This is a genomic window from uncultured Paraglaciecola sp., from assembly GCF_913058035.1.
Lineage (GTDB): Bacteria > Pseudomonadota > Gammaproteobacteria > Enterobacterales > Alteromonadaceae > Paraglaciecola.
On the sequence record NZ_CAJXPA010000004.1, the window covers coordinates 1 to 57,671 of the forward strand.

General features: G+C 39.4%; 52 protein-coding genes (1 of these 52 running past the window's edge). 30 read left to right on the forward strand and 22 right to left on the reverse strand.

Features of this window, described 5'->3' with window-relative positions:
* The 4 genes from QZ562_RS01105 to QZ562_RS01120 all read right to left on the reverse strand — a co-directional run.
* On the reverse strand, window positions 1–573 hold a 573-nt coding region (locus tag QZ562_RS01105), incomplete at its 3' end, for an ABC transporter substrate-binding protein (protein ID WP_293755967.1).
* Window positions 574–657: 84 nt separating this feature from the next.
* Window positions 658–1,125: an outer membrane lipid asymmetry maintenance protein MlaD gene (gene mlaD / locus QZ562_RS01110; RefSeq protein ID WP_293755797.1), complete on the reverse strand. Its 468-nt coding sequence runs from the start codon at window positions 1,123–1,125 to the stop codon at window positions 658–660.
* A gap of 11 nt (window positions 1,126–1,136) precedes the next feature.
* Window positions 1,137–1,916: a lipid asymmetry maintenance ABC transporter permease subunit MlaE gene (mlaE, locus tag QZ562_RS01115; protein ID WP_293755800.1), complete on the reverse strand. Its 780-nt coding sequence runs from the start codon at window positions 1,914–1,916 to the stop codon at window positions 1,137–1,139.
* Window positions 1,913–2,713, reverse strand: a complete 801-nt coding sequence (locus tag QZ562_RS01120; RefSeq protein ID WP_293755803.1) for an ATP-binding cassette domain-containing protein — start codon at window positions 2,711–2,713, stop codon at window positions 1,913–1,915. The genes mlaE and QZ562_RS01120 overlap by 4 nt, the downstream gene beginning before the upstream one ends.
* Window positions 2,714–3,118: 405 nt before the next feature.
* Here QZ562_RS01120 and QZ562_RS01125 point away from each other — a divergent pair, with 405 nt between their 5' ends.
* The 13 genes from QZ562_RS01125 (at window position 3,119) to QZ562_RS01185 (ending at window position 13,324) form a co-directional block, all read left to right on the forward strand.
* On the forward strand, window positions 3,119–4,075 hold the full coding sequence (locus tag QZ562_RS01125; RefSeq protein WP_293755806.1) for a calcium/sodium antiporter: 957 nt from the start codon (window positions 3,119–3,121) through the stop codon (window positions 4,073–4,075).
* A 24-nt stretch (window positions 4,076–4,099) separates the two neighbouring features.
* On the forward strand, window positions 4,100–5,059 hold the full coding sequence (locus QZ562_RS01130) for a KpsF/GutQ family sugar-phosphate isomerase (RefSeq protein ID WP_293755810.1): 960 nt from the start codon (window positions 4,100–4,102) through the stop codon (window positions 5,057–5,059).
* Complete coding sequence (gene kdsC / locus QZ562_RS01135; RefSeq protein ID WP_293755812.1) at window positions 5,059–5,613, forward strand: 3-deoxy-manno-octulosonate-8-phosphatase KdsC; 555 nt, start codon at window positions 5,059–5,061, stop codon at window positions 5,611–5,613. Before QZ562_RS01130 ends, kdsC begins: the two co-directional genes overlap by 1 nt.
* The gene (gene lptC / locus QZ562_RS01140; protein ID WP_293755815.1) at window positions 5,610–6,176 is read left to right on the forward strand and encodes an LPS export ABC transporter periplasmic protein LptC; all 567 of its coding nucleotides are present in this window, start codon (window positions 5,610–5,612) and stop codon (window positions 6,174–6,176) included. Before kdsC ends, lptC begins: the two co-directional genes overlap by 4 nt.
* Complete coding sequence (lptA, locus tag QZ562_RS01145) at window positions 6,139–6,678, forward strand: lipopolysaccharide transport periplasmic protein LptA (RefSeq protein WP_293755818.1); 540 nt, start codon at window positions 6,139–6,141, stop codon at window positions 6,676–6,678. Before lptC ends, lptA begins: the two co-directional genes overlap by 38 nt.
* Window positions 6,678–7,403, forward strand: a complete 726-nt coding sequence (gene lptB, locus QZ562_RS01150) for an LPS export ABC transporter ATP-binding protein (RefSeq protein ID WP_293755821.1) — start codon at window positions 6,678–6,680, stop codon at window positions 7,401–7,403. The genes lptA and lptB overlap by 1 nt, the downstream gene beginning before the upstream one ends.
* Window positions 7,404–7,578: 175 nt before the next feature.
* Window positions 7,579–9,072: an RNA polymerase factor sigma-54 gene (locus QZ562_RS01155; protein WP_293755824.1), complete on the forward strand. Its 1,494-nt coding sequence runs from the start codon at window positions 7,579–7,581 to the stop codon at window positions 9,070–9,072.
* A 25-nt stretch (window positions 9,073–9,097) separates the two neighbouring features.
* On the forward strand, window positions 9,098–9,385 hold the full coding sequence (gene hpf, locus QZ562_RS01160; RefSeq protein ID WP_293755828.1) for a ribosome hibernation promoting factor: 288 nt from the start codon (window positions 9,098–9,100) through the stop codon (window positions 9,383–9,385).
* A gap of 34 nt (window positions 9,386–9,419) precedes the next feature.
* On the forward strand, window positions 9,420–9,863 hold the full coding sequence (gene ptsN / locus QZ562_RS01165) for a PTS IIA-like nitrogen regulatory protein PtsN (RefSeq protein WP_293755831.1): 444 nt from the start codon (window positions 9,420–9,422) through the stop codon (window positions 9,861–9,863).
* Entirely contained in the window at window positions 9,864–10,706 is an 843-nt protein-coding gene (gene rapZ / locus QZ562_RS01170) for an RNase adapter RapZ (protein WP_293755834.1), read from the forward strand.
* Window positions 10,707–10,712: 6 nt separating this feature from the next.
* Complete coding sequence (locus tag QZ562_RS01175) at window positions 10,713–10,988, forward strand: HPr family phosphocarrier protein (protein ID WP_293755837.1); 276 nt, start codon at window positions 10,713–10,715, stop codon at window positions 10,986–10,988.
* A gap of 114 nt (window positions 10,989–11,102) precedes the next feature.
* Complete coding sequence (gene mgtE / locus QZ562_RS01180; RefSeq protein ID WP_293755840.1) at window positions 11,103–12,458, forward strand: magnesium transporter; 1,356 nt, start codon at window positions 11,103–11,105, stop codon at window positions 12,456–12,458.
* Window positions 12,443–13,324, forward strand: coding sequence for a DMT family transporter (locus QZ562_RS01185; protein ID WP_293755842.1), 882 nt, complete (start codon window positions 12,443–12,445; stop codon window positions 13,322–13,324). Before mgtE ends, QZ562_RS01185 begins: the two co-directional genes overlap by 16 nt.
* A gap of 148 nt (window positions 13,325–13,472) precedes the next feature.
* Here the strand turns inward: QZ562_RS01185 and galK are convergent, their stop codons facing one another.
* From galK to arcB, 3 genes are all read right to left on the reverse strand, one after another.
* Entirely contained in the window at window positions 13,473–14,660 is a 1,188-nt protein-coding gene (galK, locus tag QZ562_RS01190; protein WP_293755845.1) for a galactokinase, read from the reverse strand.
* A 4-nt stretch (window positions 14,661–14,664) separates the two neighbouring features.
* Window positions 14,665–15,714: a galactose-1-phosphate uridylyltransferase gene (galT, locus tag QZ562_RS01195; protein WP_293755848.1), complete on the reverse strand. Its 1,050-nt coding sequence runs from the start codon at window positions 15,712–15,714 to the stop codon at window positions 14,665–14,667.
* 159 nt (window positions 15,715–15,873) lie between these two features.
* Window positions 15,874–18,219 carry an aerobic respiration two-component sensor histidine kinase ArcB gene (arcB, locus tag QZ562_RS01200; protein ID WP_293755851.1) on the reverse strand — a complete coding sequence of 782 codons (2,346 nt, stop codon included), beginning with the start codon at window positions 18,217–18,219 and terminating at the stop codon, window positions 15,874–15,876.
* 542 nt (window positions 18,220–18,761) lie between these two features.
* Here arcB and gltB point away from each other — a divergent pair.
* On the forward strand, window positions 18,762–23,228 hold the full coding sequence (gene gltB / locus QZ562_RS01205; protein WP_293755854.1) for a glutamate synthase large subunit: 4,467 nt from the start codon (window positions 18,762–18,764) through the stop codon (window positions 23,226–23,228).
* Between the two features lie 9 nt (window positions 23,229–23,237).
* A complete protein-coding gene (locus tag QZ562_RS01210) occupies window positions 23,238–24,653 on the forward strand; it encodes an FAD-dependent oxidoreductase (RefSeq protein ID WP_293755857.1) in 1,416 nt (471 codons plus the stop codon).
* Window positions 24,654–24,851: 198 nt separating this feature from the next.
* Here QZ562_RS01210 and QZ562_RS01215 read toward each other — a convergent pair whose 3' ends face one another.
* Both QZ562_RS01215 and QZ562_RS01220 read right to left on the reverse strand, forming a co-directional pair.
* Entirely contained in the window at window positions 24,852–25,979 is a 1,128-nt protein-coding gene (locus QZ562_RS01215) for an endonuclease/exonuclease/phosphatase family protein (RefSeq protein WP_293755860.1), read from the reverse strand.
* 120 nt (window positions 25,980–26,099) lie between these two features.
* The gene (locus QZ562_RS01220) at window positions 26,100–29,309 is read right to left on the reverse strand and encodes a TonB-dependent receptor (protein ID WP_293755863.1); all 3,210 of its coding nucleotides are present in this window, start codon (window positions 29,307–29,309) and stop codon (window positions 26,100–26,102) included.
* 358 nt (window positions 29,310–29,667) lie between these two features.
* On the opposite strand from QZ562_RS01220, the gene udk reads away from it, so the two are divergent.
* Genes udk through QZ562_RS01235 form a run of 3 tightly spaced genes read left to right on the forward strand, consistent with a single transcriptional unit; the run spans window position 29,668 to window position 32,417 of the window.
* Window positions 29,668–30,291, forward strand: coding sequence for a uridine kinase (gene udk, locus QZ562_RS01225; protein WP_293755866.1), 624 nt, complete (start codon window positions 29,668–29,670; stop codon window positions 30,289–30,291).
* A 48-nt stretch (window positions 30,292–30,339) separates the two neighbouring features.
* Window positions 30,340–31,548 carry a NupC/NupG family nucleoside CNT transporter gene (locus QZ562_RS01230; RefSeq protein ID WP_293755869.1) on the forward strand — a complete coding sequence of 403 codons (1,209 nt, stop codon included), beginning with the start codon at window positions 30,340–30,342 and terminating at the stop codon, window positions 31,546–31,548.
* A gap of 29 nt (window positions 31,549–31,577) precedes the next feature.
* Window positions 31,578–32,417, forward strand: coding sequence for a 2OG-Fe(II) oxygenase family protein (locus tag QZ562_RS01235; RefSeq protein ID WP_293755970.1), 840 nt, complete (start codon window positions 31,578–31,580; stop codon window positions 32,415–32,417).
* A 141-nt stretch (window positions 32,418–32,558) separates the two neighbouring features.
* Here QZ562_RS01235 and QZ562_RS01240 read toward each other — a convergent pair whose 3' ends face one another.
* Window positions 32,559–33,728, reverse strand: coding sequence for a tetratricopeptide repeat protein (locus QZ562_RS01240; RefSeq protein ID WP_293755872.1), 1,170 nt, complete (start codon window positions 33,726–33,728; stop codon window positions 32,559–32,561).
* 1,148 nt (window positions 33,729–34,876) lie between these two features.
* On the opposite strand from QZ562_RS01240, the gene QZ562_RS01245 reads away from it, so the two are divergent.
* From QZ562_RS01245 to QZ562_RS01260, 4 genes are all read left to right on the forward strand, one after another.
* Entirely contained in the window at window positions 34,877–35,572 is a 696-nt protein-coding gene (locus QZ562_RS01245) for a 5'-methylthioadenosine/adenosylhomocysteine nucleosidase (protein ID WP_293755875.1), read from the forward strand.
* Window positions 35,573–35,610: 38 nt separating this feature from the next.
* On the forward strand, window positions 35,611–36,534 hold the full coding sequence (locus tag QZ562_RS01250; RefSeq protein WP_293755879.1) for a cobalamin biosynthesis protein: 924 nt from the start codon (window positions 35,611–35,613) through the stop codon (window positions 36,532–36,534).
* 85 nt (window positions 36,535–36,619) lie between these two features.
* Window positions 36,620–36,994: a rhodanese-like domain-containing protein gene (locus tag QZ562_RS01255; RefSeq protein WP_293755882.1), complete on the forward strand. Its 375-nt coding sequence runs from the start codon at window positions 36,620–36,622 to the stop codon at window positions 36,992–36,994.
* Window positions 36,995–37,042: 48 nt separating this feature from the next.
* Window positions 37,043–37,465: a DUF2721 domain-containing protein gene (locus tag QZ562_RS01260; protein WP_293755885.1), complete on the forward strand. Its 423-nt coding sequence runs from the start codon at window positions 37,043–37,045 to the stop codon at window positions 37,463–37,465.
* 70 nt (window positions 37,466–37,535) lie between these two features.
* Here the strand turns inward: QZ562_RS01260 and tyrS are convergent, their stop codons facing one another.
* Window positions 37,536–38,735 (reverse strand): tyrosine--tRNA ligase, encoded by a 1,200-nt coding sequence (tyrS, locus tag QZ562_RS01265; protein WP_293755888.1) that lies wholly within the window; start codon window positions 38,733–38,735, stop codon window positions 37,536–37,538.
* Window positions 38,736–38,942: 207 nt separating this feature from the next.
* Between tyrS and QZ562_RS01270 the strand changes: the two genes are divergently transcribed.
* Together QZ562_RS01270 and QZ562_RS01275 are read left to right on the forward strand one after the other, a co-directional pair.
* A complete protein-coding gene (locus QZ562_RS01270) occupies window positions 38,943–40,238 on the forward strand; it encodes a peptidoglycan DD-metalloendopeptidase family protein (RefSeq protein WP_293755973.1) in 1,296 nt (431 codons plus the stop codon).
* A gap of 8 nt (window positions 40,239–40,246) precedes the next feature.
* A complete protein-coding gene (locus QZ562_RS01275) occupies window positions 40,247–41,380 on the forward strand; it encodes an anhydro-N-acetylmuramic acid kinase (RefSeq protein ID WP_293755891.1) in 1,134 nt (377 codons plus the stop codon).
* A 315-nt stretch (window positions 41,381–41,695) separates the two neighbouring features.
* On the opposite strand, the gene QZ562_RS01280 is transcribed toward QZ562_RS01275, so the two are convergent.
* The 3 genes from QZ562_RS01280 to QZ562_RS01290 form a co-directional block, all read right to left on the reverse strand.
* Window positions 41,696–42,811: a succinylglutamate desuccinylase/aspartoacylase family protein gene (locus QZ562_RS01280; RefSeq protein ID WP_293755894.1), complete on the reverse strand. Its 1,116-nt coding sequence runs from the start codon at window positions 42,809–42,811 to the stop codon at window positions 41,696–41,698.
* Window positions 42,812–42,835: 24 nt separating this feature from the next.
* A complete protein-coding gene (locus QZ562_RS01285) occupies window positions 42,836–44,077 on the reverse strand; it encodes an HDOD domain-containing protein (RefSeq protein ID WP_293755897.1) in 1,242 nt (413 codons plus the stop codon).
* 159 nt (window positions 44,078–44,236) lie between these two features.
* Window positions 44,237–45,457 (reverse strand): EAL domain-containing protein, encoded by a 1,221-nt coding sequence (locus QZ562_RS01290; protein ID WP_293755900.1) that lies wholly within the window; start codon window positions 45,455–45,457, stop codon window positions 44,237–44,239.
* A 291-nt stretch (window positions 45,458–45,748) separates the two neighbouring features.
* Between QZ562_RS01290 and rpoH the strand changes: the two genes are divergently transcribed.
* Window positions 45,749–46,603 carry an RNA polymerase sigma factor RpoH gene (gene rpoH, locus QZ562_RS01295; RefSeq protein ID WP_293755903.1) on the forward strand — a complete coding sequence of 285 codons (855 nt, stop codon included), beginning with the start codon at window positions 45,749–45,751 and terminating at the stop codon, window positions 46,601–46,603.
* A gap of 68 nt (window positions 46,604–46,671) precedes the next feature.
* Here the strand turns inward: rpoH and QZ562_RS01300 are convergent, their stop codons facing one another.
* The 3 genes from QZ562_RS01300 to pip all read right to left on the reverse strand — a co-directional run bounded on the left by QZ562_RS01300 (window position 46,672) and on the right by pip (window position 49,085).
* Complete coding sequence (locus QZ562_RS01300) at window positions 46,672–47,583, reverse strand: bifunctional GNAT family N-acetyltransferase/hotdog fold thioesterase (protein ID WP_293755906.1); 912 nt, start codon at window positions 47,581–47,583, stop codon at window positions 46,672–46,674.
* A 99-nt stretch (window positions 47,584–47,682) separates the two neighbouring features.
* Window positions 47,683–48,120, reverse strand: coding sequence for a D-aminoacyl-tRNA deacylase (dtd, locus tag QZ562_RS01305; protein ID WP_293755909.1), 438 nt, complete (start codon window positions 48,118–48,120; stop codon window positions 47,683–47,685).
* Window positions 48,117–49,085: a prolyl aminopeptidase gene (gene pip / locus QZ562_RS01310; RefSeq protein WP_293755912.1), complete on the reverse strand. Its 969-nt coding sequence runs from the start codon at window positions 49,083–49,085 to the stop codon at window positions 48,117–48,119. The genes dtd and pip overlap by 4 nt, the downstream gene beginning before the upstream one ends.
* Before the next feature lie 90 nt (window positions 49,086–49,175).
* Here pip and QZ562_RS01315 point away from each other — a divergent pair, with 90 nt between their 5' ends.
* Window positions 49,176–49,403 carry a hypothetical protein gene (locus tag QZ562_RS01315; RefSeq protein ID WP_293755915.1) on the forward strand — a complete coding sequence of 76 codons (228 nt, stop codon included), beginning with the start codon at window positions 49,176–49,178 and terminating at the stop codon, window positions 49,401–49,403.
* A gap of 2 nt (window positions 49,404–49,405) precedes the next feature.
* The gene (locus QZ562_RS01320) at window positions 49,406–50,044 is read left to right on the forward strand and encodes a DUF2959 domain-containing protein (RefSeq protein ID WP_293755918.1); all 639 of its coding nucleotides are present in this window, start codon (window positions 49,406–49,408) and stop codon (window positions 50,042–50,044) included.
* A gap of 28 nt (window positions 50,045–50,072) precedes the next feature.
* Here the strand turns inward: QZ562_RS01320 and QZ562_RS01325 are convergent, their stop codons facing one another.
* The gene (locus tag QZ562_RS01325) at window positions 50,073–50,972 is read right to left on the reverse strand and encodes a virulence factor BrkB family protein (RefSeq protein WP_293755921.1); all 900 of its coding nucleotides are present in this window, start codon (window positions 50,970–50,972) and stop codon (window positions 50,073–50,075) included.
* A gap of 35 nt (window positions 50,973–51,007) precedes the next feature.
* Window positions 51,008–51,892: a methylenetetrahydrofolate reductase gene (gene metF / locus QZ562_RS01330; protein ID WP_293755923.1), complete on the reverse strand. Its 885-nt coding sequence runs from the start codon at window positions 51,890–51,892 to the stop codon at window positions 51,008–51,010.
* A 142-nt stretch (window positions 51,893–52,034) separates the two neighbouring features.
* Between metF and metJ the strand changes: the two genes are divergently transcribed.
* Window positions 52,035–52,364 (forward strand): met regulon transcriptional regulator MetJ, encoded by a 330-nt coding sequence (gene metJ / locus QZ562_RS01335; protein ID WP_293755925.1) that lies wholly within the window; start codon window positions 52,035–52,037, stop codon window positions 52,362–52,364.
* A 73-nt stretch (window positions 52,365–52,437) separates the two neighbouring features.
* Here metJ and QZ562_RS01340 read toward each other — a convergent pair whose 3' ends face one another.
* From QZ562_RS01340 to QZ562_RS01350, 3 genes are all read right to left on the reverse strand, one after another.
* On the reverse strand, window positions 52,438–53,115 hold the full coding sequence (locus QZ562_RS01340) for a glutathione S-transferase (RefSeq protein WP_293755928.1): 678 nt from the start codon (window positions 53,113–53,115) through the stop codon (window positions 52,438–52,440).
* A gap of 91 nt (window positions 53,116–53,206) precedes the next feature.
* Window positions 53,207–53,788, reverse strand: a complete 582-nt coding sequence (locus QZ562_RS01345; protein WP_293755930.1) for an HD domain-containing protein — start codon at window positions 53,786–53,788, stop codon at window positions 53,207–53,209.
* Window positions 53,789–53,850: 62 nt separating this feature from the next.
* A complete protein-coding gene (locus tag QZ562_RS01350; protein ID WP_293755932.1) occupies window positions 53,851–54,177 on the reverse strand; it encodes a cytochrome c in 327 nt (108 codons plus the stop codon).
* Window positions 54,178–54,488: 311 nt separating this feature from the next.
* Here QZ562_RS01350 and QZ562_RS21195 point away from each other — a divergent pair, with 311 nt between their 5' ends.
* On the forward strand, window positions 54,489–54,569 hold the full coding sequence (locus QZ562_RS21195) for a hypothetical protein (RefSeq protein WP_363315310.1): 81 nt from the start codon (window positions 54,489–54,491) through the stop codon (window positions 54,567–54,569).
* A gap of 770 nt (window positions 54,570–55,339) precedes the next feature.
* On the forward strand, window positions 55,340–57,671 hold the 5' portion of the coding sequence (locus tag QZ562_RS01355) for an EAL domain-containing protein (RefSeq protein WP_293755935.1). Its footprint extends 449 nt past the window's final position; 2,332 of the gene's 2,781 nt are visible here — the first part of the coding sequence; its start codon is at window positions 55,340–55,342; its stop codon lies beyond the right edge, outside the window.

Genomic DNA, 57,671 nt, shown 5'->3' on the forward strand with positions numbered 1-57,671 from the left:
ATCCACTTTGTCTGCAGCTTCAAATATATATAAGATACAGATCAAATCGATTACTTTTTGTATTCCATCATTGCGCAAAATAGATTGAAATTCACTCTGTTTACTAGATAAAAGGCTGATACCTTCAGCGACCATGTCATAAGCTTTCCAATCATCAGTTTTCCTATTTTTACGCAATTTAAAAGACAAATTAATATCAGGTCGACCTGGCTCTTTTACCACAGCTCTGACAGTTACGGTCCTCTCGTCAGTCACTTCACGAGCCGGCTGAAATTCAACTTCTTGGCCATCATAATAAGCCATGGCCAATGCATAAGTAGTAATCAAATATGAGCGAAATACACTGATATACTCTGGTATTTTTTCTCTTGGTACTTTTTTATAATGTTTACCTAAAACTTTTAATGCAGAAAAATTATAATCAACATATGGTAATAATTCCTCTTCCATAACCGTTCTCAAAAGCTCTGGGTCTGCTTCTATGAGTTGACGTTCTTTCTTAATCCGGTTAAAAGTTTTGGTTGCTACATCTTCTAACATTACGTAAGGATTTTTATCTTGCGCCTGCGACATTCCGGAACAAAAAATTAAAACTCCGCTCAACAAAAGAAGTGTACATTTATTTATCACGTTATTTTCTCCAATCAACGTCATTATTTAGCCGTCGTTACTACTGAATAAGAATTGACCGATAAGGTCTTCTAAGACCAAGGCTGATTTAGTGTCTTCTATGTAGTCACCCTGAGCTAAGTTTTCAATACCATCGATAACAAAACCTGGTTGAAAACCTACATATTGTTCTCCCAACAAGCCCGAGGTAAGAATAGATACCGAGCTGGTTTCTGGGAATTTATCAAATTCTGATGCAATACTCATAGCCACTAATGGAGTGAAGTCACTGTTGTTAAGTGTGATGCTGTCGACTCTTCCAACAGTTACCCCACCGACTTTAACTGCTGAGCGAACTTTCAGCCCGCCAATATTGTCAAATTTGGCATATAAGACATAACTATCCTCACCCGTCGACATACTTTGATTAGCAACTTTCAGCGATAACATAAGCCCTGCTGCGATCGTTAATGCGACAAATACACCGACTAATAATTCTACTTTTCTCGATTTCATTCTCATTTCCTTTACTCAATTCCAAACATTAATGCAGTCATAATAAAATCTAGCCCAAGAACTGCTAATGATGAAAACACCACGGTTTCTGTTGTTGCTTTACTTATTCCCTCAGAGGTAGGGATAGAATCGTAACCTTTAAAAGTGGCAATCCACGTAATCACAAACGCAAACACTACGCTCTTTATAATACCGTTTACCACGTCCTTATTCCAATCAACAGTTGACTGCATAATCGACCAATAGCTGCCTGAATCTACGCCTAACCAATCCACACCGACTAAATGTCCACCCAATATACCAACCGCGCTAAATATCAGCGCTAACATTGGCATGGATATGATGCCTGCCCAAAGACGCGGCCCAATGATTCTTCGCAGTGGATCAACCGCCATCATTTCTAAACTACTAAGTTGTTCTGTTGCCTTCATTAATCCGATTTCAGCCGTGAGTGCAGATCCCGCTCGTCCGGCAAACAATAAAGCGGTAACCACCGGACCTAACTCCCTCAATAAGGATAAAGCGACCATTGGACCAAGGCTGCCTTCAGCGCCATAACTAACCAAAATAGTATAACCCTGCAACGCCATTACCATACCAATAAATAAACCAGAAACGACAACGATAAGTAACGACTGCACACCTACTACATATATTTGCTTAATTGTGAGCGGTATCATTTTTAAAGGCTGAGGTTTAGCAATAATGGCGCCAAACAGCATGAGTGTGGCTCGGCCAAACATTTCTAAGCGATTAAGAGTATTTGTTCCTAAATTTATAAACCAATTCATGATGAGCTACCCAAAAAAGCCTCAGTGGTGGTAGTTGCAGGAAAGTGGAAAGGTACCGGACCATCTGCTTCGCCTTTCAAAAATTGTTGAACTAGCGGAGATTCACTATTTATAATCTGCTCTGGAGTACCACTTCCTATGATTCTTTTCTCCGCTAAAATATATATATAGTCTGCGATAGTTAACACTTCTGTTACATCATGAGTGACAACAACACTGGTTAATTGTAAAGCATCATTTAAAGCTTTAATGAGCTTGACTAAAACTCCCATTGAAATAGGGTCTTGTCCTGCGAAGGGTTCGTCATACATAATCAACTCTGGATCAAGGGCAATCGCTCTTGCTAGTGCTGCTCGTCGTGCCATGCCGCCGGATAATTCAGCAGGCATTAAATTTGCCGCGCCTCTCAAACCCACGGCTTGTAATTTCAACATCACTATCGTGTGAATAATCGATTCTGATAATTTTGTATGTTCCCGAAGTGGAAAAGCAATATTATCAAACACTGACATATCGGTAAACAAGGCTCCGCTTTGAAAAAGCATGCTCATTTGTCTTCGCACTTCAAATAGACGGTTACGGCGCATACCCGGTATAGACTCCCCCTTAAATTTTACATCACCTTCGTCAGGCACTAATTGACCGCCCATCAAGCGCAACATAGTGGTTTTTCCAATGCCACTGGGACCCATAATAGCGGTGGTCTTACCTTTTTTAATCTGCAGTGAAATATCATCGTATATGACTCGACCACTGCGGCTAAAGGTAAGATTGTTAATTTCAATCAAATTTTCCATTAAGATACTAACATTCCATTTTGGTTAAATGAGCTATACGTATTAAACAACTCATCAATAATAGTTACCATTGTATTAGTTTTATACATCAAATAACAAAGACAAAAGTAACAAGGTATATACGATTTAATACAAATATCACTGAATACTAGTTTGACGATTACTATTGTTCTTAATCTTGATGAGTCTGGGGCACTGCTTTGAAGCTTAAATCGAGTAAATCAAATACCCCTCACCTACTTGCATTCTTAGTTAGGGCACACATATCAATACCTTAAATCAGTATTTGTTGTTTAAAACCCTTGGATCAGCAAAATATTGCGAAACTTATTTATATTAACATTCATATGCAAAGCCTTAGCTTTTTGCGACAATTGAATGTAATCAAACTAGAAGTGAAATTTTGTGATTTTAGAAGCTTGTTATTTCCTAATTTGGCTTATTATTTTGAGTTGGGGCGCAGACAGATTTGTATTTGGCGCCTCAGTGTTAGCTAAAAACATGGGCATATCTCCTATGATTATTGGTTTAACCATAGTCGCTATGGGTTCATCTGCTCCAGAGATAATGGTAGCTGCCACTGCCTCGTTTAATGGCAATACGGATACCGCTGTGGGTAACGCCCTTGGTTCAAACATAACCAACATTGCTTTAGTGCTCGGATTAACCGCCCTGCTTAAACCCCTATCAATTGCCTCAAGTACCCTGAAAAAAGAAATGCCAGTGTTGTTAGTTGTCAGCCTACTCGCTGTATATTTTTTGTCTGATTTTTTACTGCTTAAGACTGAAGGTATTATTTTAATTACTTTATTCTTCGTGGTTATAGGCGGGCTTACTTGGATGTCTTTTAATATGGAAAAAGGCGATCCTCTTCAACCCGAAACTGAAAATGAAATTCCTTCTGGTGTGTCTACTTCAAAAGCGGTGATGTGGTTAACAATAGGCATGATATTACTGCCGTTAAGTGCTTACTTTATGGTAGATTCTGCTGAGACGATAGCCCGATACTTTGGTTTAAGTGAATTAGTGATTGGTTTGACTATTATCGCGATTGGAACAAGCTTACCAGAGTTGGCCGCCTGCATCGCCGGGGTGTTGAAAAACGAAGATGATCTTGCTTTAGGTAATATTATTGGCTCAAATATCTTCAACCTTTTAGCAGTTTTGGCTATGCCTGGTCTTATTGCGCCGGGCGTGGTGGACGAAAATGCCGCAACGCGGGACAGCTACGTCATGCTTGGGTTAACCTTGTTACTCATCATATTTAGCTTTAATTTAAAAGGAAGTAGATGTATCAACCGAGTAGAAGGTTTGTGTCTGATAACCTGCTTCTTTAGTTATCAGTTTTTGTTATTTAGTTAACATATTAACACTTAGAATTACATTATGATGAAACAATCTGCCTTAAGAGTATTGGAAATTGAGCAAAGAGCTATCGCACAGTTGGCTCAATATATTGACGACAATTTTGTACAAGCTTGTCAATTAATCTTACCTTGTAAAGGCAAGATAATCGTTTGTGGAATGGGAAAATCGGGGCATATTGGCCATAAAATATCTGCCACACTTTCCAGCACAGGCACACCCTCTTTTTTTATGCATCCTGCCGAAGCCAATCATGGTGACTTGGGTATGCTTACAGAACAAGATATCTTATTGGCTATTTCAAATTCAGGCGAAACGGCAGAACTATTAGCTTTGATACCTGTGGTGAAGCGTATGGGTGTGCCTATTGTAGCCATGACATCAAATTCCCAAAGCACACTTGGAAGATATGCAGACGTTAACGTTTGCATCAAAGTAGAACAGGAAGCTTGCTCATTAGGCCTTGCCCCAACTTCAAGCACCACCGCCACCCTCGTAATGGGAGATGCACTGGCAGTGGCGTTACTTGATGCCCGAGGCTTTACATCTGAAGATTTTGCATTGTCACATCCCGGCGGTTCTCTAGGTAGAAAGCTATTGCTAAAATTAGAGGACGTTATGGTCAAAGGCCAAAGTTTACCTTTAGTTTCAGCAAAACAAGCTTTAAGTGAGGTTTTGTTGGTTATTTCACAAAAAGCTTTAGGTATGGCTGGCGTCATCGACAACCAAGGTAAATTATTAGGTATTTTTACTGATGGTGATTTGCGACGAGTGTTAGATGACAAAATTGACATCCACAAAACTAAAATCCAGCAAATAATGACAGTTAATAGCATCACAGCCAAACCAGAAATGTTGGCTGCAGAAGTGCTCAAATTAATGCAAAAGCACAAAATTAGTTCGCTGTTTGTAACCGATTCTTCAGGCAAACCGATAGGTGCTATCAATATACAGCTACTACTCCAAGCGGGGATCATTTAATGTCTATGATTGATACCCCTTACGGGCCTGTAGAAAAAGAGCTATTAACAAAGCTCAAACAGATAAAATTGCTAGCCTGTGATGTTGATGGTGTATTTTCTGACGGTCGGATATACATGGGTCAAGATGGAGAGGAACTCAAGGCATTTCACACTCGAGATGGTTATGGTGTCAAAGCGTTGCAAAAAATTGGTGTACAAGTAGCGGTTATTACTGGGCGTAAATCAAACATGGTAGAACGGCGTATGACTGCTCTTGGAGTACAGTATATATTCCAAGGGTGTGAAGACAAACAACCTGCCTTACAAACATTGCAAAAAAGATTATCCATTATCGCTAGTGAAACAGCAGCAATAGGAGATGACATGCCAGATTTGGGCATGTTTCAGGTGTCGCAATGCAATGTGTGCGTACAAGATGGCCATCCTATTTTAGCAGCGCAAGCGCATTATCAAACACGTACTAGAGGCGGATTTGGAGCCGTGCGCGAATTGTGTGATTTGATTCTTTTGGCTCACGGACAGCTATCTACAATTCACGGCGCAAGTATATGAACCGCGTTACCCTGTGTATTGGTGTATTATTTATTTTAGCAATATCTTTAAGCCTACCTGGCTGGCTGGCTAAAGATGAAGTTAACATCGACTCACAGACAGAAGAAGCTTGGATACCTAATTACCAAGCAAGCAAAATGCGCAGCACGTTATATGACAAGTTCGGTCAGATAAATCATCAGGTTTATGCGCAGAAAATGGAGAGTTTTGATTTGCTTGGTTTCACATTGTTCAAACAACCCAGTTATTTGTTATTTGCCCAATCACTGCACCCGTGGAAAGTAGATGCCCAAGAAGGTACATTATATGAAGACCAACGTATACAATTTGAGACTAACGTTAAAATTACCAGCTTAGATGAGCAAGGCTACGTACAAGTTATTCGTACCAATTTTGTTGAAGTGAACCTAGCAGACAAGACTATGTATTCTGATCAGGCAGTCGAGATTGTCGGACCAAATTATGTAATTAACAGTAATGGCTTCTCTGCTAGCCTAGAAACCCAAAGATATGAGTTATTGGACCATGTTAAAACAGTTTATCAACCGTCTATACAGCGTTAGTATTTTAACGATTTTTTTATTTTCAGCAAATAGTCATGCTGGGAAAGATGATTTTACAAAAAAAATTGAACTGGCTTCTCTTTATCAAAATGCTGATGGCATAGCCAAAAGGGCGACTTATCAAGGCAATGTTGTGATTCAGCAGGGCACATTAAAAGTCAGTGCAGATGAATTAGAGATAGATGCTAGCAAGGGTGAAGGTAATGAAATTTTTATTGCTACTGGCAACCCTGCAAAATATTCTCAACAGCAAGAAGATGGCAGTATAGTCACTGCACAAGCGGATAAGATTGAGTATCATCGCGAAACTCGCTCATTATCATTAAATGGTAATGCTCAGATAAAACAGAACTCCAGTAGCGTACAAGGCGAGTCGATAAAGTTTAATATGGAATTGGAACAGATCATTGCTCAAGGTAGTGATCAAGACAGTGGACGTGTCATTACAACGTTTCAGCCAGTATCAAAGCTCAAAGCATCTGAACAGGATAAACAACCTTAATGGCCGTATTAAAAGCCACACATTTAGCCAAGTCTTACAAGTCGAGACAAGTGGTACGAGATGTCAGCATTGAAGTATCGACAGGTCAAATAGTGGGCTTATTAGGGCCTAATGGTGCGGGTAAAACCACAACCTTTTATATGATTGTTGGCTTGGTCCCCTTGGACAAAGGTGACATTTATATTGACCAACAAAATCTGACTCTACAACCTATGCATGTGCGTGCCAGACAAGGTATTGGTTATTTACCTCAGGAAGCATCGATATTCAGGAAATTAACTGTTTATCAAAATCTGATGGCAATATTACAAACTCGCAAAGAATTGTCTGAAGAACAAAGAGAGCAGCAGGCAGACTCATTATTAGACGAATTTAATATCAACCATATACGCAATAGTTTAGGTATGAGTTTATCTGGTGGCGAACGCAGAAGGGTAGAGATTGCCCGAGCTTTAGCAGCTGACCCAGAGTTCATATTGTTAGACGAACCCTTCGCAGGTGTTGACCCCATATCTGTTAACGATATAAAAAAAATAATTAAGCAGTTACGCGATAGAGGATTAGGTGTATTAATTACCGACCATAACGTACGTGAAACTTTAGATGTATGTGAAAAAGCGTACATAGTTAGTCATGGCGAGTTGATAGCATCTGGTACTTCGGAAGAAGTTTTAAGTGATCAACGTGTAAGAGATGTATACCTAGGTGAACAATTCAGGCTATAGTTGTGTTATCGGCAACTCGATGTATCAGGATTTCAGTAAAACCGTCAAACTGACGAACTTCATGAGTATTTAGTTTACATATCATTGAAGTGGGATAACTTCTACAACACAGCTGCAATTTCTAGAATGAAGAGTTTAACTCGGCTGTTAACAACAGATTAGACATAAGAAGTAAATGAAACCCTCTTTACAGTTAAGATTTAGTCAACAACTTACAATGACACCTCAACTGCAACAAGCTATCAAGCTTTTGCAGTTGTCTACGTTGGACTTACAAGCTGAGATTCAAGAAGCTTTAGACTCTAATCCTTTATTAGAAGTAGACGAGCAGAATGATAGTGGTAGCGGTGAAAAAGCCCTTGAAACCAACCACAGTGCTGATACCAAAGATGGGGATGCAGCCCAGGCTGATGTAAATACAGATAGCGTTGATAGTGTTGATGCTCTTCAAAATAATGATATACCAGAAGACTTACCTTTAGATAGTACTTGGGATGAATACCTCAGTGCTTCATCAGCCCCAGCACCCATGAGCAGTGCTGGCTCTGCAGGTGATGACGACCAAATATTTCAAGGCGAAACCACGGAAAACATTCAGGAACATTTGCTTTGGCAAATGCGTTTAACTCATTTTAGTGACACCGATATTGGTATTGCGATGGCCATTATTGACTCTATCGATGAAGCAGGCTATCTGACTATTAGCATAGAAGAGGTGCTAACTAGTATGGATGACGAAGAGATTGATCTTGATGAAGTGGCTGTGGTGCTCAAGCGTATACAGATGTTTGATCCCGTAGGCTCAGGAGCACGCAGTGCGCAAGAATGTTTGTTGATCCAACTACGGCAGTTTGCACCGGATACACCTTGGTTAGAAGAAGCTAAGATGTTGATTACTGATTTTTGCGACCTTATTGGTAGTAAAGACTACCGTACCCTAATGCGTAAAACACGCCTCAAAGAAGAAGAGTTACGCGAAGCCATGCGTTTATTGCAAACTCTTAATCCCAGACCAGGGACCGCAATAGTCACGGGGAATTCAGAGTACGTAATTCCAGATGTCTCAGTAGCGAAAAAAAATGGCCGGTGGACGGTAGAACTTAACCCGGACAGCCTACCTAAGCTCAACGTTAATCAGCAATATGCGGCGATGAGTAAAACAGTCAAAAACTCTTCAGATAGTCAATTTATTCGTTCACATTTACAAGAAGCTAAGTGGTTTATTAAAAGTGTAGAGAGTCGTAATGAAACGTTGCTTAAAGTCTCTAATTGTATCGTGCAACAACAAATGGGCTTTTTTGAACACGGACCCGAAATGATGAGACCGATGGTGCTCAACGATGTCGCTGAAATGGTAGACATGCACGAGTCAACTATCTCTCGAGTCACAACACAAAAATACATGCATACTCCTAGAGGTATTTTTGAGCTAAAGTACTTTTTTTCTAGCCATGTAGCTACAGATGTTGGTGGGGAGTGTTCATCCACTGCCATCAGAGCATTAATTAAAAAGTTAGTAGCAGCAGAAAAGCCCAGTAAACCTCTAAGTGACAGCAAAATTGCACAATTGTTGGCCGACCAAGGCATTATGGTGGCGCGGCGAACAATAGCAAAATACCGGGAATCATTATTGATCCCGCCATCTAACCAACGTAAGAGCCTACTTTAGGCGAATTGAAGAAGGAATAGGCGATATGCAAATTAACCTTACCGGTCATCATGTAGATATTACAGATTCTTTAAGAGACTACGTAGAAACAAAATTTACCAAATTAGAAAGACATTTTGATCACATAAATAACGTTCATGTGATCCTAAACGTGGAGAAGCTGAATCAAAAAGCTGAAGCCACTTTACACCTCAGCGGATCGGAGGTATTTGCTACTTCAGAACACTCAGATATGTATGCCGCAATAGATGCTTTAATCGATAAACTTGACAGACAGGTGATTAAGCATAAGGAAAAAATTAAACGCTATTGAATATGTTAACAATCAATCATAATCAGAATCCATAATGGAAATTAAAGATATCCTTCACCCTGACTGCACTTTATGTACAGTCCAGGGAACCAGTAAAAAAAGAGTACTTGAACTCATCAGTCAGATTGCTAATCAATATTTAATGGATATCGATCAAGCTACTATTTTATCTAGCCTTACATGTAGAGAAAAAATGGGTAGTACTGGCATTGGCAACGGTATCGCACTGCCACATGGACGCTTACATGATTTAGAAAATGTAGTAGCTATTTTGGTAACCAGTGAAAAACCAATCGACTATGACGCCATAGACAATGCGCCGGTTGATATATTTTTTGCTATTTTAGTACCCGAAAACAAAGCCTCCGAACATTTAGGTACTTTATCTGCCATTGCCACTAAACTGAATAACAAAAGCACGTTGAGTCTTATGCGAAAAGCGAAAACAGACCAAGAATTATTTGAGGCAATAAGTTAAATGAAACTGATTATAATTAGTGGCCGCTCTGGCTCAGGTAAATCTATTGTATTGCGTTCTTTAGAGGACCTTGGCTACTATTGCGTCGACAACATCCCAGTTAACCTTTTACCCACGCTTACACACACTGTGGTAGATGAATACGACCAAGTTGCGGTGAGTATTGATGTACGTAACTTACCCAAAAATCCCAATGAACTAGTAGAAATACTGGATTACTTACCTTCAACTTGGGATATGACCATACTTTATTTAGATGCCAGCGATGACGTATTGATCAGACGTTTTAGCGAGACCAGACGGCTTCATCCTTTATCTAAACAAAATAAATCCTTATCTGATGCTATCCAGGCGGAAAGTCAATTACTTGCACCTATCGCCGAACGAGCAGACTTATATATAGACACTGATCAGTTATCAGTTCACCAGTTGGCTGAATTAGTACGTGAACGTATTTTAGGTAAAAAAAGCTCTAGACTGGTCTTAGTGTTCGAATCCTTTGGTTTTAAACATGGCATTCCAAAAGACGCTGATTATGTATTTGATGGGCGTTTTTTACCCAACCCTCATTGGGAGCCTGACCTCAAACATTTAACAGGGTTAGACGCACCAGTGCAGATATTCTTAGGCTCACAACCGATAGTGACAAAGTTTATTTGGCAAATTCAAAATCTAATCTCCACCTGGTTACCACATTTAGAACGTAATAATCGCAGCTATGTAACCGTGGCCATCGGTTGTACAGGTGGCCAACATAGATCAGTATACGTAGTAGAAACCTTAGCTAAAACATTTAGCAATTCTCATCCTGATGTGCAGATACGTCATCGTGAACAAAATTAATTAGTTATGCAAAGCGTCGAAAAAATACTGGTTATTGTCAACAAATTAGGACTCCATGCTAGAGCAGCCACTCAGCTTGTTCAGCTAACAAATAAATTTGATGCAAAAATAACCCTGCATCAGGGTGACAAACAAGCGTCTGCAAATAGTGTTCTAGGCTTAATGATGCTCGAAAGTCATCAGGGAAAAGAAGTCAAAGTGGTGAGTGAAGGGAAAGATGCACAAGCGGCATTAGATGCCGTTGAAACGTTAATCGTTACGAGGTTTAACGAAGACGAGTAATTTAGAGACATTTGTCAAAATTGGCAGACTGTCTCTAATTTTAGCTGCTGTTTTAACGATTCACACCAATAATTAGAAAGCCATTAACTCATAATGAGTAAGTTGATCTGAGCCATGCCAAATACCTTCGAAGCCAAAAGCAGTAACAACCAACTTCATGACATCAATGAAGCGTTAGGTAGCGGTCAAACTGGTCTAGCCAAAAAGATGTTGCAACAATTAAAGCCCTGTGATGTTGCTTTGCTTTTAGAGTCAAGCCGTAGCCGCAATCGGTTAGATATTTGGCAACTTATCCAACCTGACCTTTACAGTGATGTGCTCGAAGAACTATCTGATGATGTACGTAATGGTATTATCAGAAATATGCTACCAGAAAAGGTTGCCGATGCCCTAGAAGAGATGGACACCGACAACCTAGTAGATACATTGCGTGGTTTACCCCAAGAAGTGGCACAAGATTTATTGGCTGCCATGGACGAACAAGACCGTTCACGTGCAGAGCTTGGCTTATCTTATGGTGAAGAAACTGCCGGATTTATTATGAATACCGATGCGATTACACTTCGCCCTGGCATTAATGTAGATGTAATCCTGCGATATTTACGCCTCAAAGGCGATATACCTGAGCACACTGATACCTTATATGTAGTTGACCGCAATGATAATCTAATGGGTGGAGTGGCTCTCACGCGTCTTATAACTGCTGCTGCCGATACACCAATAGAATCATTAATCAAAAATTCTGAAGCCATTCCTGCTGATATGATGGATAACGAAGTGGCCAGTTTATTTGAACGTTATAACTGGTTATCCGCACCTGTGGTAGACCAAAACAATCAATTGTTAGGCCGTATTACTATTGATGATGTGGTAGATATTATTCGTGAAGACGCAGAACACTCAATGATGAGCATGGCTGGCTTAGACGATGAAGAAGATACTTTTGCCCCCGTTGTCAAAAGTACTCAACGTCGTTCAGTGTGGTTAGGTGTCAACTTACTTACTGCCTTAATGGCAGCTGCTGTCAGTGACTTATTTGAAGCAACCTTGAGCCAGCTTGCAGTGTTGGCGATACTCAATACCATAGTGCCTAGCATGGGAGGGGTAGCAGGTAATCAAACACTTACCTTAGTTATTCGAGGAATGGCATTAGGACATGTTAACTCAGCTAACGCCAGGTGGCTGATTAGCAAAGAATTAGGCATTGGTTTTTTAAATGGGGTGATATGGTCTGTACTGATAGCATCTGTGATTGCCATTTGGAAACAAGACTTAATGTTAGGCGCAGTCATCGCCTTTGCTATGCTAATCAATATGGTCGCCGCGGGATTAGCAGGTGCAAGCTTGCCCATCATAATGAAAAAATTAAAAATAGATCCCGCTTTAGCCGGTAGCGTCATTTTAACGACTATCACTGATGTAGTGGGTATATTCGCATTTTTAGGCTCAGCTACTTGGCTGTTAATCTAGACTTGAGTTTTTCTCGTAAAATTGTATTAACATTTTCTGCCTTGTTCGCCTTTGCAGCTAATTCTATATTGTGTCGACTCGCATTACATGAAGAGCAGGTTGACCCTGCAGATTTCACATCTATTCGATTGCTGTGTGCGGCATTTATCTTGGCATTCATCATTACCATCAAAGACAGATCTGTTATAGCCAATATCCATCAATATGGTAGTCAGGCTGGTACGTTGTTTTTGTTTGTTTATGTGGCAAGCTTTTCCTATGCATATATCACTCTAAGCACTGCAACAGGAGCGCTAATTTTATTCGCTGCAGTACAGTTCACGATGCTGTTTAAGGGATGGTTAGTTGGCAATAAAATGGGTTTTCAAGAATATACTGGTATCTTACTATCTCTATTTGGGTTCATTTATTTTGTTTTTCCAGAATTAGAAAAGCCCAGCTTAATGGGTTGTTTACTCATGATTTTAGCGGGCATAGCTTGGGGCAGGTATAGCTTAATTGGTGCTAAATCAACTAACCCACTTTACGATACAGCCAGTAATTTTATTCGGTTAGTACCCATTGCCATTATAGCTTTGATAGTCATGTATTTTAACTTTGGTATACATATCAGCTCAAAGGGGTTGCTCTACACGTTTGGCTCTGGTGCTCTAGCTTCAGGTGTTGGCTACACGATTTGGTATCAAGTAGTGCCTAAGTTAAAACCCAGTATTGCAGCAGTGTGTCAGCTTTCAGTGCCAATTTGGGCTGCTTTAGGCGGAATACTATTAGTTAATGAACCTATAAGCTTACATCTTGCGGTATCGGCTTCGATTATCCTAGGTGGGATATTGTTAGTTATTTTAGCTAAGCAAAATAATGCATAGATATGCCAGCAACTAAGTGGTTACTTACCAACATCTAGATGTTAAAAGTGTCATTGAAAAGGTTTGAGTTTTGGTTGATGTTAGGAATACATATTAAAAAACTGAAAACGCAAGTCACTGCTTTGGCTGCGCTTCCATATTTCAAGAATCAGATCTCCCCTGCACCATCACTGGCACTACAAATATAAATAGTTTCTTTATAACCGGTCTTGGCTTCGTATTTCTCAGCTATAAGCTGTTTAGCACCACCAACCATGTCGTGTGGCATAAGAGCAACTATACAGCCACCAAAACCACCACCAGTCATACGTACGCCACCTTTATCGCCTAGATATTCAGTTAGAATTTTTACAGCAAAATCGATGGGGGGGACGGTAATTTCAAAATCATCACGCATGGATATATGCGACTGGGCCATTAATTGTGATAACTGAGCAACATTATTTTTTCTAAGAGCCTGCGCAGCTAAAATTGTACGTTCATTGTCTGATACAACATGATGAGCACGACGGTAGACTACTTCGGGTAGCTTATGTTTGCTATTCTGTAACTGAGTCAAGCTGATATCACGTAAGGCTTTTAACCCCAGCGTATGGGCTGCCTCTTCGCATTGTAGACGGCGGGTATTGTATTCGCTATCGACTAAACCACGTTTCACATTGGAGTTGATGATCACCACTGCTAAGCCTTCAGGCATAGGAATCAGCTCTGCATCTAACGAACGGCAATCTAGTAACAAGGCGTTAAATTTTGAACCACAGGCGCTGACCATTTGATCCATGATCCCGCATTGGCATCCTACGAATTGATTTTCAGCTTCTTGGCCGTTGAGTGCCACGTCTGCTTTTGTTAGTGGCAATTGGTATAAACTACGAAACGTTTCACCTATTACCACTTCTAAAGAGGCAGACGAACTTAATCCGGCTCCTTGCGGTACATTTCCGGCTATCGCTAAGTTGGCACCTTTAAATACATGCCCTCTCAGTTGAAGGTGTCTGATAACACCACGTACGTAATTACTCCACAACTGTGAAGGGTGAGTCTCGATTTCGCAATCGAGTGAAAACTCATCTTTTTCATTATTACAATCGACGGCTACCACTGAGACAGTCATGTCATCTCTAGGCGTGACTGCTACTAATGTTTGATAATCAATGGCGCAAGGTAGAACAAAACCATCGTTATAATCTGTATGTTCACCTATTAAATTAACCCTACCTGGCGCTTGAAAGCGTCGAGCAGGTTTAGCTCCAAATGTCTGAGAAAAAATGGTGTCCAGTTTAGTTAACATATTTTGAGATATGTTAAGTTCAGGCTTTGACTTATTATGATACATAAACTTAGGCTCCAGCCGATTCATTGTAGTGAATATCGCTGAGCAGCTGTAAACGCTGCGCTGCCTGCTCCGGAGTTAAATCTCTTTGTGGCTCAGCCATCATTTCATAACCCACCATAAATTTACGCACAGTAGCTGAGCGTAACAAAGGTGGATAAAAATGTGCATGGACTTGCCAATGTTGAGTCGACTCTAGATTATTAGGTGCGCCATGCCAGCCCATTGAGTAAGGAAAAGAACATTGGAACAAATTATCGTACCGACTGGTTAACTTTTTAATGACAATAGCCAAGTCTGCTTTTTGCAAGTCGTTGACATTGGTTAGTCTGGCACAGGAAAATTTTGGCATCAGGATAGTTTCAAATGGCCACGCGGCCCAATATGGCACAACTGCTATCCAGTGTTCTGTTTCGACAACTGTACGAGTGCCATCTGCTGACTCTTTTTTTGCATAATCTAACAACATCGAACTTGCATGTTTATCAAAATAAGCTTTTTGACTGGCTTGGGCTTTAGCTACTTCATTGGGAATAAAATCGTTCGCCCAGACTTGTCCATGGGGATGGGGGTTAGAACAACCCATAGCGGCCCCTTTATTTTCGAATACTTGTACCCAAACATATTCTTTTGATAAATCGGCGACCTGCACTTGCCATGTTTCAATTACTTTTTCTAAAGCAGACAACGATAGTTCAGGTAATGTCTTGTTGTGCTCATGAGAAAAACAAATAACTCGGCTCGTGCCTCTAGCCGCTTGCATAGTAAAAAGATCATCGTTTGACTGTTCTGATGCAGGGGTATCTTTCATTAGCGCAGCAAAGTCATTAATGAATACAAATGTGCCGTCATACTCAGGGTTTATTTCACCATTAATACGTGTGTTACCGGAACACAGATAACATTCTGAGTCATGAGCTGTAGTGTTGATTGATTGTGGTTTTTCTACCTGACCTTGCCAGGGACGTTTCGCTCTATGAGGTGAAACTAATACCCAATCGCCAGTTAATGGATTTCGACGACGATGTGAATGATCAACTGGATCAAATTTAGACATAACTTAAATAACCTATTTTTTATTATTTATTTTACCATTTATTACAATGGTTAAGATTTAATACAGTTTCTAAAAAGAAAATTTACCAACAAAAAATTCATCATTAATGTCGGTAAATTAAGAATTGGCTAGGTAATGGCATCATTAGACTGGGCTTTTTTAATCATCTATGTCTTGCTGACTCAACCAATTGATTAATTTTTGCAAATCTTGAGTAGCAGCTTCATTTAATTGTTCGACCCAGTCATGCACATTTTGCCACCAAGCTGGATGATCTCCCTGCTGGATTTCATTCGCTATTTTTTGCACTCTAGATAGACCTACCGAACCTGCAGCACCTTTTATTTTGTGCGCTTGTGAACACACTTCATCTTTCTCGTCAGCACTTAAACTAAGTTGTAAAATCTCCAAATATTCAGGTATCTTTTCCTGAAATACTTTGACACTGGTACGCACCATTTCGTGCCCTATTGTGTCCACCAACATTTGTAACAACTCCAAATCGAGATAAATGTTCAGTTGGTCTTTTTTAGGAGTCGGTGCAGGTTGGTAAGGTACACGTGGTTGTTCGCAAAACAAATTATTAAATACTTCAATAATTCGACTCTTTTTGACTGGCTTAGAGATAATATCGTCCATACCGTTATCAAGATATTCTTGACGTGTTTTAATCACATTTGCAGTCAACGCTACAATACTAGTTTGCTCTACCAAAGATTCTTCATGCAGCACATTTGCGACTTCAAAACCGTTCATATCTGGTAATTGAATGTCCAGTAAAATCAAATCATATTGTTTATCACGCGCTTTAGAAATAGCCTCATTACCTGTCATAGCTACGTCAACATGTTGTCCGAGTTTTTCCAGTAGGGCTTTGGCGACCATCACATTTAATTCGATGTCTTCCACCAACAATATCTGCAAACCAGTCACTTTCAATGTTTCAACTTGAATAGGCTTCTTGCTGATAGAAAGTGGTAAATCAACCGTAAAACAGGTTCCATCTCCCATCTCACTGCTAACGCTAATTTTGCCATTCATCAAAGACACCATTTGTTGGCAGATAGCCAAACCAATGCCAGTACCTGTGGCGCTTTGATGTTCAGGTGTATCGACTTGATAATACATAGCAAAAATTTTATCTATATCTTGCTGTGGAATACCCACCCCCGTATCACACACCTTAAATGTGACCATGGATGTCTCAGAATCAATTTTCTCCGCTTTTACTTCTAAAGAAACCGTACCTTTTTGAGTGAATTTGACCGCATTAAACAATAAGTTCCACAAAATTTGTCTCAAACGTGTGCCATCTACCTCGACTAACGCAGGCAAAGGTTCTTCTACATGCGAAGTAAAAGTTAGTTCCTTATCATTAGCTAATAACTCTATAATACTGCCTAGTTCTTGGGTAAAGTCTTTTATAGACACCGTTTTTAGAGACAATTCGAGTCTGTCCCTACCTAAACGATCTAGATCGATAATGTCGTTAAATATATTACCTAAAGTAATGCCACTCGCATAAATTGTACTGACCCAGGCGAATTGTTCGCTAGTCAGGTCGGTATCACGCAACATTCTACTTAAGCCGACGATGCCATTAAGTGGCGTTCGCAACTCATGACTAATTGTCGCAATAAATGCAGTCTTATCTCTGTTAGCTTTTGCTACCGCATTTTCAGCTTGCTTACGCTCAGTAATGTCTCGACCAAAAGCAAGTAAACCAAGACGAGTGTTGTCTGCACTAAAAAATGGCACCTTGCGCATTTCAAAGTATCGACGGCGGCCGTCAGCAAAGCGCAGCCAGAGTTCCTCTGTAATACTGATGTCGTTTTCAAGAACGTCTTGATCGCTTGCAACAACCTGGCTGGCTAGCTCTTCGTCGTATACTTGATGAGGTGTTAAGCCAATCAATTCTTGTTCTGTCTTACCGGTCATTTGTTCAGCCACACGATTACAACCGGCAAACTGTCCTTCTTGATTGCGATAATAAATCAAATCTGGTGACGCATCGATAATAGATCTCAACAAAATCGATAAACGTAACGCTTGCTGTTCTTTTTCAGATTTCTCAGTGATTTCTCGTTCTAAATCAGTGAAAACACTTTCGCGCTCTAGCTGAGCATTTTTTCGCTGTTCAATTTCGTGATTAAGCTGCTTAATATTGTTTTGTAAAGTGCGGTTGAGTAATTCATCTTCCTTGAGTAATTTTTCTAATTGGGTCACAGCCTCTGCTAGGCTTTCTCTTGAGCGCTCCAACTGTTTAACTAGTTCACTAAAAAACCACAATACCCAAGGTGCACTGAGCAATGTCAGCACAACAGCAATCAAAAAATCTTCCGTATGAGCCTTATCGCTGATGATAGGCCTAAGGAAATAAGTGCCGGCAAAGGTAAATATTAAAGTCATAATAACGAATAAAATACTGGCTTTAACCGCACCGAAGCGATTAATAAACTGAGCGATACGGATCGCCCAAGGATCAACTGAGGTCATTTTCGTCATAATACGGAGGTCTCAAAAAACTCTGACTATTGCCATTTTGATACATGCTAGCAAGAATGTTACTGGGATCAAAATTTAGTATAAGTTTAAAACATCTAACTAAGCCATCAAAGACTAATCATTCATTTATTTTGCATATTAATTCAGCACTAAATAGCTTGCTTTACCAAATAAACAACAATTTTTAACGTTTTAATAACAAAGATTAGTGCTTTTACACTTTTATTTATAGCTTATAACTAAGCCATAAAAATACGTTATCTTATTGAAAACAAAAACTTTTTAAGCCTAATTAGATATTGTAAAATGAAAAATTGTAAATACACCATACAAGACAATTGATTTATAAAATAATCCTCGGTATTTTGTACGACCCGCTTAGTATAAGTATTCGATACTCGACCGGGGCTTCTAATAATAATTACGACTTAAAAATAAGCACTAGGCATGAAGCCATCCAACGTTCATACACGTGTTAGATGTATGATTAGCAACAACGAAATACAACCTCTGCCCAGTCGATGGTTGAAGGAGTCTTTAAAATGAGTTTATATCATCCTAACGATTCAAAGGATAATTGTGGTTTTGGCTTAATTGCTCACACCAAAGGTGAACCAAGTCACAAATTGGTTAGTACCGCAATTGAAGGTCTCGACCGTATGCAACATCGTGGCGGTATCGCTGCAGATGGCAAAACCGGTGATGGTTGTGGTTTACTTCTACAAAAACCGGACGCATTTTTTCGTGGAATAGCCGAACAGCAAAATTGGAAGTTAGGCAAAAAATATGGTGTAGGTGTGGTTTTTCTTAACCAGAACCAAGCGTTAGCCGAATTAGCTAAGCAAGTCATTACTGAAGAGCTAGAAAAAGAGACCCTAGGCGTTGTTGGCTGGAGAGTCGTGCCAACAGATGAATCTGTCTTAGGTGACCTTGCGTCTTCTTGTGTGCCGCAAATCGAACAGGTGTTTGTCAATGGTCCATCAGGATGGCGCTCTCAAGACTTAGAACGTCGGTTATTTATGGCCCGCAGGCGAGCGGAAAAGCGCCTATCAAATGACGAAGATTTTTATATCGCAAGCTTATCCAGTTTAGTCACAATATATAAAGGCCTTGTCATGGCCGGTGACTTACCCAAATTCTATTTAGATTTAGCTGATGAAAATATGCAGTCGGCTATCTGCGTGTTTCACCAACGTTTCTCTACTAACACACTACCACGCTGGTCGCTAGCTCAACCATTTAGATATTTGGCGCACAATGGTGAAATAAATACTATTCGTGGTAATCGCGATTGGGCACAAGCACGAACGGGTAAGTTTAAGACACCTTTATTGCCCGATCTGGCTGATGCTGCACCCTTTGTAAATGAAGTGGGCTCCGACTCTTCCTCATTAGATAATATGTTAGAGCTGTTTTTAGCTGGCGGCATGGATTTATTCCGTGCTATGCGTCTTTTAGTGCCACCTGCTTATCAAAACAACAAAACCATGGATGAAGATTTAAAGGCTTTTTACGAGTTCAACTCCATGCACATGGAACCTTGGGATGGCCCAGCAGGAATAGTATTGACTAATGGTCGCCATGCAGCGTGTAATCTTGACCGTAACGGACTTCGTCCCGCACGTTATGTCATAACTAAAGACGGATTGATTACTTTAGCTTCAGAAGTGGGTATTTGGGACTATAAACAAGAAGATGTCATTGAAAAAGGGCGTGTTGGACCAGGCGAAATGTTAGCCATAGATACTGAGACGGGGAAATTGTGGCGCTCAAATGAAATAGATGATGATTTAAAAAGTCGACATCCATACAAAGAGTGGTTGGATAAAAGTATTCGGCGTTTAACACCCATTGAAGAATGTGATGCGCCTGAAATCGGCAAACGCATGTTTGATGATAATATGATGAATACTTATTTAAAACAGTTTAATTACAGTTATGAAGAACTTGAACAAGTTGTCAAGGTTTTAGCCAAAGATGGTCAAGAAGCAACAGGTTCGATGGGTGATGATACGCCTATGGCGGTTCTTTCTGGAAGAAGCCGCACTATTTACGATTATTTCAGGCAACAATTTGCTCAGGTAACGAATCCGCCTATTGATTCTTTACGTGAAAATCACGTGATGTCTCTGGCTACTTGTATTGGCCGCGAAAAGTCTGTGTTCACAGAAACATCAGGGTATGCTGATCGCGTTCTGTTTGACTCACCTATCATGGTGTATACCGATCTTAAACAGTTACGTAACTACGATCCTGAACATTATTATTCTGAAGTAGTCGATCTTAATTTTCCACCAGAAGAAGGGCTTAAGGCAGCAATTAATCGTATATGTAATGAGGTAGAACACTTAGTCTCACACAAACGTGCTGCGTTTGTTATTTTATCAGACCGAGCCATTAAAACGTCACGCATACCTATACCAGCAGCCATGGCTGTGGGTGCAGTGCAGAAGCGGCTGGTAGACAAAGGCTTACGTTGCGATGCAAATATAGTAGTAGAGACAGCATCGGTCAGAGACTCGCATCACTATGCAGTATTGATTGGTCTGGGTGCTACAGCAATATATCCATTCTTGGCATACGAAATTATTGAACAAATGTGTGAGTCTGGACATTTAGATATGACCCCAATGCAAGCGACTGTTAATTATCGTAAAGCGATAAACAAGGGCCTGTACAAAATCATGTCAAAAATGGGAATTTCAACTGTTGCCAGTTACCGTAGCTCAAAATTATTTGAAGCTATGGGTATCAACAGATCGGTAATGGACATCTGTTTTAAAGGCGTGCCAAGCCGTATTCAAGGTGCTAATTTTGAAGATTTCCAACAAGATCAAGTTAATTTAAATCGTGTCGCTTGGTTAAAACGTAAAAACGTCGACCACGGTGGATTATTAAAATATGTACACGGCGGTGAATATCACTCTTACAACCCTGACGTAGTCACAACCTTACAAAAGTCAGTATTAAGTGGTGATTACCAAGATTACCAAAAATTTAGCACCTTAGTAAATGAAAGACCCACTGCTTGTTTACGTGACTTATTGGCTTTATCGCCTGATTCAGAAGCGATATCGATCGATGAAGTTGAACCTGCAGAAAACTTATACCCACGCTTTGACACGGCAGCTATGTCAATTGGTTCTTTAAGTCCTGAAGCTCATGAGTCTTTAGCTATCGCTATGAATCGTTTAGGTGGTAATTCTAACTCTGGTGAAGGTGGCGAAGATCCTAAGCGTTTTGGTAATGAACGTAACTCAAACATCAAACAAATCGCATCAGGTCGTTTTGGGGTAACACCACACTATTTGGTCAATGCTAAAATCTTGCAGATAAAAGTGGCTCAGGGTGCTAAACCTGGTGAGGGCGGCCAATTACCGGGTGATAAGGTCAACAAATATATTGCTGAACTGCGGCATTCGGTGCCTGGAGTCACGTTAATATCTCCACCACCGCATCATGACATTTACTCTATTGAAGATTTAGCCCAGCTAATTTTCGACTTGAAACAAGTGAACCCTGATGCGCTAATTTCAGTAAAATTAGTGTCAGAACCAGGAGTAGGTACCATCGCTTGTGGTGTTGCCAAAGCATATGCTGACTTAATTACTATTTCGGGTAACGACGGCGGCACAGGTGCCAGTCCATTATCTTCAATTAGGTACGCAGGAAGTCCTTGGGAACTAGGTCTTGCAGAAACTCAGCAAGCCTTAGTAAGTAATGGTTTACGCCACAAGGTGCGGGTGCAAACTGATGGTGGTTTGAAAACCGGTTTAGATGTTGTTAAAGGCGCTATTTTAGGCGCTGAGAGCTTCGGTTTTGGTACTGGGCCGATGGTTGCTTTAGGTTGTAAATATTTACGTATTTGTCACTTGAATAACTGCGCGACAGGTATCGCCACACAAGATAAGAACCTGCGTGATAATTATTTTTCGGGCTTACCTAATATGATAATGAACTACTTTAAGTTTGTTGCTCAAGAAGTGCGTGAAATTATGGCTTCAATGGGTGTACGTAAATTGGATGACCTCATTGGACGCACTGATTTGTTAAAAATATTAAACGGCGTAACGGCAAAACAGAACAAGCTAGACCTTAGTCCTATTTTAGCTAAGCCGTTAGCAGGCGACCACACTAAACTCTTTTGTAGTGAAGGTGCTAATGCGCCAATGGATAAAGGCGACTTGAATCAGTTGCTGTTATCAGACTTAACCACCGCGGTGATAAACAAAACTGGTGGAGTGTTCAATTATCCTATTCGTAATACCGACAGGTCTGTTGGCGCTATTATCTCTGGTTTAATTGCCAAACATCACGGTAATAAAGGCATGAGTGAAGACCCCATTAAATTGAACTTTACCGGTACCGCTGGGCAAAGTTTTGGTGTCTGGAATGCTGGCGGTTTAGAAATGACCTTAATAGGTGACGCCAACGATTACGTCGGTAAAGGCATGGCTGACGGTAAACTCGTTATTTATCCACCTAAAGGCGTTAGTTTTAAATCAAATGAAAGTGTGATAGCAGGTAACACCTGTTTATATGGCGCAACTGGTGGTAAATTATTTGCTGCAGGCCTAGCTGGCGAGCGCTTTGCAGTGCGTAACTCTGGTGCCATAGCCGTTGTCGAAGGCATAGGCGATAACGGTTGTGAATACATGACTGGTGGTATTGTGGCAGTGCTTGGGCGAACGGGTGTAAACTTCGGCGCAGGTATGACAGGCGGCTTTGCATACATTTTGGATGAACAAAATGATATCGAGCAACGCGTAAACGATGAATTAGTAGAGCTTATGTCTATCGAGGACAAAGTGATTTTGATGGAGCACTTAAGAGGTCTAATCAATCAACATTATGAAGCAACAGGTAGTGAGCATGCTCACAAAATATTAAGCAACTTTGCCACATATTTACCTAAATTCAGACTGGTTAAGCCAAAAACCAGTGACGTTAAAAATTTACTTGGTCACATAAGTCGGTCTACTGCCGAACTTCGTGTTCAAGTACAGTAAGGAGGTATCATGTCTAAAAATGTATACCAATTTGTTGATGTAGAGCGTATTGATCCACCTAAAAAACCCTCTATCCTCAGACGTGAAGAATTTGCTGAAATATATCAGCCAATGAGTGCGACCCAAGTAGCGGGTCAAGCTGATCGTTGCCTTGATTGTGGTAACCCTTATTGTGAATGGAAATGCCCAGTGCATAACTACATTCCACAATGGTTAGATCTAGCGAATGAAGGACGTATTTTTGAAGCGGCTGAATTATCGAGTAGAACCAATACATTGCCAGAGGTATGTGGACGTGTATGCCCGCAGGACCGATTGTGTGAAGGTGCTTGTACTCTAAATGATGATTTTGGTGCTGTTGCAATTGGTAGCATTGAAAAATACATTACCGACACTGCCTTTAAACAAGGTTGGCGTCCCGATATGTCTAATGTTGTTAAAACCAACAAAAAAGTCGCGATTATTGGCGCAGGCCCAGCTGGTTTAGGTTGTGCAGATATCTTAGTGCGTAACGGTGTAAAACCTGTTATTTTTGATAAGTATGAAAAAATTGGTGGTTTATTAACGTTTGGAATTCCGTCTTTTAAGCTAGAAAAAGAAGTCATCGCACTGCGCCATGAAATATTTTCTGAAATGGGAATGGAATTTGTTTTAAATACCGAAATAGGCAAAGACCTACCTTTCGAAGATTTATTAAAAGGTTACGACGCCGTTTTCCTTGGCATGGGTACTTACAAACCGATGCAAGGTGGGTTTGATAACGAAAAAGCGCCGGGTGTTTATGAAGCTCTGCCTTATCTTATCGCTAACGTTAATCGCCAACTAGGTCTAGAAAAGCTACCCACTGACTTTATTGATATGAAAAACAAAAAAGTATTGGTTCTAGGCGGTGGTGATACCACTATGGACTGTGTCAGAACTGCCCTTCGCCAGGGTGCGCCCGATGTCACCTGTGCTTATCGTCGTGATGAGGAGAGCATGCCAGGCTCACGCCGTGAAGTCGTTAACGCACGTGAAGAAGGTGTAAACTTCAAGTTTAACCTTATGCCACTCGGTATTGTCATTGATGAAAATGGTAAAGCGATGGGTGTGAAGATGGTTAAGACTGAAATGGGTCAACCTGATGCAGAAGGTCGTCGTCGCCCTGTTAAGATAGAAGGCTCTGAACACGTGCTTGAAGCTGACGCAGTGATTATTGCTTTTGGCTTCCAACCAAGTCCGGCAAGCTGGTTTGGTGACTATGGCATTATATTAGATGAGATAGGCCGAGTACGTGCCCCTAAACATGGCAAGTTCGCATTCCAAACATCGAACCCTAAAATATTCTCTGGAGGAGATATGGTGCGAGGCTCTGATTTAGTCGTGACTGCCATTGACGAAGGTCGCAGTGCTGCTGAAGGTATATTGGATTATCTAGGTGTCTAAGCGGTTAGATACATAAGGCAAATAGAAAAAAGGGGCTTGTGCCCCTTTTTTGATCTTAGGCTAAAAAAGTAAAAGTATTTTAAACCACAGATGACAAAGACTGCTTCGCTTCAAAGAGAAAAGATTTATGATTTAAAAAACTAATCATATTTTTGTTTTCCCTTTGTGCTCTAACCTGACTCTGTGGTGTATAATTTTTTATTTAGTAACGGCAATATCTATCCACACTAATCGATGATCCGATGAACTTTGTCGGTCTTTAATTAAACGAAACAAAAAATCATCTGGCTTAGGCCAAAATACGCCACTCCCCGTCACGTTAAGTGAAGTTGAAGGTAAAACATAATCAGCTCGCATTGCCCATTCAGCAGTATGTTGTGCCGAATATGGGTTATCAGGCGTATGAACGCTGCCACCTTCACTTTGTGGCACAATTAAGTCATTGACTAGCGAATGCTCAAGTAGCCCTTTTATACCTCCCTTAATGCCGTCACCTTCATCTGGCGAGGCATTTAAATCCCCAGCGATAACAAAGTGTTCACCTTTAAAACCACCTCGTTTTTGATTGTCATCGTAAATATAAGCCGATTGTTCACTGCCAGATAGGTAATCAGTCCAAAAACGTATCTCATCGTGATTACGTTTACCATTACGATTTTCTGGACCATCAAATACGGGAGGTGTGGGGTGACTGGCGAGTAAATGAATGGTTTGATTACCAATTTTGATTGGAATGTCCCAATGAGACTTAGAAGACAAACGTAGTATCTGCTGAGCTTGTTGGCTGTAATATGGCTTGCCGTTTTCGTCCTTGATAGTTGCCATTAAATTATCTGGCATATCTTTCCACAGGAAATGTTGAAACGTACGGATTTGGTCGAATTGAATCGGATATTTGCTCAGTACCAACATGCCATAGTGGCCTGGGAATAAGCCGAAGCCAAAGGCATCGCCTTTAGTGCCAGAAGCAATACCGTCTTTATCTAGATCCAATCCAGAATCAACACCTGTATTGACCGGCGCACTATAGAAATAGGGATAATCAATAGGTTTATTATTAGCCTGAGAGAGTGTTAGGTAGTGCTTTATAAATTTTTGTACATCTGTTGCTGATTGTTTTGAATAATCAAATTCATTTAACAAAACAATATCAGGTCTTGTTCTCTGAATAATGTCAGCAATATTTTTAATTTGTTTATGTTCACCGCCGCGTAAGTTGCTTTGCAACTCATCACCTGCTGGCGTCTGCTCCTGTTCAACATAATTTGTAGCTTCCATACTGGCATTAAACGTGGCAATTCGAATACTTTGGCTATTTGACGACATGCTGAACACCGTTAACATAAAGATAATAAATTTATGCATCGTTAACCTTTTGGGAATTGCAAAAAAAAGCCGATCATAAAGATCGGCTTTTAAAGTGACTAATTATTTATTAAATAATCATTAAAATTCGTATTTCAAACCAAGTTGAACCTGCCAAACAGACTGCTGACGTACTCGTAAGTTCTCAATACTTCTGATACTGTTCAATCCAAAATACTCGTATTGTCCGTCGACGATCTTAGCCGAAACAACATCGCGCTCGTATTCATATTCAGTAACCTCAACACGACCCCAGTCAGAGTTCAGAAGGTTACCAAAGTTCTCAATATCAAAGAACAAATTAAAGGTGTGCTCTTTATTAAAGGCTGGGAGCTCTTGCTGGATACGAATATCCACAATAGTTGACCAAGCAGAGTTATCATTGTTACGTGGAGCGATGCCACCCGCATACTGTGCTAGCTCTGAACTATTAATGTAATCAAAGAACGCTTGTTGCGCAGCAGCATCACCCTCGAATGAAGTCGAAGCAAAAATCGGATCATTCGGTCCACTTGGAACGTAAAGTAAGTGACCGGCGTCATCATTACGGCTTTCACGTGCACATTTACCGCCACCTATATCAAGCACACAGGCATTGTTTTCACTGAAAGTATAGCTGTAAGGTTGACCAGTACGACGCGTCATGAACATTGATACCTTGGTTTCGTAACCAGCGATGAACTCTTTTTTCCAATTAGCGCGGATCTTAAACAGGTGCTCAGTTTGGAAACTTGACGTACCCTCACGTGGGGACTGGCGATCATATGCAGCAAAATCAGAGTAGTTAGATGTCGCTGTTGACGATGTGCCGTAACCGATATCTTCAACATCTGAATAAGTATAGCTAGAGAACATGTCGAACGAACCGTAATCAGTATCCCAATCGTTAGTTGCTGATAGCGCATATAACTTACTATCACCACCGCCGTTAAATGAGCCAACAATGAGGGCTTCAGGTCCATCGCTACAGTCATAGACACCACGTCCATCTGGTGATGTCGCTACTGGATTTTCACAACGTTGGTCATACCAATAAGTTGCATTATCTAGCTTGTTGTAGAGGAAATCTGCAGATAATAACCAACCTTCACCCACAACCGGAAGGTCGGCATAGTAAGCTGCGCCAAGACTGATTTTCATTGTGGTTGGAATTTCGAACGATGGATTCAGTGCATTAACCCCACCATCTGGCGCTTCGTTTGCTAGTGATGCAAGCACATCTTGCGGAATGTACTGACCCGTTGCCGCGTCAGGAGAAGTGGGTACTAAAATAGTTCCAAAAGCGTTAGAGCCGTCAGAAATCACACCATCGTTAGAATAGCTATTTGAAAGCCAAACTCCGGGTGAGCCACCAGAAAAACGACCAATTCCACCACGGACAGTCAGGTCATCTGTAGCAAACCATTTGAAAGAAATTCGTGGAAGAAACACATCCAAACCATCTATATCTGTTGTGTTGGAATAACCATAACGGTCGTTAAAGTTTTGATTGTCGCGGATTGAACCTTCAGACTCGTACCAATCATAACGGATACCCGCATCAATGCTCAGGTCTGAATTGACATCCCACGAATCCTGTATATAAAGAGAGTTTGAATTATAACCCCAAATAGCACGTAGATCGTTTTCATTGTTAGAGACAGCATTATCATACAATAGTCCAGAAGCAGTGGCGTTAGCCAGATCAGCAATACTGTCAAAAAGGTAAGAGCCTTCCGAATTTTGAGCAAACAAGTTATCTATATCAACTTCTTCTCTCTCGAAACCGCCTTTGATTATATGGTCGCCGACTGCGTATGTAGCCAAAAATTTGTACTGTAAGAACTCTTGGTCGAGTGAATTACCATGACGGAAACGGTCTGGACCGATCGAAAGATAGTTTTCATCACCATCAAGTTCACGCAAAAATACCGCAAAATTAGGGAATTCAGCACCATTCAAAGAGTCCTGACCTGTAGCTTGTGTAGTACTTGCAATCTTAATTTGGGTCGAAAAGTTTTCTGTCCAGTCAGAAAATACGTGACCGATAAAACTCTCTACTTTTTCTGAGCGATCATACCAAGTAGAAGATGCACCGAGAACATTGTCTGACGCTAAAAAATTATTACCGTTTTGCTCATTAATGGCGTTTCCTTCCGTCCTGAGGTACGTGAATTTTGCACGGTGGTCTTTACTAATGTTCCAGTCTATGTTGGCAAGGATTTTTTCATCTTCGGCAGGGCCTATGTTAAAACCACCAATGTCGAAGCCCCAAAGGTCCGAAACAATCTGACCAACTTGAGCCACATCATCAAGTGTAATACCTGGTTCTTCGTTAAGAGCACCTGAACCTACTGGACCATCGTCAAGAGGAGCAACTTCCTCAAACTTGTCGTAAGCAATGAAGAAGAAAAGCTTATCTTTTATTAATGGACCACCAAGTGTTCCAACAAAAGTATCTTCTTCAAAAGTAAGATTGAAGTCGTCGTCACCGTTTTTATCGCCACTCAAAGAGTCGCTTGTATTATAGTAGCCAATTGACCCTTTGAATTCGTTGGTACCAGATTTAGTAACGGCATTAATAGTACCGCCAGTGAAGCCGTTATATTCAACATCAAAAGGCGCGGTCTGAACTGAAAGAGATTCGATAGCATCAAAAGAGATCGGGGAACCCTGCGTTGGGTAACCATTTGCATTTAGACCAAAACGGTCGTTTAAAGCAACACCGTCTACCGTTAACGAGTTAAAGCGACTGTTTGCACCCGCGATAGTTAATGACTTATCTCCATCACTCGAAACGTTTACTGAAGCAAACGGATTAAGCTGAGCTGCGTCTGTGATATCGCGATCAATCGAAGTCACTTCACCTAGTGCTTCGAGCCCAAGGTTAGTGCTTAGCCCGTCATTCGAGAAACCAGCCACTGCACTTGCACTGCCCGTTATTTGGATCACTTCCGTATTGCTTGTCGCCTGAACGGTAACAGGAAGAGCGAACGCTTGGTCGAGCGATAGATAAAGGTCATCATATTGCACAGGAGCGAACTCGCCGCCACTGATCTTAACTGAGTAAGGACCACCAACACGCAGGCCGCGTGCAGAAAATACACCATTTGCATTTGTTGTCGCAGTTGACACAGTCCCGGATGGTGTATGTGTAATAGTTACAATCGCTCCAGAAAAAATAGTTCCTGTTTCAGTTGCAACATTACCGCGGATAGAGGAAGTAGTTGATTGCGCCATTACCGCAGACGATAGTCCTACCGACATAGCGACTGCAATCGCTATGCGATTGAGTTTTTTTGTTTTAAACATTATGTGTTTCCTAAGTTTTATATGTTCTGAAAGTATGATCAGAACTATTGTATGTACAGAATGCCAAAAGGCAATGCCGATGGCTTGGTTGATCGATTCAATTCGACTTCTCTTTCCGTTAGCTGCAAGTTTAACAGAATAATTATGACACTTTTATTGCAGGCATAGTAGTTATGCCGTAATTTCATCAAACTGTCTTACTTATGAAGCCAAAACATACAACTTATCGGCATGTTTTAACAAAAAGGCAACAAACCTGACCAATGAGTCAGGTATAAAAATCTACATTGTGAACTGACTTTTAGCAAGTTCGCTGGTATCTTTCCTACCAATTAATTTCTTGATAAAACGGTTTGGTATGTCTACCCCTTTAGTTATTGCCATTTCAGGCGCATCTGGTTCTGGTAAGTCTTTGTTTACTGAGAATTTATTAAAAGAGTTCTCTGAAGAAGGCAAACCCGTTCAGATTCTACGAGAAGATCATTATTATCGTTCTCAAGACCATCTACCAATGGTTGAACGAGAAAAAAATAATTATGACCACCCAAAAGCATTTGAACATGAGTTATTAGTCGAACATTTGAAAGCGTTGAAAAGCTGGAAGTCTATTGAGTACCCTCAGTATTGTTATAAAACACATACTCGCCTTGAAAAGACAGAAACATTAATTTCAGCACCCGTAATTATTATTGAGGGCATTATGTTGTTGGCTAATGATGCTCTACAACCCTTATTTGATATAAAAATATTTGTTGATACACCCCTAGATATTTGTTTACTTCGTCGTATGAAAAGAGATATTGCTGAAAGAGGTCGTACCTTAGAGTCTGTAGCCAAACAATATGAGTCAACTGTTAAACCTATGTATCACCAGTTCATTTCTCCTAGCCGCTTTACTGCTGATGTAATTGTCACGCAAGGCGGTAAAAACCGGATTGCACTTGATGTAATAAAATCTCACATTCAGCAAAGCCTGCTGTAAATCAGCAGAATCTTATAGATAACTAATAAAAATAAAAAAGGAAATCATATGGTTAGTCTAATAGGCGTAGCTCTAATGCTAGTTATCGCATTTACGTTTTCGTCTCACAAAAAGTCGATTAACTGGCGTACTGTAGGTGGTGCGTTTGCTATTCAGGCATTAGTAGGTGCATTGGTATTGTATTTCCCCCCAGGAATACAATTTTTGTTAGCGTTAACCGGTTATGTCGAAAATATTATTAGCTATAGCCAGGATGGTATTACCTTCATTTTTGGTCCGTTAGGTAACAAATCGATGGGTTTTATCTTCGCTTTTAATGTGTTGCCGGTGATTGTATTTTTCTCTTCGCTGATTACAGTTCTGTATCACCTGAAAATAATGAATGTGATTATTCGTGTAATAGGCGGTTTCTTGCAGTTTTTCTTAAAAACTAGTCGACCAGAATCAATGTCTGCTGCTGCAAATATTTTTGTTGGCCAGACTGAAGCGCCATTGGTTATTAAACCCTATATTCCTAATCTTACTCGTTCTGAACTTTTTGCTGTCATGGTGGGTGGTTTAGCCTCTATTGCAGGCTCAGTTATGGCTGGGTATGCAAGCATGGGAGTTGAAATAGAATACTTACTGGCAGCGAGTTTTATGGCGGCACCAGGTGGTTTATTGATGGCTAAAATTATTATCCCTGAAACAGAAGAAGCAAAAAATGAATTAACTGAGCAGGAACAGCTAGACAATCAGTACGCCAATATTTTTGATGCCGCGGCAACTGGTGCAGCTAATGGTTTGCACTTGGCATTAAATGTTGGCGCAATGTTATTAGCATTTATTGGTTTAATCGCTCTACTGAATGGAATCATTGGCTGGGGTGGCGGCTTGTTCGGAGCAGAAAATTTAAGTTTTGAAGTAATATTAGGCTACGTATTTCAGCCGATTGCTTGGACCTTAGGAGTGCCATGGAGTGAAGCCAATGTTGCTGGTAGTTTTCTCGGTCAAAAAATAGTGGTTAACGAGTTTGTCGCATATTTAGACTTCTTAAAATATCAAAGTGAATTATCACCGCAAACACAAGCAATCGTCATATTTGCCCTTTGTGGATTTGCAAACTTTTCGTCTATTGCCATATTAATGGGTGGAATAGGTGCTATGGCACCCACTAGGCGTAAAGAAATTGCTCAATTGGGTTTAAAAACAGTATTAGCGGCTACATTAGCCAATTTAATGAGTGCAGCTTTAGCAGGGTTCTACCTCAGCCTTTAAACAGAAAGATAAGTAGGGAGAAAATGATGATGGAATTAGTAGCAGTAGATTACAAGGCACCTAATGCAGATAAACTTTTTGTAGAATCTTTACACAAAACTGGATTTGGTGTATTGAAAAATCACCCCATTAGTCAAGATAGGGTCAGTAGTATTTATGACCGCTGGCAAGCTTTTTTTAATAGCGAAGAAAAAAATCAATTCATCTTCAATAAAGATACACATGATGGATTTTTTTCCACCGAAATATCAGAGACAGCGAAAGGCTTTAAAAAGAAGGATATTAAAGAATATTTTCACTTTTATCCTTGGGGGCGCTGCCCAGAGACGTTAAAACAAGAAATAGCAGATTATTACCGAGATACCAATTCATTGGCTTCAGAGCTGCTCGCATGGGTTGAGAAGTATTCACCCGCACAAGTGTCAGCAAAATACACTCAATCTCTATCAAGCATGGTGACTGATAGTAAACAGACAATGCTCCGTATTTTGCATTATCCGCCTCTAGATGGTTCTGAAGAGCCGGATGCAATTCGTGCAGCGGCCCATGAAGATATTAACTTGCTCACATTATTACCATCGTCCAATGAACCAGGTTTACAGGTAAAAGGTACCGGTGATTCATGGATAGATGTGCCCTGTGATTTTGGTAACTTAATCGTTAATATTGGCGATATGCTTCAAGAAGCATCAGGCGGGTATTTTCCATCAACTACCCACAGGGTTGTTAATCCGCAGGGAAGCGATCTCAAAAAAGCGCGGGTTTCCTTGCCTCTGTTTTTGCATCCTAATCCAGAAGTTGTGTTGTCTGAAAGATATACAGCTAAGAGTTACCTGAAAGAGCGACTTGAAGAGTTAGGTGTCGCCTGATCTGAAATCTTTAGACGTGTGGCCGCCTGTAATAATATTCAGGCGGTTTGAAAAGTGAAAATATTAAGACTCTGGTTATTATTACCGACACTTGCCTTTGTTTTTTGTAAACATTTGTGGACGATAATATCAAAAAAACACCTACAAATTGCTAAGAAATTCTAGTTTGCTTTGGTATTTGTCTGCATCGTGTTTATTGCTGGCTTTATTTTTTGCCTGTTTAAAATAACGTTCACTTTGCTGCAACTCGCCGATTTCATAATAAGCGCGAGCAAGCCCAAAGTAGACCTCATGTTTTCCTTTGTCTAATGCTAGAGCCCTACGAAAATGAGTAAGGGCTTGGTCCCAACGTTTTTGTTCCATTTCTTGCTCACCCAAATTGACATGATAATAAGGATTATTATTTCGTTGAGCGTACACTTTTGCCAAAATCTTTTCAGCTTCTTCAATACGCCCAGTAAACGTATACAAATAAGCTAAATTTTCAAGTGCAGTCAAACTATCAGGATTTATAACAAGTGCGTGTTGATAAGCTTTTTCAGCTTGTGGAAAATACTCACTTAGTCTGAAAAGAATACCAAGATTGACCCATGCAGAATCAAAGTTAGGTTTTACGATCAAGGCTTCTCGAAAATAAGCATAAGCCGTCACAAAGTCTTTTTTTAAAAAAGCATCAGCTCCCTTGTTGTTGTAAAACATAGATAAAACGGCTTGTTTAGTGACCACTTTTTTGGGGAACCCATATCTTAAAGGTTGAGGATCAAAATCAACCTGGTAACTGCGGTTATTAATTACAAAAACATCAACTTGTCTTGGAGCCAAAATTTTAATATTAATATGTCCGTTTAGCAGACTAAAACCTGCACGTCTGGTCCAATATTCAGGGATCATTATCTCTTGAAAGTAGGCGTTGAACCCTGCTTCGCTCGCTAACGCATAGGTCATGATAGACAGTGATAAGCAGTTCGCAGCCTGAAAATGAAAGGTATCATTTGCATTGGTATTTGCATCGCCTTGATAAAGTAAATTTAATTTAGAGCGGTCAAATATAGCTTTAACTAATGCTTCCATTTGAGCATTTTTATTATTCATTGGCTCAAGAGTAGAGGCTACGAATGCCTTGGCGGTATCATCTAAATAAAAAATTTGTTTTTCTGACTGGATGCTGACTTCTGAAAAACCTGTAAAACCTTGGTCGTATAACAAATGCTCAGAAGGAGGGATTTTGATTATTGAAGACTGGCATGCCATTAAAAATGAACCAGCAATAATCGAAATGAAAACATTCTGAATAAATGAAAGCGGTTGCATGATGAATACTCCCAGCAGAATCTAAGTACTATAAACATAGCTGTCATTAGGCATAACTGCTAATTGGTTCATCATAAAATGGTGTTAAATCAAATTTTCCATTTTAGTTATTGACCTCTTTTGAACAAGCTTCAAGTAGTGATCTCTTTGTTAAAAGTTGTCTAATTCGAAATGGGTTTTATCTAACCCAAAGAACGCCTCGGAATGACTTTTTATTTAACTTTGAAGCGCACTGGAATTCTTCTTGGTCTATTAGCCGCCATCATTTTTTAAACATTATCTCGTCCAAATCGATATATAAAAAATGATTGTTTAGACGTCTACAAATAACCTACCTTTGACAACGTTGGCTTTTCCGTGATGTTCGTACATCGATACAAACGTTTTTACGCAGTGGGTTTTAAAAGCGCAGCAGCGCCACTACCATGACAAAATGGCAACCACATAATTGAGTTTGTGTCGTGTTCTGAATAAGTCCTGACGAGTGGATTATGCATCAAAATAGGCCTCAAAATTTTGAGACGAGTATCGTATGTTTTCCCGAATGTAGCGAAACAGAGTCTTTTAATTAATATACCCAATTAAGCACCTTGCCTTTTTCTTATTAACTAGTACTCAAGAATCTATATATTGAAATTATCCAGTAAACCCAAGTTGCTTTGGTAATGCGTGGATAGTAATTAACATTGGCGAACAGTTTGTCATTTTATTCTAAAATTTTGATTGGCAACGGTATTTGCTGGCGCAAAATACATTGAAATTTAATTTTAAAAAGAAAAATATGCCAAACCAGTCTTTAAATTTATTCTCTCGGTTTAAAAACTCTTAATAACACTTTTTTAGTAAGAGTTTTAGTTTCATCCTGATTTAAAGATATTTTTACTTTCTACAAAACCTTTTCAAATTTTCAAATGTTTGAACATAACAAAATATTGTTAGTTCACTCGACACAATACGAAGGGCCTGACAACTAATAGATATGATAATTACAAGTAAGATAGTCGCGCTTCTCATGCATTACCTGTCACTTAAAGAATACGTTGTGTTTATAATAAGCTTTTCAAACTTTTGAGTTGTTTTATAAACTAAGCAGACGTAATAGACTTAGGTAACAATCTCATCAACTAATTTCAAATAAAGAAGACAATATGAAAATAGCTATTTTAGGTGCGATGGATCAAGAAATAACTCTTATTCGTGCATCTTTAGAAAATTGCCAAGAACGACATTTTAATCACCTTACGGTATACATTGGCAAACTGGGTGAAGCAGAAGTGGCTTTGGTCAAATGCGGAATAGGTAAAGTGGCAGCATCCGTATCGACTAGTGTTGTAGTTCATCATTTCGCTCCAGATTTTGTCATAAACACTGGCTCAGCTGGCGGTTTTTCGAGTCATCTCAACATTGGCGACATCGTAATAGCGACGGAGTTACGCCATCACGATGCAGACTTAACTCACTTTGGCTACGAACTTGGTCAAACTGCAGGTATGCCGGCATATTTTGAATCCGACAAAAATTTACTTAAGCACGCCTCTCAAGCTGCTGCTAATTTACAAAACGTACAGGTACAACAAGGGCTTATTTGTACAGGAGATTCCTTTGTCGGAAGCGATGAAGCTGCAGCGGTTATTAAGAAAAACTTCCCTTCTGCTTGCGCAGTAGAGATGGAAGGTGTGGCTATTGCTCAGAGCTGCTATTTATTAGGTACCCCCTTTTTGGTGATCCGCTCTTTGTCTGACATTGCTGGCAAAACTTCGACAGTTTCTTTTGAAGCTTACCTCGATCAAGCAGCTAAAAATTCAGCCAACCTTGTCATGCAAACTATTGCAAGATTAGCCTAGTGCATGGTCTTATCAATACCCTGCTGAGCGAGCATTTTTTGCCATTTTGGGTATTGTTATTGGTTGTATTGATTGAACATTACTTACCTTGGCCTGACAAGTTCCACCCCATCACTTTTATAAAAATATTGGCAAAAGGAATGCAGGCTAAAGTACTTTTTGCAGAACGAAATTCTAAAAGGCAACAAAAAATGTCAGGCGCATTAGCTTGTATCGTTTTGCTTCTACCTTTTTGTAGTATATTAATAGTTATTAAATACTTCTCTGAATACCCTATTTTTTTTGAAGCCTTAATGTTGCTTGTTGCTTTGAGATTCAAAGACATTACTAAACAAACACGCAGAGTCACTGCTGCATTATCCAAACAAAAAAAAATGTTAGCGAGACATGCACTATCACAAATAGTGTTAAGGGAAACACAGAAGATGTCCTCCTTAGGTATGGTCAAGGCCAATATTGAGTCAATATTGTTACGATATAGCTACCAGTATTGTGCGGTGATTTTCTGGTACTTTATATCGGGAGGTATGGGTGCCCTAACCTATCGCTTAATCTACGAATTATCTTTATGTTGGAATAATAAGTTACCTAAGTTTAGACATTTTGGACGGCCTGTAAGGCACGTTGTTAATATATTACAGTGGTTACCAAGCAAGTTAGCCTGTTTGAGTATTGTGTTAGTTGTCAACATTAACCAAGGCACAAAAGCGTTATTTCAGCGTATTAGTTATCAATGTAATCATTTGTTTATCTTAAATTTGTGTGGGGCAAGTTTTGGTATCGAGCTCGGCGGACCAGCTTATTATGAGCAGCGAAAAGTTCTCTCCAGTAAATGTGGTGGAAACAGGCCAGTCATCCTATCAGATAATATCAGAGCTATAGCGGCAACAAATCGTGCAACATGGGTATGGTTAACGCTGTATTTTATGGGCTGTACGCTTTCATTTTTAGTGACTAGGTAATTGACTTGGCAATTGCTAATCCCCTTTACACTGTGCAACGTACTATTTATTATCAACATTTACTTAACTAGACAGAGAATATCTTATGTTTAACCGCGTCACCTTTTGGGTATTGGGCTTACTAAGTTTTACAGCTTATTCTGCCAATGTCAGTAATATCGGCCAACAAGAACTACTTGTGGCAGACTCAAACAACGTAGCGATAATAGATGTACGCACACCTGAAGAATTCCAACAAGGGCATGTACCGAATGCGATAAATGTACCTTTGAGTAAGATTATTGGTGATCCTACTGTTTTGACTTTCTCGAAGGAAAAAATAATAGTGCTTTATTGTCGTTCTGGTTACCGAGCAGGTAAAGCCGCCGAAGCGTTAGAGGAGGATGGCTACCAAAATCTACGACATCTAGAAGGTGATATGCAAGGCTGGTTAAAAGCGGGGCTATCTATTGAAAAATAACGAAACAGAGTTATTGTTTAAATTATTAGGTGGAAGGTAAAATTTGTTATGAATATTACTTTAACCACTCCAGCCATGTTATTTCCGGCAATATCTTTACTTTTGCTTGCCTATACCAACCGCTTTTTAGCCCTTGCTAGCATTATAAGAAATTTTGATTTAAGTGATAATAACGAAAATGACCAGGAACAAATTCAAAATCTACGCTCACGTATTCAGTTAATCAAAAATATGCAAGGTGCTGGTATGGGCAGTTTTTTCTTATGTGTATTATCTATGCTAGCAATTTATGCTGAATATCAAACAATAGGAAGTTCAATATTCGCCTCTAGTCTTGTGCTACTGCTTTACTCATTATGGCTATCGGTGAGAGAAATACACATTTCTGTCGAAGCACTGGATATGTATTTAAGTAACTTGAATTTACCAACCAAGAAACGTTCTTTGGGTAAAACCAACACTGAACGATAAATGCAAAATAACATGAATCGGAATATATTTAGGTAGGCCTACTCTCAATGAAACGGGTCTACCTGATTTTTTATTTGAAATTTATACGGGCAAATTTTCGTTTGCCAACTTGCAAAACGGCCTGAAGAGGTCGGTCAAACTGATGTTTAATGTTATCAACTTTTTCACCATCAATCTTCACTGCGCCTTGCTTAATCATGCGCATTGCATCAGAGGTTGAATTGACTAATCTTGTGTCTTTCAATACATTCGCGATCATTAGGCCTTCGATTGGTAGTGAAAATTCAAACTCTGACATTTCATCAGGGATGGCATTTTTCTGAAAGCGTTGAATAAAATCTTGGTGTGCCGAATCTGCATCTTCTTTACTGTGAAAACGCGCGATCAACTCTTTTGCTAACTCAATTTTTGTATCTCGCGGGTTAGCCCCTGCTTCAACATTTTGTTTAATGACTTCGATTTCATTTTTAGGAGTAAAGCTCAATAAGTCGTAATAGCGCCACATTAAATCATCTGATATAGACATTATTTTACCAAACATATCATTGGGTACATCAGTAATTGCGATATAATTACCCAAGGATTTAGACATCTTTTGCACACCATCTAACCCTTCAAGCAAAGGCATCATCAATACTGTTTGTTGCCTTTGACCTTCAGACTTTTGTAATTCTCTACCCATCAAAAGATTAAACCGTTGATCCGTTCCACCTAATTCAACATCCGCTTGTAACGCAACGGAGTCCCAACCTTGCACAAGAGGATAGAGAAATTCATGGATCGCTATAGGTTGTCCAGTGGTATAACGTTTTTTAAAGTCATCTCTTTCTAACATACGCGCAACTGTCTGATTAGAAGCAAGTTTTATCATACCTGCAGCACCCAATTTATCCATCCACTGGGAGTTAAATCGAATAGTCGTTTTTACTGGGTCGAGGATTTTGAATACTTGCTCCTTGTAAGTTTCAGCGTTGGTCAATACGTCTTCTTTTGTTAATGGCTTTCGAGTAATGTTTTTGCCCGTAGGATCGCCGATCATGCCAGTGAAATCACCAATCAGAAAAATGACCTCATGACCTAACTGCTGGAAAGTGCGCAGTTTGTTAATTAAAACAGTATGACCTAAATGTAGATCTGGTGCGGTAGGATCGAAACCAGCTTTGATTTTTAATGGTTTACCTTCTTTTAGTTTGGCAATCAGTTCATCTTCTAATAATATTTCTTCTGCTCCGCGCTGAATTTCAGCCATCGCACTTTGCCAATCCGTCATTTTTATAGCCTTGTTAAAAATATGCTTTTTATTCTACTATCTTTATTTTACTTGCCAAGCCCCAGCAATGAAAGGGCTATGACATTTTTTACGTTAACTAAAAATGATTACACACACAGAAAATCTGTTCAAAAAACCAGCAGTAGCTGGAAAATCATCTGTAATCCATATATTCTCTGCATACGTTTTCTATCTTGTGTTGTATTTGTGATTAAAAAGTCTTTCAAAAACCTACCTAAACCACATAGATGGCTTATATCTGGGGTTGCTGGTTTTTTATTTATTTTGTTTCTTTTCCCATCTGAACCTGTCAGTGCGTTCAAAAACTTGGGTTCTACTTTAGAGATAGGGAAACGTTATGATCTAGAAATTAACTTTGATACGTTTCCTGTTCAAAAGGATTCCGGTCTTAAAGAAATAAATGAAGTTAACTCAGTTGTTGTCAAGAAGGGCGATAATTTAGCCATGATATTCAAACGCAATGGTTTGTCACCTCAGCAAACATATCGTGTCAGCAAAGCAGGTGAACTAGCCAAAAAACTGCTTAAAATAATGCCTGGTGAGGTATTAGAATTACAAATAGACCCACAGGGTCAAATAATCACACTACAATATCCGTTCTCAAGCACGGATACATTAATTATCAGTAAAGATGAGCATAATACGTTCACCAGCAAAATTGAAACTCTCGAAGTTGATACTCGCTTAAATTACACCCAAGGCGAAGTGACCAACAGTTTTTGGAATGCGGGCCTGAAGGCAAATTTAACCGATAACCAAATCATGCAAGTAGCGGGTATTTTTGGTTGGGATATTGATTTTGCCTTAGGTCTTAGGGCTGGTGATAGCTTTTATGTGATGTTTGAAGAACATTATATCAATGGTGAATTTATTGAAAATGCAGACATAGTCGCTGCGCAGTTTGTCAACCAAGGTGAAGCGTATACGGCCATACGTTATAATGATGGAAACTTTTATACACCTGAAGGTCGCAGTATGCGCAAAAGCTTCTTGCGTGCGCCGGTTAACTTTAGATACATAAGCTCTAGCTTCAAGAAAAATCGCTTCCACCCCGTCCAAAAACGCTGGAAAGCACACAGAGGAGTAGACTACGCAGCTGACAGGGGCACACCAGTCATTGCTGCAGGTGATGGTAGGGTGATTAAATCAGCCTATGACAAATACAATGGTCACCATGTATTTATTCAACACGGTGAAAAGTATGTGACTAAATACCTTCATTTTACTAAACGCAAAGTAAAAAGAGGTCAGACAGTTAAACAAGGACAACTGATAGGCACGGTAGGATCGACAGGTTTAGCATCAGGACCACATTTGCATTATGAATTTTTAGTCGATGGAGTGCATCGCAACCCACGCACGGTCAACTTGCCAAAAGCTGAGTCTATCGCCAAAAAAGAGAAGACTAAGTTTATTGATATCGCCACAGTTAGATTACAGCAGTTAAATAATAACAAGCGTATTATGTTGGCAATGAATTAGGGGCTTTTATGCCACAACTATATTTAGGATTGATGTCTGGGACCAGTATCGATGGAGTCGATGTGGCATTGGTTGACTTTTCTGGCTCTCATCCGAGGTTACTAGATTGTCGAACCTTCCCTTTTCCATCTAATTTGTGTGATGAATTACATCGACTATGCGCACCTAGCGAAAATGAAATAGAACTGATGGGCCATGCAGATAGAGCTATAGCTAAGATATTTGCTGAGGCGTCGCTACAGTTACTTAAGGACAACTATATTCGTCCTGACCAAATCACAGCTATTGGATCGCATGGGCAAACTATTCGGCATATACCTCTTGGGGAGTTAAGCTTTAGCTTACAAATTGGCGACCCTAATACTTTAGCAATATTAACAGGTATTGATGTCATCGCTGACTTTAGGCGAAAAGACATCGCCTTAGGTGGCCAAGGTGCACCCTTAGTACCGGCTTTTCACAAAGCAGTATTTGCTGACCCAACAAAATCAATAGCTGTAGTGAACATTGGTGGAATAGCAAATATTACTTACCTACCCAAATGTGACTCTGATGATATTATTGGATTTGATACTGGTCCTGGTAATACCTTGTTAGATGCCTGGTGTAGGCGACATACAGGTCAAAGTTATGATGAAAAAGGACAATGGGCTGCGCAACGTTCAGCAGATCCAGAATTGTTACAACTATTGTCCAAACATCCCTATTTTTTATTGCCCGCACCTAAAAGTACCGGACGTGAGCAATTTAACTTACCATGGTTGGATAAAAATCTAAGTTGTATAGCTCGTCAAATCGATCCACAGGTTGTGCAGGCAACATTAGTAATGTTGACCACCGACACGATTGCTAAGCAAGTTCTACAATTTAAAGACGTTGAACAAGTGTATATCTGCGGTGGTGGTGTTCAAAATGAGTTTTTAGTGGAAGAGCTAGAATCTTCACTACATGAATGTGAGCTATACACTACAGACGAATTAGGCGTAGAAGCTGATGCAGTTGAAGCCATGGCATTTGCTTGGCTTGCCTATGCTTACGTTAACAATATTCAAGGCAGCGTGCCCAGTGTGACAGGCGCAGCAAAAGGAGCTGTGTTAGGCACTTTTTGTCCAGGTAGAGAAAAAAAATTGCAAAACGAATAAGCGATTAAGGACGTATCGTTACATGTAAACTTTCAAGCCTATGGTGGCAAGGTTGAATTGATGGTTTATACCTGTCTACTCACAATCGCAAGATTCCAAAATACCAAGCTTCATTACCTGATTTATAAGCTTTTATCATCTCAGCAGCGAAAACGATATTTTTCCACACGCTGACTGTAGTGTTACAGAACATTTTTGAGGCTTTATATTTAATGTCACCACCGTAAGAAAAGAAGTTAACCATGTTGAAACGTGGTCTGATTTATGACTAGGTAACGAAACAATGTTACCTATTCATGATTTCATCAACGTCACTCACAATTCAAAATACTCAGTAAAACACTTGTACAATTGGGTGCCACTTAGAACAGAAGCTGAGGGGAAATGCAAAATTGCGACCAAATCACAAGGCGCTAATATGTCTGTTGTTGCTCTATCTGAGTCTAAATTATCAACATTAAGCACTCTAGCTAATACTTCATCTTTTTTGACAATATCACCTGGTTTGGCGATGTATTCCACTATGCCACCTTGCTGAGTAAAAAGTGTCTTGTAGTGATTTAGTGTGACGGCCTTACGTGTCATATTTTCCGGCAGAGTTGAACTGCCAGGTAAACATCCCTTTGCAGTTAGGTAAGTCAGAATACTTTTAGCATCATATTCACCCTCTTGAAAATTAATGACTTCTTGGCTACCCATCTCTAACGTAAAAGCCTCAACTGCAAAATCAACTGGTTGTTGACGTTGATTACTGACTAAATCTGTCAGCAACCACCATGGACAAAATGTAGCTTCATCCAAGGCTCCTGAAAACACATTAGGCATAAATATCACATGGGGAATATTGAATAAACTAGCTGAAGCCTTAGCATATTCGGGAACGTAAATATGTCGTGTGGAAACGGGGCCATTATGCAAGTCCAAAACATAATCTGCATCAAAGGCTAGTTGCTGCAGTTTCAAATTAAGATGCTGGGCCAGACCAATACCCCATGTTTCGTCTAGTCTAGATTGTAATTGTTGTTTCATTTTTTTTCGAAAACGAAATTTGATAGACTGAACAGCTTCCTCATCATCAATACTATGTGCAAATTCACGAATAAAAGCGTCATCATAATAATAACCACGATTCCAGTTTGTGCCATTAACTGGGTCAAAACGCCCTAAGGTATATTCACCTGCCTTGATGTTGGTGCCAACCGGGTTACAGTTTGGCACCAACAACACCTCTCCACATATTGGTAAATTTTTTAGCCATTGAATAAGTTGATAAATAACTACATTGCCTTGCACCTCAGCACCGTGGATTGAACTCTGGATATACACTTTTGGTCCAGGCTGTTTGCCAACAAATCGATACAAAGGCACATTCATGTTTCGTCCAGATGCGTTTTGAGCGACCACTATGTGTTCTTTGAGCAGCTTATTCATACAAGTTGTTGTCCTATTGAAATGCTAGGCTTTAGATTCTGGAAAGTGAGGAGATATTGACCGGCGAACACCATTTCCCCAAAGAATAGCTTTATTAAATAAGCTATGTAGAAGCTTTTGATCAATTTCAAGAATTTTTGAAATTCTGATTACTTTTAGCCAATTACCACTTTCAAATGCTTTAACTAAGGACAAATACATAGATAAATCGTTTTGGCCACCACATAGAGCTTCCTTAACCTCGTCAGCTATAGGCAATTTCTCAACCAAGAATTCCATTTTTTGATCAAGTAAGGCATCCAGCATTGAAAACAAACCTACTAAAAATGCGACAGGAGGGTTAGTACCGATGGAGTTTTCAGAACCTAATAAATCACAAAATTTTGCTCGAACTAACGATAGGTGAAGTAACTCTAAAGGTTTATTGTCAGATAAATTAGCCAAGGCGAGTAAAGCGATAAACTTCTTAATCTCTACCTCACCCATATAATTAAGAGCATGTCGTAATGAAGTTATTTTGTAACGCTTATTTATAGTGGGGTTATTAATAAATCGCAACAGCATGTAAGACAAACCAACATCATGCTCAACAACACTATTAATACTCTCTATATCGAATGACTCACTAGAACTTGCACCCATTAATTCTACTAAAGTAAGTTTGGATGTAAGTAAATTTTTATTAGATACTGATTCCGGCTTAGCAAAGAAATATCCTTGAAAATAATCAAAGCCCACATCTTTATAAATACTAAAACTGTCTTGCGTGTCGACTTGATCTGCAATCAATTGCACATTTGCATCCATAATACGGTTGACGTTTGTCGCTAAAAATTCCAAATTTTCATGATTAGTATTAAATTTAAGCATATCAATAAAAGGCAAAAAATCGTTCCAATTTGGTTTCAGGTTGCATTCTTCTAAAGCGACTTTATAACCCATTTTTTTTACATGTTTGCACATATCCAAAAGGCTACTGGCGTCGCTTCTTCCAGCGACTAATTCTACCACCACATTCTCTGGATCAAGAGAAGCAGGCAAACCGCTCATTAGTGTTTCAGATTGGAAATTGATAAAAGATTTTTTACTGCAAGAGATATCATCTAAATGAAGTGTTTGATAATTTTTAGCGATAAGTTTACTCGTTTGCTCATCTCTTTCTTCACTAGGATAACAATTATTTTTACCATCTCTAAAAAAAAGCTCGTAGGCAAAAACTTGCTTATCCCTATCTAATATTGGTTGGCGGGCTATAAATGCAAACATGTCTATCCTGTTTGTGTATATTTATTATGGCGGTTTTTCGGGTCGATAATATCAGACCACGCGCATCAATTAACATGTTTTAAATGCCACTTTCAAGCCATCATAGCATTAAAAAAAAGGGCTTGAATACACCTCTGTTTATTTGGGTTAACCTTGAAATTAGTCCCTCACCGATTGTCTCATTGCGACACCCCATTTTAACGATTCATTATAAAAAGCTTGAGTCATTTTCAAGTCGAGTGATAATTCACTTGAAATGGTAGCAATGCCTTTCCAATAGCCACTTTCAAATGCTCTAATTAAAGCTAAAAATTGTCTTAGTTCGTTTTCACGACCACACAGGGCCGCCTTTATATTTTCGCCAATAGGCAATTTTTCAACGATATCCTCCATAGGTTGATCAAGTAATGCGTCTAAAAGCGAAAATAGTCCTACTAAAAAACCCGTAGGGGGGTTCTTATTCATTGATTTTGCCTGTCCGATTAAGTCACAAAATTTAGCTCTGACCAATGATAAGTGAATGAGCTCGACTGGTTTATTGTCACCTAAATTTGCCAGTGCTAGTAGTGCAATAAATTTTTTAACTTCTATCTGACCCATGTAATTCAATGCATGACGCAAGTCACTAATTTCATTATATTTATTGACAAGGGGATTATTAATAAATCGCAACAACTTGTATGACAAAGACACATCACGCTGAATAATATTGCTAATTTTATCAAGCTCAAAATCTTCTGAAGTGCTCGCAGCTATTAGTTCAATCAATGATAACTTAGAAGTAGGCAGTTTTTTTTGTTTTATAACTTCTGGTTTAGCAAAAAAGTATCCCTGAAAATAGTCGAATCCCATGTCTCGATATTTTTCAAATTCTTGCAAAGTCTCAATTTTTTCAGCAATTAATTTAATGTTAGAACCCAGGTACTTACCAATATTATCGATAAGTACTTGTTCATCACACTCAACAATGTCTACTTTAATAATATCGGTATAAGGTAAGAGTACATCCCACATTGGGTCAAAATCATGATCATCTAAGGCTATTTTATAACCTAACTCTTTAATGTTTGCACAAGCTTGAACTAGTTCAGCGGTAGGTTTAACTGTCTCTACCACTTCAATTACTACTTTTTTTGGGTCAAGCGAAGTTGGAAAACGGTGCAAAAGTGTGTCTTGATGAAAATTGATAAAAACGGGTTTGCCCGCGGAAATGTCTTCTAAACCAAGATCTAAGTGACTATCCGTTAAAATTTTTGATGTTGCTTCGTCTGGAGGAATATTTGGGAAACAATTATTTTCGCCGTCTCTAAATAATAACTCGTAGGCGTACAATTCCTTGTTTTTATTCAATATTGCTTGTCGCGCTATATATGTAAACATCGATTATTCATCTTTCCAAAATTACTGTTTAATGGTAAACATTGATCTGATACATACCATAACACCGTAATTATAATATTCCTAAAAGGTACTCTCTTAGCACATGTATTCTTGTTTTGAAGGTTAAAATATATATTTATGAGCTGATAAGTGAATTTTTTGAATTTTTTTAGAAGTTAACGGTCTATTTAGTCAATAACAGATAACTCCAGAATTAATGGAACGAAATTAGGTCGCAGAGTAGTAGTTTTTTTGCTAGAATCGCGAGCTAAAATGTAATACGAGGTAACTATGAGTACAGATTTACGCGCATTGACATTGACCGTCCCGCAGACGGGAAGTATCGAGACTTACATACAAGCTGTAAGTAGCATTAAGATGCTCTCAGCACAGGACGAGCGTGGCCTAGCTGAGCGCTTACAACAGGATGGCGACTTACAAGCCGCTAGGAAGCTTATTATGTCTCACTTACGCTTTGTGGTGCATATTGCGAAATCATATTCTGGGTATGGTTTACCTCAGGCTGATTTAATTCAGGAAGGTAACATTGGCTTAATGAAGGCGGTTAAACGCTTCGACCCAACGGTTGGTGTTCGCTTAGTTTCATTTGCTGTGCACTGGATAAAAGCCGAAATACATGAATTTGTATTAAAGAACTGGCGGATCGTTAAAGTTGCTACCACCAAAGCTCAACGTAAGTTGTTTTTTAACCTTCGCAAAAACAAGAAACGTCTTGGTTGGTTCACTCATGCAGAGGTACAAAAAGTTGCTGAGGACTTAGGTGTAAGCCCAAAAGAAGTATTACAAATGGAAGCTCGTATGAGCAGTCATGACCAAGCCTTTGATTTGTCTGCTGATGACGACGAAAGTGGCAGCTTTGCACCAGTCCAATTTCTTGAAGATAAAACAACAGATGTAGAGTCTGACGTTATCAATGCTGATACAAATTCAAGTGCGTCAGGAAAACTGCATGCTGCGCTTAGAACACTTGACGACCGCAGCCAATATATTATCCAAACTCGCTGGTTATCTGATGACAAGACCACATTGCAAGACTTAGCGGACAAATATCGAGTATCTGCAGAACGTGTGCGCCAGATTGAAAAGAACGCGATGAAAAAACTTCAAAACGCGATGGTAACTTAACCGAGATTCACCTACTTTGCATCCAAAAAAAAGCGTGAGTTACACGCTTCTTTTATGCTGAAACTCACTTATTTTTCGTTTTTGATATTGGGTATCACCCAAAATACTCCAGAAAATTCAGCCACTGGGTTATCACCATCTAGAATAGCGACATTCAGCTTAATATTACATTTTTTATCTTTAGCCAGAAGGTCAAAATTACCATTCAATGACTCAATATTGCACAAGGCTCTAGGCTGCATGGTGATGGGTTTGTGGTAATGAATATTGCCGTCCCCCAGCACAATTTCACCATCTAGCCCTTTTTCTTTTAATTGTAAAAAAATCATTCCCCAACCGGTCAAAGTTGCCAGAGAAAAAATGCTGCCCGCAAACATAGTGCCATGTAAATTTATATTTTTGTTCAAAGACGCCCGAGTCTCTAGTGTTCGCCCAGTATATTGATGTAACTTTATCCCCATCTGTTTACTAATAGGAATAGTTTCATGCCAAGTACTTTCTAATAACTTACACCACTTGGGATGCAACAAAATACTACTGGGATCAGTTAGTTTTTTTACCATTTGCTGGCGTTGCTGTTCTCCTAGTTCTTTGGGTGCTCCACTTTGATCTATAAATCCCAAGCTGGTAAATAGTGCAATAGACGCCTGAGTACTATTGGTCACAATACGGATAGCCCCCTCTGCTCTGGCTACTGCTTCTAATGAGGCGACTAACATTTTCGCCAAGCCTTTGCCTTGGGAAGCCTTTTCAACAGCAACATGCCGTACTTGAGCTTCTTCTGCAGAATTCATATGGACTCTTCCAACCGCGACCACTTCGCCATTGAGGTTACGGATCATACGATGTTGACTGACTTGCTCGTATTCATCTTTTTCGGAACCTAATGGATACTTCCAAGGTTCACGTAACATTTTCCAACGACACATAAAATAGTCGTCAAAGTCTTGTTCACTAATAGGTATATCAATTTTATACATCTAACACAGGGATCCTATATTTCTCACACATCGAAAACTGAGCGATCTAAACGCAAAACCGTACTGGTTATTAAAACGTATAAAACAAATTGCAGCAAACTATACTTTAAGTTGAAAAGTGACAGGCCCATCATTCACCAGCGAGACTTGCATATCGGCACCAAATTCACCACTTTGGCAACACAAACCTTCGAGAACACAACATTTGATAAAATAATCATAAAGTTCTTGTCCTAATTGAGGGGAAGCAGCAGAAGAAAAGCTGGGACGGTTACCGCTTTGTGTATTTGCCACTAAAGTAAATTGTGAAACAACTAACAATTCACCTTTTACTTGTTGTAAATTAAGATTCATCTTGCCATCGTGATCAGAGAAGATTCGATAGTTCATTACTTTTTGACTTAACTTTTTCGTCTTAAGTTTGTCATCGTCTTTTTCAACCCCCAGCAAAACTAATATACCGTGTTTAATTTCGCCAACATTTTTGCCAGCAACCTCTACCTTTGCATATCTTACTCGTTGAATTAAGCCAATCACGGTTGGTCGTCTAAGAATTTAGCCATCGCTTGGCTAGCCGAACATAACGCTTGAGTAATTAACTTTTCTCCTGCGCTGTGACCTGACTTAGGAACTATAGTCAACCGGCTGTTTAGCCAATTTTGGTTTAAAGAATACGCCGCTTCAATTTTACACACACAATCGTAACGACCATGTATAATACTGACAGGTAAATGCTGAATTTTTTTTATGTTTTGTAAAATATAGTTTTCAGGAATAAAACAATGATGCTTGATGTAATGGCACTCTAAAATAGCTAAACTAACTGCTCGTTGTATATCTGAAACTAATTGGTTTTCATCAAGCATACTGTGCAGGCGACTTATCCGGGTTTCCCATAAACACCACGCTTTAATCGCTGCCATTTTTCGTACTTTATTATTGCTAGTGAATATCTGATAATATGCATCAATTATTGACACATCCAAAGGCCTACCTTCAATTGGCTTTAAGAAGTCCTGATAATATTCTGGGAAAAGCTGTGCAGCACCACCTGAAGACTCTAGGTACCAAGTGTAGTCCTGCTCTCGTGCTAGAAAGATCCCACGTAAGATGAGTCCTGTAACACTTTTAGGCTGACGAATAGCAACTAATAAAGCCAACGTTGACCCCCAAGAACCACCAAATAATACCCATTTTTCAATATTAAGATGTTGCTGAATCAACAGCACATCGTCAACCAAAGTATGACTATTATTATTTTCAAGCTCCCCAAAAGGAGTGGATTTACCGCATCCTCTTTGGTCAAAACCAATTATCCAATATTTATCGGGATCAAAAAAGCGGCGATAATCTTTCCCAATTCCAGCCCCTGGACCACCGTGCAAGTAAAGTACGGGGATGCCTCTAGGGTTACCGGTTTGTTCGATATATAATGAACATCCATTGGTTACCACTAACATTTCTGATGAAAATGCTTGAATGTCGGGAAAAAGTTGAGTCATACGAATTTACATATCCCATTTGTTAATTGTTCTGTAATGCTTTAATTTAATACTTAAGCACATGAAAAGTTATTTTAACGGAGAGACAATATGTCAGGACAAGGTTCAGGTGGCAACGTATTAGCCGCCATATGTAGTTTTTTTATTCCTGGATTGGGGCAACTCGTTCAAGGCAGAATTTTAGCAGCTATCATTTTCTTCATTTTGGTCAGCGTTAATTATTCACTTGCAGCCACTGGGATTTTGTTTTTTATGGCCGTCTTTGGTTTTATTTTCCATCTATGGGCAATCATTGATGCCGCTCGATATAGAAGGTAAACATGAAAAAACTAATCTTAGTAACATTAGTTGTTTTATTATCAGGATGTCAAAGCGCTTATTACGCTGCATGGGAAAAAGTAGGCGTTGAAAAACGCGATATTTTAATCGACAGAGTAGAAGATGCTAAAGAATCCCAAGAAGATGCTCAGCTGCAATTTAGCTCGGCATTGGATGAATTTAGTCAGTTAATCAATTTTAATGGTGGTGAATTACAAGGTATTTATGAGCAGCTTAAAGATCAATTTGAAGCCAGTGAAGACTCTGCAGCCTCGGTAACAGCTCGAATTGATAAGGTCGAAAGTGTTGCAGAGGCACTATTCGATGAATGGCAGCAAGAACTGCAAAAATACACCAATGCAACACTCAAACGAGATAGCCAACGTAAACTAAAAGACACCCAACGCCGATACCAATCATTGCTTAATGCAATGCGCAAAGCAGAAAGCAAAATGGACCCCGTATTATCGGCTTTAAGTGATAATGTGTTGTATTTAAAACACAACCTTAACGCCAGTGCTATAGGTGCATTGCATGGCGAGTTTAACGGAGTTAAGAAAGAGATAAATCGGTTGGTATCAGAAATGAACAAAGCCATTGCTGAATCAAATAGTTTTATTTCCAGTATGAAAAGCCAGTAATTTATTTAACTAGAATGCGGCATAAAGTTTATGATGACGGACTAAGTTCGTCGTCATTTTCTGTAAAAATGTCTTCTGCCTCGTCGTGTAAGAACATTTCTAATACATGCGTCACTTCTGCTCCAATCAACACCACTACCCATGACAAATATATCCAAACAAATAAAATAGGTATCACCGCTAACGCACCGTAAATCAGCTGATATGACGGGAAACTAGTGACGTATAAAGCAAATGCTTTTTTACTGGTTTCAAATAAAAGCGCCGCCACTAATGCCCCAAATGCGGCATGTTTTGGGTCTATTTTTTTATTGGGTACTAACATATAAATCAGAAAGAACGCGCTAATAGAAGTGATAAAAGGCAATGTTTTGAGCAACACAGTTGTTAGCCCAGGCGTAAATTCTTCTGCGTAATTAGCCAAACCAATTAAGTAAGAACTCATAATGACACTCGAACCCATCAAAAGTGGTCCCAACGTCAACACCATCCAATAAATAGCAAAGGTAAAAATAAGTGGTCGTTCATTTTGAGACTGCCAAATACTGTTTAAAGTTTTATCAATATTCGATATCAACATTAAAGCAACAATGACCAAAGACAATATTCCCACCGCCCCCATTCCTGAAGCATTACTAACGAACTCGGTCATGTAAGTTTGTACTTGATTACCAGCGGTAGGCACAAAACTATTAAAAATCAGCGTCTCTAAATCGCCTCTCGCTTCTGCAAAAGCTGGAAACGCTGATAAAATAGTAAAAAACACCATGATAAAAGGGACCAAGGACAACAAAGATACGAAGGCCAAATGCCCCGCTGATACCGTTATTTTGTCTTGTTTACAATGAGAAACGAACAACAATAAAAATCCTTTTATTGTTACCAGGCATTGTTGAAAACTTGGTATCTGAAATGATGGCAGCAGCATTGTTTTTTTATGACCTAATTATCGACCTATTAGCCCTAGTCTGCTCTAAGACCCAACATATGGCAAATAGCATAACTCAGTTCGCTACGATTAAGAGTGTAAAAATGGAACTTCCTGACTCCCTCTTTAGCCAACACTTTCACCATGTTCATGGCAATGTTAGCCCCCATCAAATTACGCGTGGTTTGATCGTCTTCATCTACACCATCGTACATTTTATGCAACCACTGTGGCACATGTACGTTAGTAAAACCTGCGAAACGCTGCAAGGTTTGGTAATTGGTCACAGGCAATATTCCAGGCACAATATCTAAGTCAATACCAGTTGCCGCGGCGCGATCCCTAAAACGTAAAAAGACTTCTGCATCAAAGAAAAACTGACTTATTGCTTCGGAAGCACCGGCGTCGGCTTTACGCTTCAAATTGAGTAAGTCAAATTGACTATTGGGCGCTTCTGGGTGTTTTTCAGGATAGGCTGCGACTGCAATTTCAAAATCTGCCACTTCTTTTAGCAACGCCACCAAGTCAGAAGCATAAGATTGGGGTTTTTCAACACCCTGTGGTAGGTCACCACGTAAAGCTACAATTTTTCTGATCCCACTTTGCCAATAATCCTTGGCAATTTCGATGAGTTCTTCACGTGTCGCATCCACACAGGTCAGGTGAGGTACTGCCTGAATACCCGTTTCAGTCTGAATACGTTTCACCACATCATGAGTTCTGTCACGTTCTCCACTATTTGCGCCATAGGTCACAGACATATACGAGGGTTTAAGCGGCGCCAAGCGCTCTACAGATTTCCACAACGTTTGTTCCATCAATTCTGTTTTAGGTGGAAAAAATTCAAACGATACATCAATTCCTTTTAATTCTGATAATGATTGATTTAACGCGTCTATCCCCTGTGCATATGACAGCATAGGATTCTCCAAAATATTTAGCCGTTTAGACGTCTAAAATAAGCTTTGAACGTAAAGCCGTCAAGATGTTTAGCAGTCTATCATTGACCTTTTGCTAGTAATGGTTAGAATTTCAGTGCATAAGAAAGATTAAAGATAAAAAATGGCTAATTTAACAAAATGGAACGGTGAATACATTCACCCATACGCAGAGCACGGTAAAAAAAGTGAGATGGTGAAAAAAGTCACTGTGTCTATTCCGCTTAAAGTTTTAAAAGTACTTACTGACGAGCGAACTCGTCGACAGGTAAACAATTTACGGCATGCCACTAATTCTGAATTATTGTGTGAAGCATTTTTACATGCTTTTACTGGGCAGCCTTTGCCCGATGACGAAGATCTAGGAAAAGACAATACCCAAATCATTCCCAAGGAAGCCATGAAACTCATGCAAGAGATGGAGTTATCTAAAAAACTTCCAGACAAAGAGTAAAGGTTGGAACGTGTTCGGCTCACCGGTAGAAATCATTCACTTGCCTAGTGATTTTACTAGTTAGTCGACCACACTAAACATAATCATATTTTCCGCCTTTTTCTAAAGCGGCTTGATAAGCAGGTCTTGCATGTACTTTATCAACAAAATTAGTGATATTTGGGAAATTTTTTCCGTTGCCTCGAGCCACTGCAGCTTCAAGTGGGAAACTCATTTGTATATCTGCACCTGATAATTCTTCACCTGCAAACCAAGCATTATGGGCTAAATGGCTTTCAATATAGTCCATGTTCTTGGCGATAATCGGCCCATAATAAGCAGCCATTAATTTATCAACAATTTTGTTAGCAATCGCCTTAACAAAAAATGGTTTGGCATTGGTCCGTACTCTATCCAGCACCAATTTAGCCACTAAAGGAGGCATTAACGTGCCTTCAGAAAAATGTAGCCAGTATGTATATTGCCTATGAACCTCGCAACCACGCTGCGGATCTACGAGTTGACCCACACTTGTTTTGTGGTATGTACCGACTAAATATTCGATTATGGCACCGGATTCGGCTACAGTGATTTCGCCATCCGTAAGGATTGGGGATTTACCTAAAGGGTGCATTAATGTCAACGTGTTAGGCGCTAGATTAGTTACACTATCTCTTTGATAATGCTTGACTTCGTATTCAAGGTTAAGCTCTTCTAACAACCATAAAATACGTTGTGAACGAGAATTATTTAAGTGATGAAGTATTATCATATGGGTTCCTTAGTAAGTGATTTTTAGAGGTTTTATACGCACCGACATTGACTTAGACCACTGTAGTTTGTATATCTGTGTGTATCGTAGGTTAACGCCTCAAACCCAATCGCTCGCCTGCCTCTATGACCTGCTCTTTCACCCATTGCCATAATTGTGGGTTAGCTTTTTCAATCACAGAATTTTTGAGCAATATTTGACTCACAGATACGTCATTATCAACCCAACTTTGACAGCCATTATGTAAGTTTTGTATCACCGGCATTAATCTGTCTATTGCCTTAGCAAATTGCGACTCAGGTGTTTGTGCCATTTCAAATTCAATCCATAGCTTGAGATACGCTTGTGCTTGTTCGCTGGGTAAAATAGCAAAGATTCTTTGCGCCGATATCAACTCATTATCATAGTCATCATGATTAGCGTCATAAGCGAACTTATCACCTGTATCGATTTCTACTATGTCGTGCAACAACAACATAGTGACAACAGTTAATGGATCAGGGTTTTGCCCTGAGTAGGGCAGTAGTGTCAAAGCCAACAAAGCAATTTGCCAGCTATGTTCAGCGCTATTTTCATAACGTGACAAACCAACAGGCTTAATCTTACGTTGAATATTTTTTAATTTTTCGATTTCGACAATAAATTTAGTAATGGCTTGAAAATTTTCAGTCATTTATTACTCGTTGAAGTAGAGGTAGTGACAATGATTAGAAAAACTACGTTATACAAGATCACTTATTTTCCAGCCGGATCTAAACTCGCATAATATGCAGATAAATTAATAATATCAGTATCACTTAAACCCGAAGCCATGGCAGACATAACCATATTTTTGCGCTCTCCATCACGAAATGCTTTTATCTGCAAAACCAAATACTGCTCTTTTTGCCCAGCTAAGTTAGGATACATAGGGATCATAGAAATCCCATTATTGCCATGGCATGCTGCACAAGTGACAGATTTAGCTTTACCCATATTAATATCTGCTGCAAATACTGGTTGAGAAACAAGCCCGGTTGTAGCAAAAACGATGCTTAATAAGTTGATATGATTTTTTTTCATGGTCGACTCCTTCTGTTAGACCCAAAGGTGTGAGTAAATAATAAGTGTTATAAAAAAGCATTTTGTATGGAGTTATCCCACACTTTTGCTGAAGAACTTACTTCACTGGGTAGTGAAGTCAAGCCAATTAAATTGATAAATTCACACTTAGCGGTTTTTTCCATAATCTTGCAATGGAATTAAAACTTCCATCTGAATGGAAGTATTAGCACACTTATTCAAAGCCTTGTATCCTGAACATGGTCAATCAAATCGCTGTTCTGTTGTGAAAAAGTATGACGTAATTTATAGATAACATCTTTATTCACATTATCACTTTCGATTATGGACCTTATGCATTTTCGGATGATTTCGAACCAACTTTCAGTAATCGCTGTGACCCTAAAGATTGATATTCTTTTGATAGTCAACCGTGGATAGGTTTGTGGCATATGAACGCATGACATCAGACTTTCACTTCGCACCTAAAACAGATGAAATAAAGCAAGCTTTAAACATTTACGAGTCAACTCTATTAAATGAGTATTCGACACTCGTGCGAAATAAATTAGGCCTTCTGTTCATGCCATCTTACGAGCAAAATTATTCACATATTATTAATACTTGGATGTATAATTTAGTCGTTGAGAAGACACCTCAATAGCGTTTAGACAACTGATCCAATTTGATCTGTTTAGCAATAATCAAAGCTTGCGTGACCTGTTTATCCATAGAGAAAGGTTTGATGAATAGGTCAAACACTGCATATCGGTTTTAAGTGAGCAAGGTGTGAGCCAAAGACTATGACAAACGCAGATACGTCATCACAACCCATATGTCGTGTTGAGAAATCATTTGGCTCAGAAAGTTGTAGACCAAGCAGAAGAGGGCAATTTTGAGACGTTTCAGTCGTTAATAGACGCACTAAAAAACCATACAAAGAAATCTATGAGTACCAAAAATCACTACTCATCTCCACAATTTGGTAAAAAATTTAGAAACATCCTTAGTAGTTAGCTTGATTATCCTTTATCTAACTAGATATTTTTATAAAAGTAGTGGCATTAACAGTCAATATACGCCAACGTATACATTGATTTAAATCTTCAAGGCAATCATGAAATCACTCTACTTAATTGTTTTAATGCTCTGTTTTACAAGTGTTTTTTGGCACTCAAACAACATGGCATCAGAGCAGGTGGTGATATCAGAACACAGCTCTCATATAGACTTGTTGGGCAAAATTGATTGGCTGGTGACTGAAAAAAGTATGCAATTGTCAGACATTCAACATTTACAAGATTGGCAGCCCAGTTATATACCTAATCAAGTGAGTCAAGATAAAAGCCTATGGGGTAAATTTAGTATTGTGTTTGATGACCCTGATGAAGAACAGTACTTTTTAACTGTTGGCAATCCTCATTTGGATTATGTTGATGTTTTTTTATTAGATGAAAAAAATCGTATTCTAGGTTCCTTCCTAATGGGTGGTAGTCGAGACCATACGACACGACCTTTTAAACACAGATTATTCATTACACCAATAAGTTCCGCTCAACAGGTCATTACGGTTTATTTGAGAGTAAACGACGATGGTCCGTTAGTTTTTTCTGTAGACTTAGACACTCAATCATCACTCGTCGAAAGAGAGCAACTACTTTTAGCCATCATTGGCTTTATTAGTGGTGGGCTTGCTTTGCTGGCCTGTTACTTTTTGATTACTTACATTTTTATGCGCAGTCCAGTCCGTTTTTGGTTTGCCCTTTCTAGCGCTGCATTTTTATTGTTGTTTTTAAACGCTAAGGGATTACTCGGTCAAATAACGGGGATTACTGCCTACATCTCTAATCTCAGTTGTGCATTATCTGGTCTGTTGTTATTAACGTCAGCAAAAGTCACTTTTGCAATTATAGAAAGAGTCCCAACAATTTGGCGCTACGCTTTGTATAGCTTCGGGTTTATTACTCTAGGCATGGCTTTTTCCACTGAAAGCGGGCAACAAATTACATTTTCAGTATTGATGTCTGCTCTGTCTGGAGCACTTATTGGATTATTGGGTTTTTTCTATCATAAACCTGATAAAAAAATTGCTAACTTAGTTTGCTTATTGGGACTAACATGCATCGCCTTGAGTGGCTTTGGTCAAGTGATATTGTTTTTATCTGGCATTGCTTTAACACAAACTATATCTCTAATGTTTGCTATGGTAATCATGTTGGGCATTATGCTGATTGCCCTAGCAATTGAAGCCCATGAACGTGTTTTGACATACCGTCACAACGTTCAACAACAATTAACCATCAAAGATTTACGACACTTTTACGACTTATTCAGGAATTCAGCGGAGGGCTTGTATACTTCTGATCTTGATGGCCAATTAATAAGCGTTAATCCTGCAATGTGTTCTCTATTTGGTTACGCCGATGAAACTGAGATGTTGCGGGAGGTAGATAACGCTGACCAGTTTTATGCTAACCCTCATGATCGTGCGATTTTGCTTGGAGAAATACATAAAGGTGGCAAGGTTATTGGGAAGGAGATAAAAGGTATACGCAAAGATGGCAGTGAATTTTGGTTCTCCATCTCCGGGCAAATAAAACAAGAAGATGAAAAGCAATATTTGTTTGGTTCCATATCAGATGTAACTGAGCGAAAGCAGTCAAATATTAGCCTCGAATATCTGGCAACACATGATTCACTCACAGGAGTCTATAATAGACGCGAATTTGAACGTCGACTTCAAAGTAGCTTACTTAATGCGCAAAATAAAAATAGTGACCTAACATTACTGTACATGGACTTAGACCAATTCAAGGTAGTAAACGATACGTGTGGTCACAAGGCAGGCGATTTGTTGATCAAACAACTGTCACAAAAACTTAATGCCGTAGTCATGGACAAGGGCACATTAGCAAGACTTGGCGGTGACGAGTTTGGTGTGTTACTTGAAGGTGATAATGCACAAATGGCCTACTTACTGGCCAACAAAATACTTAATACGGTACAAGAATTTCGCTTTGTTTGGGAAAATAGAATTTTTACATTAGGTATTAGTATTGGTCAAGTGCCTTGGCATTCTGAGATTAATACTCCGGAGCAATTATTAAGTATGGCTGATTCAGCTTGTTATTTAGCTAAAGAACGGGGTCGTAATCAAGTACATACATATTCGACTGAAGATGAGCATATGCGGCGATATGAGTCTGAAATGTCTTGGGTGTCACATATTAATCACGCCATTCAAAACAACAGCTTTGAACTATACTATCAACATTATCAAGCGTTAACGCAACGTGCTGAAGGACATAATTATGAGTTGTTACTTAGAATGCGAGATCAACAAGGCAACATTATTCTTCCTGGTGTTTTTTTACCTGCTGCCGAGCGATATAATCTCACATCTAAAATAGATCGTTGGGTAGTAGAAAATTACTTCAGTTGGTTGTCACATAACATGCAACACAAAGATAAATTGACAAGAGTAAGTATTAATCTGAATGGTTACTCCTTAGCGG

Excerpts from the sequence above, each read along its gene's own strand:
- mlaD (WP_293755797.1), bottom strand. The coding sequence starts at position 1,125 with ATGAAATCGAGAAAAGTAGAATTATTAGTCGGTGTATTTGTCGCATTA.
- mlaE (WP_293755800.1), bottom strand. The coding sequence starts at position 1,916 with ATGAATTGGTTTATAAATTTAGGAACAAATACTCTTAATCGCTTAGAA.
- QZ562_RS01120 (WP_293755803.1), bottom strand. The coding sequence starts at position 2,713 with ATGGAAAATTTGATTGAAATTAACAATCTTACCTTTAGCCGCAGTGGT.
- QZ562_RS01130 (WP_293755810.1), top strand. The coding sequence starts at position 4,100 with ATGATGAAACAATCTGCCTTAAGAGTATTGGAAATTGAGCAAAGAGCT.
- kdsC (WP_293755812.1), top strand. The coding sequence starts at position 5,059 with ATGTCTATGATTGATACCCCTTACGGGCCTGTAGAAAAAGAGCTATTA.
- lptC (WP_293755815.1), top strand. The coding sequence starts at position 5,610 with ATGAACCGCGTTACCCTGTGTATTGGTGTATTATTTATTTTAGCAATA.
- lptA (WP_293755818.1), top strand. The coding sequence starts at position 6,139 with ATGTTAAAACAGTTTATCAACCGTCTATACAGCGTTAGTATTTTAACG.
- lptB (WP_293755821.1), top strand. The coding sequence starts at position 6,678 with ATGGCCGTATTAAAAGCCACACATTTAGCCAAGTCTTACAAGTCGAGA.
- QZ562_RS01155 (WP_293755824.1), top strand. The coding sequence starts at position 7,579 with ATGAAACCCTCTTTACAGTTAAGATTTAGTCAACAACTTACAATGACA.
- hpf (WP_293755828.1), top strand. The coding sequence starts at position 9,098 with ATGCAAATTAACCTTACCGGTCATCATGTAGATATTACAGATTCTTTA.
- ptsN (WP_293755831.1), top strand. The coding sequence starts at position 9,420 with ATGGAAATTAAAGATATCCTTCACCCTGACTGCACTTTATGTACAGTC.
- rapZ (WP_293755834.1), top strand. The coding sequence starts at position 9,864 with ATGAAACTGATTATAATTAGTGGCCGCTCTGGCTCAGGTAAATCTATT.
- QZ562_RS01175 (WP_293755837.1), top strand. The coding sequence starts at position 10,713 with ATGCAAAGCGTCGAAAAAATACTGGTTATTGTCAACAAATTAGGACTC.
- mgtE (WP_293755840.1), top strand. The coding sequence starts at position 11,103 with ATGCCAAATACCTTCGAAGCCAAAAGCAGTAACAACCAACTTCATGAC.
- galK (WP_293755845.1), bottom strand. The coding sequence starts at position 14,660 with ATGTATCATAATAAGTCAAAGCCTGAACTTAACATATCTCAAAATATG.
- galT (WP_293755848.1), bottom strand. The coding sequence starts at position 15,714 with ATGTCTAAATTTGATCCAGTTGATCATTCACATCGTCGTCGAAATCCA.
- arcB (WP_293755851.1), bottom strand. The coding sequence starts at position 18,219 with ATGACGAAAATGACCTCAGTTGATCCTTGGGCGATCCGTATCGCTCAG.
- gltB (WP_293755854.1), top strand. The coding sequence starts at position 18,762 with ATGAGTTTATATCATCCTAACGATTCAAAGGATAATTGTGGTTTTGGC.
- QZ562_RS01210 (WP_293755857.1), top strand. The coding sequence starts at position 23,238 with ATGTCTAAAAATGTATACCAATTTGTTGATGTAGAGCGTATTGATCCA.
- QZ562_RS01215 (WP_293755860.1), bottom strand. The coding sequence starts at position 25,979 with ATGTCGTCAAATAGCCAAAGTATTCGAATTGCCACGTTTAATGCCAGT.
- QZ562_RS01220 (WP_293755863.1), bottom strand. The coding sequence starts at position 29,309 with ATGTTTAAAACAAAAAAACTCAATCGCATAGCGATTGCAGTCGCTATG.
- udk (WP_293755866.1), top strand. The coding sequence starts at position 29,668 with ATGTCTACCCCTTTAGTTATTGCCATTTCAGGCGCATCTGGTTCTGGT.
- QZ562_RS01230 (WP_293755869.1), top strand. The coding sequence starts at position 30,340 with ATGGTTAGTCTAATAGGCGTAGCTCTAATGCTAGTTATCGCATTTACG.
- QZ562_RS01235 (WP_293755970.1), top strand. The coding sequence starts at position 31,578 with ATGGAATTAGTAGCAGTAGATTACAAGGCACCTAATGCAGATAAACTT.
- QZ562_RS01240 (WP_293755872.1), bottom strand. The coding sequence starts at position 33,728 with ATGCAACCGCTTTCATTTATTCAGAATGTTTTCATTTCGATTATTGCT.
- QZ562_RS01245 (WP_293755875.1), top strand. The coding sequence starts at position 34,877 with ATGAAAATAGCTATTTTAGGTGCGATGGATCAAGAAATAACTCTTATT.
- QZ562_RS01255 (WP_293755882.1), top strand. The coding sequence starts at position 36,620 with ATGTTTAACCGCGTCACCTTTTGGGTATTGGGCTTACTAAGTTTTACA.
- QZ562_RS01260 (WP_293755885.1), top strand. The coding sequence starts at position 37,043 with ATGAATATTACTTTAACCACTCCAGCCATGTTATTTCCGGCAATATCT.
- tyrS (WP_293755888.1), bottom strand. The coding sequence starts at position 38,735 with ATGACGGATTGGCAAAGTGCGATGGCTGAAATTCAGCGCGGAGCAGAA.
- QZ562_RS01275 (WP_293755891.1), top strand. The coding sequence starts at position 40,247 with ATGCCACAACTATATTTAGGATTGATGTCTGGGACCAGTATCGATGGA.
- QZ562_RS01280 (WP_293755894.1), bottom strand. The coding sequence starts at position 42,811 with ATGAATAAGCTGCTCAAAGAACACATAGTGGTCGCTCAAAACGCATCT.
- QZ562_RS01285 (WP_293755897.1), bottom strand. The coding sequence starts at position 44,077 with ATGTTTGCATTTATAGCCCGCCAACCAATATTAGATAGGGATAAGCAA.
- QZ562_RS01290 (WP_293755900.1), bottom strand. The coding sequence starts at position 45,457 with ATGTTTACATATATAGCGCGACAAGCAATATTGAATAAAAACAAGGAA.
- rpoH (WP_293755903.1), top strand. The coding sequence starts at position 45,749 with ATGAGTACAGATTTACGCGCATTGACATTGACCGTCCCGCAGACGGGA.
- QZ562_RS01300 (WP_293755906.1), bottom strand. The coding sequence starts at position 47,583 with ATGTATAAAATTGATATACCTATTAGTGAACAAGACTTTGACGACTAT.
- pip (WP_293755912.1), bottom strand. The coding sequence starts at position 49,085 with ATGACTCAACTTTTTCCCGACATTCAAGCATTTTCATCAGAAATGTTA.
- QZ562_RS01315 (WP_293755915.1), top strand. The coding sequence starts at position 49,176 with ATGTCAGGACAAGGTTCAGGTGGCAACGTATTAGCCGCCATATGTAGT.
- QZ562_RS01320 (WP_293755918.1), top strand. The coding sequence starts at position 49,406 with ATGAAAAAACTAATCTTAGTAACATTAGTTGTTTTATTATCAGGATGT.
- QZ562_RS01325 (WP_293755921.1), bottom strand. The coding sequence starts at position 50,972 with ATGCTGCTGCCATCATTTCAGATACCAAGTTTTCAACAATGCCTGGTA.
- metF (WP_293755923.1), bottom strand. The coding sequence starts at position 51,892 with ATGCTGTCATATGCACAGGGGATAGACGCGTTAAATCAATCATTATCA.
- metJ (WP_293755925.1), top strand. The coding sequence starts at position 52,035 with ATGGCTAATTTAACAAAATGGAACGGTGAATACATTCACCCATACGCA.
- QZ562_RS01340 (WP_293755928.1), bottom strand. The coding sequence starts at position 53,115 with ATGATAATACTTCATCACTTAAATAATTCTCGTTCACAACGTATTTTA.
- QZ562_RS01345 (WP_293755930.1), bottom strand. The coding sequence starts at position 53,788 with ATGACTGAAAATTTTCAAGCCATTACTAAATTTATTGTCGAAATCGAA.
- QZ562_RS01350 (WP_293755932.1), bottom strand. The coding sequence starts at position 54,177 with ATGAAAAAAAATCATATCAACTTATTAAGCATCGTTTTTGCTACAACC.